The following is a 57671-nucleotide window of genomic DNA, read 5'->3' on the forward strand; positions in this document are numbered from 1 at the left end:
ATGCATTCAACATCTCAACTTCAAGCAAGGCAAGTTTGGTCAAAGTGCCTTGAGATTATACATAATGATATCAACGAACAAAGTTTTAAAACTTGGTTTGAACCTATTATACCCCTGAATGTAAGTAATCAAACTCTTTCTATACAGGTACCAAGCCAATTTTTTTATGAATGGCTTGAGGAAAACTATATCCATGTACTCCGTAAGGCGATAGATTATACTTTAGGAAAAAATGGAATGCTTGAATACTCTATTATTGTTGACAAAGGAGACAAGAAAAATCCACCCATCGCTTATAATATTCCGAATCAAAAACCAACAGTTCCAGTTCCAGCGCAGCGTAAACCAGAACCTACTTTATACGAAAGTCCGTTTCAATTAAAAGATTTGGATTCGTTAGAACTAGATTCTTATTTAAATGAACACTATACCTTCGATAATTTCGTAGAAGGAGATTGCAATCGTTTGGGACGTTCGGCGGGCTTAGCAGTAGCCCAAAGACCCGGTGTTACGTCTTTCAATCCATTAATGATATATGGAAGTGTAGGATTGGGTAAAACACACTTGATTCAAGCGATTGGTAATTATATAAAAAATACACAAACCAATAAGTTTGTGCTATACGTTACTTCTGAAAAATTCTGTAATCAGTTTATCAATGCCATTAAAAATAATACGCTACAAGCATTCACCAACTTTTATATGCAGGTAGACTGTTTGATTATTGACGATGTACAGTTTTTGGCAGGGAAAGAAAAAACACAAGAATCTTTTTTCCATATTTTCAACCATTTACATCAGTCGGGCAAACAAATTATCATGTCGTCTGATAGGGCTCCTAGAGAATTGGCTGGTATGCAAGATCGTTTACTATCACGTTTTAAATGGGGATTAACAGCCGATGTACAACAGCCTGATTTTGAAACGAGGATTGCTATTTTACAGAAGAAGTTACAAGCTGATGGCATTTATATTGAAGACAAAGTAATAGAGTACTTGGCTCATAGTATTGATACAAACGTCCGTGAAATGGAAGGTGTTATCGTTTCATTGATGGCACATGCTTCGCTGAACCGTAAGGAAATTGATATGGATTTGGCTAGGACTACGCTAAAAAATATCGTAGTCGATAATGAAAAAGAAGTAACAGTAGATTCTATTTTGGATGCTGTGACAAGCCATTTTGACGTAAATATGTCAGATTTGAAAAGTAAAAGCCGAAAGAAAGAAACGGTTTTCCCTCGACAAATTGCCATGTATCTGATGAAGGAATTTACCAATTTACCTTTAAAGTCAATCGGTTATCATTTTGGTGGTAGAGACCATAGTACCGTAATCCATGCCGTTCAAACCATTAGCATTATGCTAGAGACGGATAAAGAGGTAGAGAAGACCATGCAGAAATTATATAAATATTTCAACCGAGTAAGAGTGAAAAACTAGGTATAAAACCAAGAAAAGCCCGAAGATAAAAGTGATTTTTCTTCGGGCTTTTTTGTGTATTGCCTTGTAAAGTTGTTTTCAACTTGTATTTTTGTTTTACTATTCAGCTCTTCAAATATAATCTTATGAAAAAAAAGATACTCTTTACCCTCTTATTAATAAGTACATTTTGTGTGAAATCTTTTGCCGAAGATATTGACCCAATTGAACTTATGCCGTTGAAGCATACAAACGTGGTGATTGATAACCCGAAAGGAAAACTAAAAATCAAATTTGTCTTAAATGATTATAGAGATACTGGCGATACAACCAAGCCCAAAAGTTTGTTTGCCAAACTTAAAAATATTGTAAACGGACTATTAGATGCCTCTGACAACCCACCTTTTAAAGTGCAGATAGTAAGAGAAAAGAAAAATTAAAAGGGTTGAGTTTTTAAAACTCAACCCTTTTAATTTTTTATGACAAGGCAAATTTGATAGCGCCAGTAATACTTAGAATCGTGAAAAATGAAATAATATATAAGAAAAACAAGATAAACGATTTGAAAATAGTTTTCACTACTCTTTGTCGGTAAACTACTTTCAAGGCCACTATAAAATAGAGGGCAAAGCCGAACATCGTTGCCGTAAGAGCTTGTCGCCAATATCCTAAAAATATACCCCCTCCTACAAAAATAACAATCATCAGAAACATCACGCTATGAATATGTATCGAAAAGATAAGGTGTTCATAATAATAGCGGGTATGCCCTTCATTAATTCTTGGTATTCCTTGATATTTCCTTATTTTTCTAAATCGAATCAAATACAATACCCAATCCCACAGGTAACGCAAAATCCTAAAAGGATAAGTAAAAAAGCTATGAGTACGTGTACTATAAATGACTTTTAATAAATAAGCCACAATAGGCATCAGGATAAACATCATTACTGAAAATACCCCGATACCAAAATGAGTGATTTCTCGGATTGCCTCTTCTGCATCGTTTTCAAAGGCTAACTCATAGTGTGTAACATTTCTTAAAAAGCCTCTTTCCAGTGGTTTTAGCCCCATGATGTTCATTTCATGTCCTTTTTTCTCTCTGATAACAAGCAAACTATCCAATTCTCTATCAGACATCTTAAGAAGCCTTTCTTTGTAAGCTTTGTTTTCAAGGTTTCCATCACTTCCTTTAATCGTAATGACAGTATCTTGAAAATAATAGATAGGAATCTCAGCATTATTCTTCAAGGAATGTAGCCTTAAGGTATATTTTAGCTGATTTTTTGTACCGATTGTTTCAGTAAAATATTCATTCATTTCATTACTTACATCGGTTAGTTCTTGTGTATTGACACTGTCCAACACAATTTGTTTCTGAATCGCAATTAGCCTTTGGCGTTGTTTTATTTCAGGCAAGTTTTTGATTAATACTCTTAATGTATCGTCTTCTTGGATATTCATTTCATCCAAAATTTCGCTTACGTCAAGGTCAACAAAATCTATCCAACTATTCGTTTGATTTTTTAGTTCTTTCGTTTGTTCGTCTAATTCCTCTAGGTCTTCAATATCACTTTTTATGCTATCATAACTTTGTTGAGCTTCATACAAACCGTTGGTATCATTGGATGATTTAATGGCTTTTAGCTTTTGAGAAGCCGCTTTTAGTTTTTTCTTATTTTCTTTTTCGGCTTTACTTTTAGTATTAGATACTTCATTCACAAAACCATCAAAAGAGCCATCCTGTCCTTGTTCAATGGCCCTGTCTGCCATGATGCCTAAGAATAAAAAGAAGACAGCAGAGGCTAGAAAATACAGACGGATAGGAGGGATGTAGCGCCCTCTGCGTCCTTCAAGGAAATCTTTCGTGATTTTACCTGGATAAAGAAAAATAGACCGTAGTGTATTGAATAATTTAGTGTCGAGATGAGTAAACCCTTCGATTACTTCAAATAATAAGTGACCGACGGGTACTTTCAAATCATGGTTTTCTTGGCCACAATTTGGACAAAAATTATCTTCAGGTCTTAATAATGTATGACAATTATGACAAATTTCTACTTTCCTACGTTTTTTGTGTTCAGACATTCTTATGGGTATTACGAAGCCAGATTTAGATTTTCTTTTGAAAGTAATAAAAAAAAGGTGAAAATCATTTGATTTTCACCTTTTTAATGCAAAAAACTATCTAGTTTCTGCTAAAAGTCCAATTTATTCTAATTCGCCATCATCAGCAATGTTAGGCTCTAGCGTATCAAGCAAGGCTTTCTCATCACCTTTGATTTTTTCCTTGATTTTGTTTTCAAGTTCTTCTAACAAATCAGGATTGTCTTTCAACATATCTTTCACGCCGTCACGTCCTTGACCTAAGCGGTTAGTACCATAACTGAACCATGAACCTGATTTTTTTACCACTTCCATGTCGACTGCTAAATCTAATACTTCACCAGCCTTAGAAATACCTTCGCCATACATAATGTCGAATTCAACTACTTTGAACGGAGGAGCTACTTTGTTTTTAACAACCTTTACACGCGTACGGTTACCGATTACATTGTCGCCATCTTTGATTTGACCAATTCTACGGATATCTAAACGTACTGATGCATAGAATTTCAAGGCATTACCACCCGTTGTTGTTTCAGGACTACCAAACATTACGCCGATTTTATCACGTAATTGGTTGATAAAAATACAGCAACAACCAGTTCTATTGATTACCCCAGTTAATTTACGCAATGCCTGAGACATCAAACGAGCTTGAAGCCCCATTTTAGAATCACCCATATCGCCTTCAAGTTCAGCCTTAGGAACAAGGGCTGCCACAGAGTCAATCACACAAATATCAATCGCACCAGATGAAATCAATTGTTCAGCAATTTCTAAAGCTTGTTCACCGCTATCAGGCTGTGAAATCAATAAATTAGCCGTATCAATTCCTAATTTTTCAGCATAAGCTTTATCAAAAGCGTGTTCAGCATCAATAAAAGCTGCTAAGCCACCTGCTTTTTGAGCTTCTGCAATACAGTGCATCGTTAAAGTAGTTTTACCCGAAGATTCTGGTCCGTAGATTTCGATTACTCTTCCACGGGGTACGCCCCCTACACCAAGGGCTAAATCTAGTCCTAATGAACCTGTTGAAATGACAGGAACATCAAGTACTTTACTATCCGACAAACGCATTACTGTACCTTTGCCGTAAGCTTTGTCTAATTTTTCAAGCGTTGTTTGTAATGCTTTTAATTTTTCGTTGGCAGGATTTGTTGCCTCCGCTTGTTGTTTTGCCATGATGGATTTTAGGTTAAATTTTGGTTTTAATTCGGAAAATCAAGTTGCTCATTGAAATTTTATTAAAAACAACGTGCCATAGGGAATCAATGAAAAGATTTTGCTGTCATTGATAAGTAGAACTCAATACCCGAATTCAAAATTTTTATTGGTGAAATTACCAATTTTTCAGCAATTTAAAGTACTTTGCTAGCAAATGTTCAGACGATTTTTTCAAATAACTTTAGCCCTCTTTTTGTTTACAGCTCAGTATAGCTTTGCTCAGTTAAACAATACCCGCTTGGAGACTTTCCAGCACATCGATTCCACCAAAAATCAACAGCTTTATTTTCAATTCGATAGCTTCAGTTTCCTGAAGAATAATGAATATTTTGGAAAAATAGCAGACGGTTATACCCTTTTTGGGAATCAATTTTCGCCCAAACTTATTTATCAACCTGCCCCCAATGTTAGCATAGAAGCTGGGGTGTATGCTTGGAAAGATTTTGGGAATGATAAATTCACGGCAGTTCAGCCAATTTTTACTATCAAGGTTCAAAAAGATTCCTCACAGTTTTTATTTGGCAATTTGGATGGTCAATTGAATCATCATTTGGTCGAACCGATGACGAATTTTGAGCGAGTGATTTTGAACCGCCAAGAATTTGGTATCCAATACACCAAACGTACTTCAAAGACTTTTTTTGATAGCTGGATAGACTGGCAACAAATGATTTATAAGGGTTCTGATTTTCAAGAGAAAATCTTTGCAGGATTTTCTTGGAACAAGCGTTTGGTTCAACGAAAAAACTTTAGGCTATCTCTTCCTGTTCAATTGACTTTAATGCATCATGGTGGGCAAATAACGAGCGATAAAGATACCAATCAAGTAGTTACCTATACGAATGTTGCTCTTGGCATAGAAGCTGAATTGAAAACCAACGGTTTTATTCAAAGCATAAAAACGCAGAACTACTGGCTAGGCTATCGTCAAAATTCCGGCTATAGTCCGTATTTTTCAGATGGTTCGGGTATTTATTTGAATATATTAGCCGAAACCAAGGTGATGAATTTGATGTTGAGCTACTGGCAGTCAAATGGTTATAGTTCAGAAATGGGCGGAGATTTGTACCAGTCTATTGGAAGAATTTACAGAAACCCCAATCAATTAGAAAAAGAACGTAAGCTATTATTCTTTAGGTTTATGAAAGATTGGAAGTTGATTGATAACCTATGGCTAACATTCAGATTTGAGCCTTATCTGGATTTAAACAATCATTCTTTTGAACATTCCGAAGGTTTATTTTTAACCTATCGACAAGGTTTTAAACTTAAATAGTAAATGCAAAATAAACTTTATTTTATAATTTTGCATTATTCATTAAACATATATAAAACTAAGAAAATGAAAAAGTTAATACTAGTATTATCATTAATGGCAGGAGCATTTACCATTAATGCGCAAAGTAAATTTGGAGAAGAAATTACAGAAGAAGGTGCAATATCGACGACTGAATTAGTGAAGAAAGCAGAAAATAATGAACAAATTGCGGCCAAAGTTTCGGGCGTTGTTGAATCTGTTTGTCAAGTAAAAGGATGTTGGATGAAAGTGAAATTAGATGATGGACAAACGATGCGTGTTACCTTCAAAGACTATGGCTTTTTTGTACCAAAAGATATTGCTGGTAAGACAGTGGTGATAGATGGCACAGCTAAAGTAAAAACTACTTCGGTGATTGATTTAAAACATTATGCAGAAGATGCTGGAAAAAGTAAAGACGAAATTGCTAAAATCAAGAAACCAGAAAAAGCTTTAGGTTTTGTAGCTACTGGTGTAATTGTGAAGTAAGAGAGCTTTGAGTTGTCAGTAATGAGCTGTGAGCGATGAGTTTAAAGTGTTGTTTTAACTCTAAAAATAAAGTGGTTTGTTTGTGGAGGAAAATTAAATGGCATCATGAAAAAAGTAATCACTAAATCGCTCATTCACTAAATCACTCAATAACAAAAAAAGTCTCAGAGAGAATTCTCTCTGAGACTTTTTTTGTTAGAATCTTAATATAAAATCCTGTTTAGGTTGATTTTTTCTAAAAAAAACTAAACCAATAAAAAACAAGTCTATTGTAATCATCACGCTCTGATGTGCCTTGATGTATTGCCAAGCTTCCTGCATTTCTTCTGACCAATGGATGTCATCAAAGATAAAAAGCGAAGATTCGTGTGCCTTTTCTAAACATATTTCAAAATACTTGACTGTGGGTTCATAACGATGATTGGCATCAAAGAAAGCAAAATCAAGTCTTTCAATTTTAGAGATTTGTTCAGTCAGCGTTTCATCCAAATTCCCAACTACAATTTCTATATTATTGGCTTCTAATGCATCGAAATTCTCTTGGGCAATTTTTGCGGTAGTTGGGCATCCCTCAAACGTAATTATTTTGGCATCTTGCTTGGCCTTGGACTCATACAGTGTGGTGACACCTAATGAAGTTCCTAAATCGAAAATTACCTTTGGCTCAAGATGTTGAATAAGCCTGAAAATTAATTTACCAAATTTTGATGGCTTTTCTGCACTTTTAGCAATTTGCTTAATTTGCCTAGATGTTGATTTATGTATTTTAGAACCAGCTCCAAAATCAGTGATTTCGATTACAGTCGCATTTTTCAATAAACGTTTACGCAAATCTTCAATAGCTGTAAAATATGGTGACTTAAACTTTTTAGCGAGAATAATTTGTGTGTAAAGTTGAAAAACAAAGGGCGAATGAATAGCGTGCTCGTTTTTTGAAGCAAGTAAATATTGAAAATATCTTTTAAACAAAATTAACAAGGTTATGGATGTATAATTTTTGACTAGAAATAAATTGAACCTTAAAAGAACTGGTTATTGAAAATTTCATATTGCTAGTGCGTAAGCATTTAATGAAATTCCACTGTTTGAGCGGAGCGAGTTTGGAATTTCTTGATTTTCTTTTGTTACTTTTCTTGTATCAAGACAAGAAAAGTAAGGTCTTACGGAAAGAATCATTATTTCTTGGATATAAACTAAATCAAAAAAATAAAAGGTTGTCTCAATTCATTCTAAAAGGAGCAACCATCGTAAAGTCAGGAATGACAACATTAAAAAATTTGCCATCAAAAATACGCTCCATCTGATAAGTACCTGCCATTTTACCAAGCGAAGTATTTAAATTACATCCGCTTGTATATTCATAAGACTGACCCGGTTCTAAAGTAGGTTGTTGCCCTACTACACCTTCGCCCTCTACTTCACGCACAAGTCCGTTAGCATCATGAATATACCAATGACGACGCAAAAGTTTTACAGTATAATCGCTTCCATTATGAATTTTGATATGATATGAAAAAACAAAATTTCCTTGAAATGGATTAGAATATTCAGGTTGAAAGTGGGTCAAAACGCTTACCTTTACACCATTTGTGATAGCTGAGACCATTTTTTAAATTGGTTTTTTTACAATATATTTTACCGAAAATTACATTACATTGTCTGAAAAATCAACGTAATTGAGAAATTTATTAAAACCCATTGTACAATGAACGTAAAAATTGAAAATTCTTGGAAGGAAAAATTAAATCCAGAATTTGAAAAGCCTTATTTTAAGACCTTGGTTGACTTTGTTAAAAACGAGTATAACATCGGAACAGTATATCCACCTGGAAAACTTATTTTCAATGCTTTTGATAAATGTTCTTTTGAGAATACTAAAGTAGTCATTCTGGGGCAAGATCCTTACCATGGAGCTGGTCAAGCAATGGGACTTTCTTTCTCTGTAAATGATGGCATACCTGCTCCTCCGTCATTGATTAATATTTTTAAAGAAATAAAAGACGATTTAGGCATTCCAGTACCCAAGTCAGGTAATTTAGAGCGCTGGGCAAATCAAGGAGTATTGTTGTTGAATGCTACGCTAACTGTTCGGGCTTCACAGGCAGGGTCGCACCAACGAAAAGGGTGGGAAGTTTTTACCGATGCTGTCATTAAGTGTATTTCCGAAGAAAAAGAAGGCGTTGTTTTTATGCTGTGGGGAAAGTATGCACAGGATAAAGGAGCAATCATAAATGCTTCAAAACACTTAGTTTTAAAGTCTAAACATCCCTCGCCAATGGCTGCCAATTCGGGTGGTTGGTTTGGTAATAAGCATTTTTCTAAAGCTAACGAATATTTAGAAAGTAAAGGCTTATCTGGTATTCAATGGTAGTAAACTTAAAAAATAATCTCAGATGAAAAAAGTATTGTTAATTGCCGCAATTTTAGTGAGTCAGTTTTGTTTTGCACAGAATAAATTTGAAAATGAAATCAAAGCTTTTGAGAAAAGTGATTCAATTTCAATGCCAGCACCAAAGCAAATATTATTAGTCGGAAGTTCTTCCCTTCGCTTATGGACTACCTACAAAGAAGATTTAAAAGGCTATGCCGTTATTAACAGAGGCTTTGGTGGGTCTGTGATGAGTGATGCCAATGAGTATTTTAACAGAATTGTGGCTAAATATCAACCCAAACATATTTTAGTGTATGAAGGCGACAATGACTTAGCATCAGGAAAAAGCCCCGAAACAGTGTTTGAAGACTTTAAAATATTTGTTGAGAAAGCAAAAAAACAGTTACCTAAAGCTACTATTGCGTATATTTCAATTCGTCCAAGTATTGCTAGGGTAAAAATAGTAGACCAACAAAAAAAGGCAAATCAATTGATAGAAGACTATTGCAAAACAGCTAAAAAGCTTCATTTTATTGATGTACAAAAACACTATTATCTGCCGAATGGTGAATTGATGCAAGATGTATTTGTAGCCGACAACCTACATTTAAATGCAAAAGGCTACCAAATTTGGACAACTGCGATTAGAAAATACTTGGCAAAACATGTGAAGTGAGTATAGCTGTGAGTTGTAAGCCGTAAGATTGGAGCTTTACTGATTACCCACAAGTTTATAATTAATTGAAAATCAATATATTTATCCCTATTGAGGGACTTAAGTCCCTCGATAGGGATGAGGTCTTCAAGGCTTGGTTTTAAAAGCAATTTAAGCCCATTTTAACCAATTTTATCAATAATCCCATCTCCATTTCAACTTTTTAAAAGATGTGGGTAATCAGTAGGATTTGAGCTGTTCGCTAGTGCAGTTTAAAGTGTTGATATACTGTTTTATTTGTACTACAACGAAGTTTATTTTTAAATTGAAAATTATGAAATATTTCCTTTCAATGCTTTTGCTCATCGTAGCGCAATTTGCTTTTGGGCAAAATGTAACTATTTCGGGAAAAGTAGATAATGCCAAGGGCGATACGCTTACTTTAGTGTATGATGCTTTGATGTTAGGCGTTAAACCATCGGTGCAAAAAACAGTTTTGACAGGTGAAAACCGTTTTCAGTTCAAGTTAACAATTCCGCAAAATGCCATAATAACATTAAAAGTAAAGAAGCGAAGTATTGAATTGTTTGTAGGAAAAGGGAATCAGATTGAGCTTGAATTTGATGCCGAAGATGTGAATAAACCAATCATACTGAAGGGAGATAAGGCGTTAGAAAATAATTTTTTAACTAAATTCCATCATCAATTCAAGACTGACTTTACACCAGCATTAATGGTAAAAAAAGTAATGCAAGTACCTGTAGATGAGCTTGAAATGAATTTATTCGAATCAAAAAAAGCACAATCAGATTATTATAAATCATTTCCAGACCAAGTCAAATTTTCGGACGAATTCAAGCAATATATTGAAAATCAGATTCGATGGAATTATTGGGCTTATATATTAGCGTACCCTATCGAAAGAGGAAATGCCAATCAAGCCCAAGCACAGGTTTTATCATTGCCAAGCACGTTGTTAGAGGGATTAGACGAGAAAAAGATTCAGGATGAAACGGCCTTGCTTGCTTCTTCTTATCGTAGCTTTTTGGTTTATTATATCACTTATTTTAATACCAAGGCTCACGGCTTTCAGAAATATGCTGATGTAAATAAATCTATGGAAGACAAGCACCTTTTTGCTAGAGAACATTTGCCTGTAAAAGCTTATCAATTTTATTTAGCTTATTTATTAAACAGTCAGTGCCAATATTGCTTGCCTTCCGTTGTCCGAAACACCTTTGCTGCGTTAACGGCAACACCTAATTCAGAGCAATATGCCAATTTGATAAAAGAAAAATGTGGCGAAGTAATGAGCAAAAAAGACGAGGTAGTAAAAGCTAAAGAGGAGGACAATAAGTGGTTTAAAGCAATTACACCAGATGGTAAAGAATTATCATTGGCTAGTTTAAAAGGGAAAGTGGTTTACTTAGATTTTTGGGCTTCTTGGTGTGGGCCATGTCGTAAAGAATTCCCTTTTTCTAAACAGTTGCAGGAAAAGCTAAGCGAAAAACAACGCAAAGAAGTGGTGTTCTTATACATTTCTATCGACGAAGAAGAACAGAACTGGCGTAAAGCAATGAAAGAGTTGGATATTGAAAATCAAAAAAATATCTATTCAAAAGGAGGATGGGAGTCAGGTGCAGCCAAATTTTTCAAGTTGGAATCTATACCAAGGTATATGTTGATGGACAAAAAAGGGAATATCGTCGACAGTGATGCCAAACGCCCAAGTGACGCTAAAATTTTGTCGGATATTTTGAAGTTGGTGGGGGAGTAGGAAATTATGAATAGGGTATAATTGAGTAACTTTAAATATTAGTTATTAAGATTGTTTGAAACAATATGAGAATAAGAAAGAGTTAATCTTAAAATTATAAAACTTAAATACACATATTATGAATTTAAATATTGAAGAAAACTACCCTCAAGCTATTCAGAAATGGAAAGAAGAAATAGCAGACACTTATGATAGTTTTGCTAAGAATAAAGATTTTGATCTTGACCTTGACTTTTATGTATTCCAATCTTCGGTAAAGTTTGCACCACCTTTATTAATGATTGGTGCTAATCCTGGAGGGGGAAAATTATATGGTGAATTTAATAAATCTAACAATAGAGACAGAAGAACTGCAAATGATTTGGGTTATGATAGCAATCAATTTTTAGCGAATCAAGAATGGCATTCAAGGTCTTTATGTGATCTTTTTTCTGGAGAAAAGCTTTTGCCAATGTTTGAAAATGCTGTCATCACTAATGTTGCTTATTTTAATACGGCTAATTTTGTTGAATTAAAAAGAAGAAAAGGTGCGCGTGAAGCAATTAATTTTAGCAGAAAGTATAATAAGGAATTAATCAATATTTTACAACCTGAAAATATCATTCTTCTGGGAAAATATCCATTAGATGAATTGAGAATTTTTTTCGATGAACCAGAAATACCAATATTAAAGACAAGAGATGAAAAGACTATATTAATAAGGCAAACCTCAATAAATGGCATTCCAACATTTTGTATTCATCATCCTTCAAGAAATAAAAAATTTAATACTGGTGAAAATTTGGAAATTAAAAAGAAGAAGCTTGAAGAAGTACTAGGAAACTAAAAATAGTTAAGAGCAATTAAGAAACAAATTCTAACAGTTTCTAAATCAAACATTTTATGTTAAAAAGATATTCAGTTCTTATAGGAATAGTCATTTCACTATCACTACTCCTAATAGCTACCTTTTACTATCCGGGGGGCTCACTATTTGACAAAAACTCGATTGGTTATGATTGGAAAAGCAATTTCATCAGTAATCTTTTTGGGGAGAAAGCAGTGAATGGTTTAGACAACACAGCTCGTTTTTGGGCTATTGCAGGAATGATTTTTCTTTCCGCAAGTTTTGCGCTGTTCTTCATTGAATTCTCAAAGAAAATACCGAACAAAGGTGCTGCTAATGTCATTAAATACTGTGGAGCTATCGGTATGATATTTACTTTTTTAATAGCGACACCCTTGCATGATATAATGATTACTATCGCAAGTACAATGTTTCTTCTCAGTCTATTTTATATTACCGTTTTTATTTTCAAGTCGAAGCTACATTTATTCAAATACCTTTGTGTTATTTGTCTTCTTGTTTTTTATGGTACTTTATACCTTTTTGGCTCTGGGAATTTCCTGAGTTTTTTACCCATCATGCAAAAACTTACATTTGCTATTGCGATAATTTTAATATTAGGATTGGAACATTTTACCACAAAAGAAGATTTTGAGCATATCAAAGCAGATAAATAAATGTGGTAAGATTACTCATGGGATGACTTATCTAACCCTTTCTATTAGTTGGTGACTTAAGTCCTATTGATTACCTAAAGTTGAAATGAAGATGTAATTATTGATAAAATTGGTTCAAATAGGCTTAAATCGCCTTTCAAACCGAGCTTTGGTCGCCTCATGTCACAGCCTGACTACGTGAAGTTCTTATCTCTAGCGAGGGACTTAAGTCCCTCGCTAGAGATAAGAACTTGATTGTTAGTTATTTATATATTTGTGGGTAATCAGTAGGACTTAAGTCACCAGCTAAGAGAAAGGGTTGAATATTAACAATAATTACAATTCAAAACGTTTTCCTTGTTGTGGGAAAATAAGATTTAATCCTAACGTATTTTGTTCAGTTAATTGTTTTTTGATTTTAGCTTCGTTGATGGCAGGAGGTTTTAAATGAGTTATTATCACCTTAAAACCTTTCAAAGCTTCTTTCCCTGTTAAATCACTCAGTTTATTCATTTCTTTCATAATCCAGTTAGGTGTAAGATGTCCGAACAGCGATTTGTCAGGTTGTTCATTAGGAAACGATACTTCAATAAAAATACCTCTCAATTGTTTCTGTTGAATCAGTGGGGCAATTTCTTTCCAAAGTAAAGCCAATTTATCACTTTTTTCAACTTCATCTGGACCAGTATCGCCAAGGTATAAAGCATAATCGTTCTGGCTCTTGATTAAGAAAGCAGTACTTTCGTAAGGGTTAACATGGCTTAAAGATAAAGCCTTCACCGTCATTGAAGTATTCGTGATGTTACTTTCTTCGCCAACTTTTAATGTTTGGAAATGGTATTTTTTTATGAGGAATCCTTTGCCTTCATCACCAAAATTTGCCCAAGTTTGGTCATTAAAATAATGATTTTGCATCATTTGCATACATTTGTCGGTGGCATAAACTGTTTTGGAAGAATCCCCAGGAGAATTAATAATCAAGCCAGAAACGTGGTCTAAATGGGCATGTGAAATAAAATAGCCTTTGATGTATTTCCTTAATACTTCCGTAGCAGATACTTTAAATACTTTGTTTTGTACGGCTTTTTCTATACCTGCATACACTGTTCCAGCATCCAGACACACATAATCATTGGTAGCGATAGGAGCGAGCATATAAGCCGAAAGATTTCTTTCATCTGTTCCGCCTTTTACACCCAAGGGAACTATTTGAAAGGCCGAAGGCTGTTTTTGCTGAGCAAAAAGGTTGGCAGATAATAAAAGTAAAATAAATAATGAACGATAAGACATATTTGATGGAGTTGATGGTTTGTCGGAAATGTGAGAAATCAGTGCATAAAAATACCTCCTTCTTTTGAGAAAGAGGTATTTTGTAGATAAAGATTTTAAAAATTAAAGTATCTTATAAATATCTACTGAATCAATTTTATCCTTCAATTCCTTGATATTGATACTTGACTTAATAGCCGAATCTTTCTTTTTCTTTTTCGCTCCAAGTTCTTTTATTAAATCATCATAAACCATCTGTGCTGGGCGGTCGCCTACGGCTTCTATAATATTATTGGCTTTGGCTACGCTGATAGCTTGTTTTACTTGGTCGAAATAGCGGTTTTCTAAATCAAAATATTGGTCATGGATACCAATAAAACGATTACACAAAGCTTGCAAATAGTCTAGATTATTATTTACATGACGAACATCCAATTCTGTCTGCAACATATCGCTTAAGTTTATTTTGCCATCTTTCTGAACATACTTACTTTCAATATCGCCAATTCTTTTCTTTACATAATCTGTATTGAACTCATTAACCATATAATTGAAGTAGTCATCCAGTGTCTCTTCATTGCGCATATCTCTTGGATTATAGCCTACTTTATGCACATCCTTTTTGAATTTTTCCAATAAATCTAATTGGAGTGCTTCTAGTAAAGTAACAGTTTGAGAGCTAGAGTTTGTATTCGTTAAATTTGCTTTGTCTAAAGCATTATAAAAGCCAGTATATCGTTGTAATTCTTTTTCAAACTCACGAATTTTATCAAAATTCACCTGTTTGTCTTGTACACCCGCTGCATAGGCAACGTTTACAGCAGCCGTAGAAAGATTTACAGCTTGGGAAGCATAAGGAATTAGTCCTACGATGGGGCTATCTTTCAAGCTCTTCAAGACAGTCATGAAACGTTCGTTCTTTTCTTTTTTGGTGAAAATAGCTTTGTTTTGAGCCGTCTTCATGATTACCTCCTCAAAAGAAAATCCTAATGGTCCTTTTTCAACCGAACTAAGTTTTTTGATATAGCCTTGGTAGTCTTGGTTAATTACCTGTGATTTCAAATCGATAATATCATCACTTAAAATTTTATATACCTCCGCACTTTTTATCAAGTTAGTTCTAATTTTCTCCCATTTGGTCTTATCACTGAGCGATTGATTCTTAGAAATGTCCGACAGTGAACGACTTTGCATTTCTAAGCGGCTTTTTAGGTTTTCGTTTTCGCTTTGAAGCTTTCCTATGGTACCTTGAATATTTATAAATACAGAATCTGAGAAGACTTGCGAAAAACCCGTATTAATACAAATTAAATAGCCGATTAAACTTAATAAGATTGATTTTTTCATGGAATAATACAAATTGTTATTTTAGATATAACGCTTATATCTATTTAAATATTGGTTAAAGTTTTCACAAATTTTACATAAATCTGTTTGGTTCTGCAATAATTTTTGAAAACGGAATATTCTTTTTAGTAGGATGGATAGAAAGCATTTTTAATTATATAACGTTTTAAGACCATAAATGCATGCAGATGTTGTGTGATACTATTATTTGAATAGTAAAATTGTGAAGGCAAAATTTTATTTTCTAAAAAAAATGCAAAAAACATTTGCTAATACAAAACATTGGCGTACCTTTGTGAAAAATTAATACAAAAAACATCCGCACGTCTCTGTGTACGTTTCGTTGGATACGAAACAATTCTTCTCAGGAACTTTTTACAGTTCTAAGTCGGTCTCCCAGAGCTTTAACGGATGTTCGGGCATCATTAAAGCAATTATTTCAAATCAATTACAAATTATTAGTCTCAGGAACGAGTGGAGCATCAGGTCGATGCCCTCAATCTTCTTCATGTCGTTTGATAGGCTATACAAACAAAGGCAACGAAATCTTTGAATACCACATATCCCAAAGAAATTGGTTTTATCCTATTTCTTACTGATTGTGCACGTCTTTGAAATCGTTTTAGAAAAATCATGAGTGAAATCACAAGATTAAGATTCGATGAGCTTTCCGTGTCGGAAGACATCAAAAATGCAGTAAAGGACATGGGGTTCGAAACTGCTTCACCAATCCAATCAGAAGCAATTCCTTATTTATTAGAAGGTCGTGATGTAATCGGACAAGCACAAACAGGTACAGGTAAGACTGCGGCGTTTGGTATCCCGATGATTGACAAAGTTATCGCTTTCGATAAATACGTACAAGGTTTAGTACTTTGCCCAACACGTGAGTTGGCTGTTCAAGTAACTGAAGAAATTAAAAAATTATCAAAATACAAAAAAGGCGTTTGGGTAACTACTGTTTTCGGTGGTGATTCAATCGAACGTCAAATCAAGTCGTTAAAAGCAGGTGCAAACATCGTTGTTGGTACGCCAGGACGTGTTATCGATTTAATAGAAAGACGTGCTTTGAAACTTGAAAATGTTAAAATGGCTGTTCTTGACGAAGCAGATGAAATGCTAGACATGGGCTTCCGTGAAGATATCGAAAGTATCTTACAAGAAACTAACGAAGACCGTCAAACAGTTTTCTTCTCAGCTACAATGTCTAAGCCTATCATGGCCTTGACTTCTCGCTACCAGAATAACCCTAAATTAGTGAAAGTAGTGAAAAACGAAATTACTAATGCTAACATCGAACAATTATACTTTGATGTAAAAGGAAAAGCTAAATTAGAAGTAATGACGCGTTTGATGGATTTACATGCTGTTAAATTAGCGTTGGTATTCTGTAACCAGAAGAAAAAAGTTGACGAAGTTGTAGAAGAATTAGTATTACGTGGTTATGCAGCAGAAGGTCTTCATGGAGATTTACGCCAAGCACAACGTACAAATGTAATGGCTAAATTCCGTTCAGGCGTAGTAACTATCTTAGTAGCTACAGATGTTGCTGCACGTGGTATTGACGTAAGTGATGTGGATGCTGTATTTAACTATGACATTCCATTAGATGAAGAATATTATGTACACCGTATCGGTCGTACTGGCCGTGCTGGTAAATCAGGTAAAGCATTTACTTTAGTAGTAGGTTCAGAACGCAACCGTCTACGCGACATCATGAATTATACTAAAGTTAAAATTGACAAAGGTGTAATTCCATCATTCTCAGATGTTGTTGGAGTGAAAAAAGGAATGTTTATCGAACGTCTTCAAAATACTATCCAAGCGGGTGATTTAGAATTGTTTGGTGATGTATATTCTTCATTAGAACATTCAGGATTTACTGCTGAGCAAATTATTGCTGCTTTAGTAAAAATGAACATGGGTGTTGCTAAAAACGAATTCGCTGACGAAAACTTAGACGGAGAAGCAGAACGCAATGCACGTAGAAACGAGCGTGGTGCTAGTGGTGACCGTTTCGGAAGCAGAGATGCTGGTCGTGGTGGAAATCGTGAATCAGGAAATCGTTTTGGAAACAGAGAAGGTGGTAGCACTGGCCGTTTTGATCGTGGTAATTCACGTGATGACCGTTCAGGTGGTCGCTCAAACGACCGTCAGCCTCGTTCTTTTGAAGACCGTGGCCCTCGTACAGACAAAGCTGGTAAACCATACCGTCAGGATGCTAACATGGTAAGAATGTTTGTTAACATTGGTTTTGACGAAAAGATTTCTCCTGCTAATATCGTAGGTGCTTTCGCTGGAGAGTCAGGAATTCCTGGAAATACTTTAGGACAAATCAACATCTTTGATAAATATTCATTTGTTGATGTTCCGAAAGAATATGCAACTACTGTTTTGAACCGTATGGAAGGTGCTTCTATTAAAGGTAAAAGAGTAAATGTTGAGATTGCTAAACCAAGCAATTAATCTCAAAATAAAATAATTAAAAGTCGCTGTGAGTTTTCACAGCGACTTTTTTGTTTTACACCCCCATCGTTTTACATGTATTGAAAACACTTTTCCTGTGAAAGTACTTAAAGACAATTTTTAATTGAACATTCAGCAAAATTTATAACATATAATTACCTAATGCTATTAAGTAATGAGTAAGAAATATTATTTGGTAATAAGTATAAATAACCATACTAAAAATGGTTTATTTAGTGATAATCTGCAAGTACTTCTGCAATTTTTAATTTATTCAAAATATAATATTTACTTTTTTTGCTAAAAAAACATAAATAGTGGTATTAATTTGTTTTTTTCTTGCATTTATTTGATTTTAATGAATATATGTTAAAAAACTAGTTGCTTTAACAATTGTTACTCTATACTTTCACAAATCAGATTTGTTAAGGAATTATTAACAAATTATCATTACTAAGTATAAATAATCAACCAAACTAACTTAAACTCCATTATTGCATGAAGAAGAGACTTCTACTTACCATGCTGTTAGTCTTCAGTGTGAGCATACTCTTTGCTCAGAATAAGATTACAGGAAAAGTCACAACGTCAGAAAATGGCTCCGAGCTACCAGGAGTAAGTGTATCCGTAATGGGTACAACTCGTGGAACCACAACAGGTGCAAATGGCGCATTCACCATCAATGCTTCACCAAGCGAAACGCTTGTATTTACCTTCGTAGGTTTTAAGCCTAAGTCTGTAAAGGTGGGTAACCAAAAAACAATCAATGCTCAATTAGATTTAGATATCTCTGAATTGAACGAAGTTGTAGTAGTAGGTTATGGTACTCAGAGCAAAAAAGTAATTACTGGTTCAGTAACATCGGTATCTGGAAAAGATATTGCTTCACAACCAGTACAATCATTTGACCAAGGTTTACAAGGACGTGTATCAGGTGTAAATATCACTACTCCAAACGGTGTATTGAACAATGCTCCTATCATCCGTGTACGTGGTACATCTTCAATCAACCAAAGTTCATCTCCATTAATCGTAATTGACGGAATGCCTATCAACTCGGGCGATGTATCAGCAGGTGGTTATACTGTAAACAACCCTCTTGGTGACATTAACCCATCTGATATTGAGTCAGTTGAAATTTTGAAAGATGCTGCTGCTACGGCTATTTATGGTTCTAGAGCGGCTGCGGGTGTAATGTTGATTAGTACTAAAAAAGGAAAAGAAGGCAGAGCAAAATTATCGTATGATACTTGGGTAGGATCTACACAAACATTCAGAAAGTTCAAAATGTTGGATGCACAGCAGTTCATGGATATTAAAAATGAAGCTGCAAAAAATGCTGGTTTAGCGAATCAATTTTTCCCTTCATACAATGCTGACGGTAGCTTAGTAAATACAAACTGGTATGATTATGTATATCAAACAGGTATTTCACAAAGCCATAACTTAAGCTTGAATGGTGGAAATAAGGATACAAAGTATTCGTTCTCAGTTGGTTATACTGATCAAGCAGGTATGGTTAAGAAAAATACCTTTAGCCGTATGACAGGCCGTATGAACGTTTCGCATAAATTGAACGACTATATCACGATAGGTTCAAACCTTACTTATGCAAACAGCTTTAACCAATCGCCTAACACAGGAACAACAGGTGCTTTCTCTACAGGTGGTTTAGGTCGTTTACCAATGGTATTGGCTCCAAACATTGCTCCTTATAATGCGGATGGTTCATATAACATCAACAAAGCAGGTAACAACATGGGCTTAGGTAATAACTTACAAGGTCCTGGTGGATATTATAACCCAATCCCTGATTTGGATTTAAGTAAATTTACTTCAGAGAATGCTCACTTAATCGCAAATGTTTTTGCTGATGTTAAATTGTACAAAGGTTTGGTGTTCAGAACATCTTATGGTATGGATAATACGCAAGTTGAAGATATCAGCTTTAGTAATCCAGTTCATGGTGAAGGTGGCGGTAGTAACGGTATTGCTACTAACTATTATACAAACATCAAGCAGTGGAACTGGCAAAATTATTTGACTTACGATTTCAATATTGGTAAAAATAACGCGACTATTGTAGTAGGTACTGAAGCTCAGAAATTTACAGTTAACCGTTGGGGTGCTACAAGAAACAACGTTTCTGACCCATTCTTTACTAGCTTCCAAGGTAGTTTCGTAAACAACGTGGCTGGTACTAGTAACTACCAAACTCAAAATGGTTTACTTTCTTATTTTGGACGTTTGAACTACGATTACGACAAAAAATATATCGCTTCATTCACATTACGTCGTGATGGTTACTCGGCTTATGCTACTGGTAACAAATGGGGTAACTTCCCAGGAGCATCTTTAGGATGGCGTTTATCTGAAGAATCATTCTGGAAAGAGTCTTCTTTAGCTAATACTGTAAATGAATTGAAATTGCGTACTAGCTGGGGCCGTGTAGGTAACACTGGTGTAAGCGACTTCGCTTCTTTAAGTTTGTTTGGCTCTGGTTTATATGGCTCATCACCAACTTGGGCATTTGCGCAGGCAGGTAACCCAAATCTTAGATGGGAACAAAGTACTAAGTTAGATATCGGTTTAAGCTATGGTTTGTTTAATGACAGAATTTCTGGGGAAATCAACTATTACAAAAACGATATTACAGACTTAGTATTGGCTGAGCCTCAAGCACCTTCACGTGGTGTACCTAACAACTCAATCAACACAAACGTTGGTTCGATGATTAACAAAGGTTGGGAATTTACATTGAGTGCTTTAGTACTTGAAAAGAAAGGATTTTCTTGGAATGCTAACTTTAATATCTCGACAAACTCAAACGAAGTATTGGCTTTAGCAAACAACAATGCTGATATTATTGCTTCTACAGGTGGTTTGGAAAGCTCAAACATCGTTCGTGTTGGTTATCCAGTAGGTAGTATTTTCGTAGTAGAAACAAGAGGCGTTAACCCTAAAAATGGACAACGTATTTTTGTAAATGCTGCTGGTAAAGAAGTACAATATTCACACCCAGGAAAATGGACTTATGTAGCTGATGGAACAACTGCTCCTGCAATTACTGGTTCAGACCGTATGGTATGGGGTACAGCTTTCCCTACATTCTTTGGTGGGCTAGACAATACTTTCAAATACAAATCATTTGATTTAGGAGTATTCTTACAATTCTCAGGAGGTAACTATATCTACAATGGTACAAAAGCAGGTCTTCGTGACCAACGTGCTTGGAACAACCACACTGATATCTTGAATCGCTGGCAAAAAGACGGAGATATTACTAATATCCCACGTTTAGTATTTGGTGATAATATCTCAAATGGTTCTTCAACGCCAATCTCTGAAAACGTAGAAAAAGGTGATTTTATCCGTATGCGTAATATCTCTTTAGGCTATACTTTCAAAAAAGGCTTGTTAGAAAAAGCAAAAATTTCGAGTGCTAGATTGTATGCTCAAGTGCAAAATGCATTTATTATTACAGGATACACTGGTGCTGACCCTGAAATTTCAACTAACCGTAACTCAAACATTGCTCCTGGTGTTGACCGTAACTCTACACCTCAAGCACGTACTTACACAGTTGGTCTATCAGTTAATTTCTAATTTCAAATTGATTTTAAGATGAAAAAAAATATAAATAATCCTTTTAGAAGCGTAGGAAAGACTGTCAAAATATCGATGGCTTCTATCATGCTGCTAACCACGATGTTAGCTTGTGATGAAAAAAGTTTGCTTGAACCAGCTCCTATTACATCATTATCAGATTTACAAGCTTTCTCAACACCAGACCGTGTTTTAGCACAGGTAAATGGTTTGTATTCAAGTGCAAAATCTGGACAATTGTATGGTGGTCGTTATTATGTCTATAATGACGTACGTGGCGAAGAGTTTTTGAACGTAACATCTAATGGCGTTACAGCCTTACAAACTTGGAACCATACAAACAACTCATCTTCAAATGAGCCTACCAATATGTGGAATGCCGCATATTTAGCTATCAACCGTGCCAACTTGTTTGCAGAAGGTTTAGATAAAAATACAGGTGTGATAGATGCTACTTTAGCTACACAATATAAAGCTGAAGCTAGATTTTTGAGAGCCTTAATTTATTATTCATTAGTAAACACTTATGCGCAGCCTTATACGAAAGATAATGGTGCAAGCTTAGGCGTACCTTTACGTTTGACGGGCGAAGTAGGTAGCGGTAACAACAATTTGAAGAGAAGTACTGTAGCAGAAGTATATACTCAAATTCTTTCTGATTTGACTTATGCTGAGCAAAACCTTCCAGCTACTTATGCTTCAGCAGCATTGAATACTACTCGCGCACACAAAAACAGTGCGATTGCGATGAAAGTGCGTGTAAATTTGACAATAGGCAAATGGGCTGACGTAGTGACAGAATCAAATAAAATTGTTTCAACAAGTGCTCCTTATAAAGCAGCTACTGGTGTTGCTAATGCTTTACAAGCGTCTGTAGCTTCGGTATTTGCAGCACCTTATACTACAGTAGAATCTATCTTCTCATTCCCGATGGGTGATAACGATTTACCAGGTACTCAAAATGGTTTAGCTAGTTATTACTTACCTTTAATTGGTATTGGTGATTTCTCTTTGAACCCTGCTGGTATCTTGGCTAGTACAGCTTTCTCTGCAACGGATGCTAGACGTGTTAATTTTGTAAGAAATGATTTTGCAAGTGACGCTGGTCGTTACCGTTTAACAAAATATCCAACTGGTCCTGTTCACAAAGATTTTGTGCCAGTATTGCGTTATGCTGAGGTTTTGTTAAACCTTGCTGAAGCTAAAGCTAGATTAGGTGGTGCAAGCGTTGATGCTTCTGCATTAGCTTTGTTAAACGCTGTGAGAGGTCGTTCAACGACAGCTTATACTGCTGCTGATTTTGCGACAGGAACAGCTTTAGTAAATGCTATTTTAACAGAAAGAAGAATTGAATTCTTAGGTGAAGGTTTCCGTTCAATTGATTTGCAACGTAATAATTTACCACTTCCTGCTAAAGCTAACATTGCTGCGATTCCTGTTACATCTCCAGCTTATATCTGGCCGATTCCACAGACAGAAATCAACGTTAATAAAGATTGTGCTCCTAACCCATAATTATTAATATTGCTTTTACTAAAAACGGTCAGTTGGAATATTTCAACTGACCGTTTTTTTATTAATAGCTATTCATATTAAGCTTCCATAAATTAAGCAATCAATAAGGATTCATTAACGCTAGTTTGGCAAAAAAGTCTTCAAACATTAAATGAGTATCTAAGTGATTATAAACCCTGATGCTTCGTCCTTTATGATTATATTCGTAAGCACCAAGCTTATTGATTTTTGGAGCCAGCTTAACAACATAATTACTTGATGATGGATCAGCTTCAAAAGATGATTGAAGAGCTGTTAATAATACTAAAGGGCTATCTCCTAGAATATACGTTTCGCCAATATTATAATAAGGTTGGATTCTCTTCATTAAGTTTTCTAGAACGGTAGTCAAATAACTGCCTACTTTTCCTGTTGGTTTTACCTTTATCAAAAGTTGCGAGTAAGAAATGATACACTGCCGATAGGCATTTCTTGGTATTTGCCACAAAGCAATATTCGATTTGTTGAATACAACCGTTGCCGCCGAAATGTCTATTTTTAGGTTATATTCTGGGTCAGAAAAATTAGGAGGAGGTAATGCCAAATCGTTATATTCAGGTCCACCAATCCAAATTAAAATCAACTTATTGGCGATTTGTGGGTTAGTTAATACAGCCGAAGCAATCTCTGTTAAACCTGCACCGCAAAGTACATACAAAGGCAATTTAGTATCAGTGCGTAAAGCTTCTTGGATAATAAAATTTACAGCTTCACTTTTCACAGGAGTACTGTCATTCACCATAGCAGTATTTGAACCCGCAAAAACAGGGATATTATTTTTGATAGCCATTACTTGTAATAATTCCTTCGCTTTGTTGGCAGCATTATTAGCTTGTGTTTTAGAAGGGTCGAAGCCATCATTAACACTTAAGTGAGAGCCAATAATACCTCTTATTTCCACCGAGGGAGAGAGTAATAAATGTGCAAGCTGAAACAATCCATCAGGGTCGCCACTGAAATCATTGTCAACAATTACGCGTATTCGTGGTATTACTGCACTATTATTGGAAGTATTCTGAGCAAATAATAGGATGGGGGCTATCAATAAAAATATTGATAGTAAAAGATTGTGTTTTTTTAGCATTGGCTTTTCATGGCTTGATAGATTGATTAGAAAATCAAATTTACATTGGTTTTCTAATTACAAAGTAAATTCATGAAAAAGATTTTTGTTGGTTATTGTGGATGTTTTCGAAGCAAAAGGGTGACAAAGTAAACTAATTGTAATAAAAGAAAGGATAATGTAAAACTACTTCAAAGTATTATTTTTCTCAATCGCTAGTTTTTAATCAATGCTTTGATGTTTAGAAATTTGTATTATTTCTACTAATTAAAATAGAGTTTTACGTGTTAGTTTTTTGAAAAACCATGCAAATCTAGTAATTTGTTGATAAAATAGTAAATAACTATACTTACAATTAAAAACTACATAAACACTTTATTATAAATAATATGAAATTAGCTATTTACCCTAGATTAAAACATCAATGGAAAATGTATAAACTATTTATAGTTTGTACGATAATATTTTCAGTAACATTCACATGTACAAAAAAAGCTGACATTATACCATTACCCGTTGTAGCAACCTCTTTAGTAGTTTTTAAGTCTGCTGATGATGTTTCGATAATGTTAAGTCGTTTGTACTCACTTACTAAGTCTGGTCAGCTATTTGGAGGGCGTTATTATGTATACAATGATGTTCGTGGAGAGGATTTTTTGAATACAACCTCAAATGTTGCTACAGCATATGAAGTGTGGCGACAAAAAATTACCGCAGTTTCATCAGAACCTAGTGAAATGTGGGCAGCTGCTTACAATGCAATAAATCATATAAATGGTTTTATTGAAGCATTAAATAAAAGTCCTTCTTATGTTGATGCAGCCACAGCAACGAAATACAGTGCTGAAGCTAGATTTCTAAGAGCTCTTAATTATTATGCTTTGATTAATACTTTTGCTCAGCAATATATCAGAGATGATGCTCAAAACCTTGGAGTTGTTTTACGCTTATCAACACAGTTCTATGGTACTGATGATTATATGCATATGAGACGAAGTACGGTAGGTGATGTTTATGAACAGATAATAGCAGACCTAAACTATGCAGAAGAAAATCTTCCTTCTTTATATCCTACCTCAGCTTTAAATAATACTAAACCTCATAAAAATAGTGTGATTGCCTTGAAAACTCGTGTTTATTTAACCATGAGAAAATGGAGTGATGTAGTGAGAGAAGCCAATAAAATAGTTTCGCCTACAGCTCCGTTCAAAGCTCTTACTGGTGTGGCAAATACATTGCAAACATCTGTCGTTTCTGTTTTTATTCCTCCATATAAATCGACAGAATCTATGTTTTCGTTTCCAATGGGAGAAGAAAATGAAAGTGACTTGCCAGGAAAAAACAATGCTTTAGCGAGTTTCTACATGCCATTGATTGGGAATGGAGATTTTGCTTTAAACCCTGAAGGTATTCTGGCTAATTCCGCTTTTACAAGTACTGATGCTAGATATATAAATTTTGTAAAAAGAGATTTTGTAGGAGATCAAGGTCGTTATCGATTAACAAAGTTCCCCACCGGACCAGACCACAAAGATTATATCCCAGTAATCCGTTATGCAGAAGTATTGTTAAACCTAGCAGAAGCAAAAGCTAAACTAGCAGAAGACCGGATTGATGCTTCGGCTTTAATTTTATTAAATGCTGTTAGAGGACGATCTACTACTGTTTATGCTGATAATAAATTTACTACAGGAAAAGATTTAGTTAACGCCATTTTGACCGAAAGAAGAATAGAATTTTTAGGAGAAGGTTTTCGTTCAATAGATTTACAACGTAACCTTTTACCTCTTCCAGCTAAAGCTAATGTTAGTTTGATTGAAACAACAGCATCTGCATATATTTGGCCAATTCCATCCACTGAGATTGCATTAAATAAATACATGGTACAAAATCCATAATTTATTAGTTAACCAAAGCGGTCAATTGACTGCTTTGGTTTTAATTCAAATAAAATATAAACTCCCTGTTCTGACTGTCCCATGCCTTTGCCTTTTCTATGGTGTTCTTTATTAATATTAGAAATGGTGAATGAAATTGTCTTCTAGACAAACTAAAATAAAATCAACAACTGTATCAACTTTGTTGGTATTTTTTATATGTAGATTTGTTACTTATGGACATCTCGTTGGAGATAACTCCAAGAAGGGAGAGGATGTAGCAGAATTGTCAACTTTTTAAAAGTTGACAATTCTAATGTATCTTGCATTTAAAAATCTTCTGTCTACCAAATGACTTTCAGAAATCGTCTTCAATATTTACTCGTTAAACGTCTCCAAATTGCTAACAAAATGGCTTTGTCGCTGATTCAATCTGGGGCGATTATGGTCAATGGTTTGGTGGTTAATGAGAATGTCATTATCAACCTTGAAGATGAAGTCGTTTATAATAATCAACTCATCAAAGAAGGTAAAAAAATGATTTATCTAGCCTTCTATAAACCCAGAGGCATAGAAACGACATTGAATACCAGTATTCCTGAAAACTTGAAAGAGATTTTACCTTTTGAAGAACCGATTTTCCCAGTTGGCAGACTAGATAAGGAATCTGAAGGCTTATTATTATTGACTAACGATGGTCGCCTTTTTGATAAAACACTTCGCAAAGAATACCAAACCGAAAAAGAGTATTTAGTAACAGTCGATAAAGTAATTAATGAAGAATTTATTACTAGAATGTCAAGCGGTATACAAATCATGGGTAAAATGACTTTGCCTTGTCAGGTAGAAAAAATCACCGATTTCAGTTTTAAGATTATTTTAGTGCAAGGGTTGAATAGACAAATCAGGAGAATGTGCTATCAATTGCACTACGAAGTATTAGAACTTATCAGAACCCGAATTGGGAATGTATTATTAGAAAACCTAACGCCTAGCACATACAGGCATTTATCAATAACAGAAATTCAACAGGAAGTTTAGCCAATGATAGGTATAAGCAAAATGTTTTGCTATTTTCGTCTTTCATTCATCAATTAAAAATCATGAACAAAAAACACTTTACTAAACTATTATTAACCCTGATACTTATTCCAGCAGGATTGTTCGCTCAGGGCATTAATTGGGATACTGATGGTACTTCTTATACTTCATTGGAAGGGAGTCAAATCTCAAGAGTAAGTCTTCCTTCTTTACAAAAAACAGTTATTGTTACCTCAGATTTATTGATTCCTAAAGGACAAACCTCAGCTTTATCAATCAAAAGCTATACCTTTTCAGAAGATGCTAAAAAAGTATTGATTTTTACCAACAGCAAAAAAGTATGGCGTTATGAAACGCGTGGCGATTATTGGGTATTAGACATTGCCACCAAACAACTTAAGCAATTAGGAAAAGGCATGCCTGTATCATCTTTGATGTTTGCGAAGTTTTCGCCTGATGGGTCAAAAGTTGCGTATGTTTCAAAGCATAATATTTATGTAGAAGACCTTGCCACCAACAAAATTAAAGCATTGACCAAGGACGGTACTACGAAACTAATCAACGGTACTTTCGACTGGGTATATGAAGAAGAATTTGATTGTAGAGATGGTTTTCGTTGGAGTCCAGATAGCAAATCTATTGCCTATTGGCAGATTGATGCTAATACCATTCGTGATTATTTCATGTTGAATACCACAGACTCTATCTATTCACAGGTAATTCCTGTAGAATATCCAAAAGTAGGAGAGAAGCCTTCTGCTTGTAAAGTGGGTGTTCTAGATATTGCTACCACTAAAACGATTTGGATGAAAGTGCCGGGAGAATCAACCAATAACTATATTCCTAAAATGGAATGGGCTGGTAATTCATCTGAAATCATTATTCAGCAATTGCCACGCAAGCAAAACGAAACAAAATTGATGCTTTGTAATGCTAAAACTGGCGTAGCCAAAACTTTTTATACTGAATCTGATAAAGCTTGGGTTAATGTAAATAACCGTGCAGGAGAGTCTGTAGGCTGGGATTGGTTGAAAAATGGAAAAGATTTTATCTGGCAATCTGAAAAAGACGGTTGGAATCACTTATACATTGTTGGAAAAGATGGCAAAGAAAAGTTGATAACTGTGGGTGATTTTGATGTAATTAGTTTCTTAGCATTCAATGAAGAAACGAATGTAATTTACTTCACAGCTTCGCCAGAAAATGCTACACAACAATATTTATATAGAACTACGTTAGATGGGAAAGGTAAAGCAGAAAAAGTTTCACCTTTGAACCAAGCAGGAACACATAGTTATAATGTTTCGCCAACGGGTAAGTTCGCTCAACATCGTTTTACTAGCTCAACAGTTAGTCCCGTAAGTGAAATGATTACGTTGCCCGACCACAAACCTTTTAATGAAGCAGAGGGCATTGATGCGAAAATAACAAAACAAAAACCAAGAAAAAACAAGGTTGAATTTTTGAAAATCAAGACTGAAGATAATATCACTGTGGATGCATGGATGGTAAAACCTTATGATTTTGATTCTACTAAAAAGTATCCAATCGTATTCATGGTTTATACTGAACCTGCTTCAGCAACGGTAAAAGATACTTATTCAGCAGGCTCAAATGGTTTATATGTTGGTGATATGGCAAAAGATGGTTATATCTATGTGTCAATTGATGGAAGAGGAACACCATCTCCTAAAGGTCGTGAGTGGAGAAAAGCAATTTATCGTAAAATTGGACAAATCAATATCCGCGACCAAGCAATGGCAGCGAAGGAATTATTGAAAAATAAATACATCGACCCTACAAGAGTAGCTGTTCATGGTTGGAGTGGTGGAGGGTCAACTACGTTGAATTTATTATTTCAATACCCAGAAATTTATCAAACAGGTATTGCTGTAGCGGCTGTAGCCAACCAACTTTCTTATGATAATATTTATCAGGAAAGATACATGGGCATTCCTCAAGAAAATAGAGAAGATTTTGTGAATGGTTCTCCGATTACTTATGCTAAAAATTTGAAAGGGAATTTATTATACATCCATGGAACAGGGGATGATAATGTACATTTTCAAAATGCTGAAATGTTGGTAAATGAATTAATTAAGTACAACAAACAGTTTCAATTTATGGCATATCCAAATCGTTCGCATGGTATTTATGAAGGCGAAGGAACAAGAATGCACTTAAATACATTGTACACTAATTACTTGAAACAATATTGCCCGCCGGGTGGAAGATAGGTGATAGCTTTGAGTGATGAGCTTTGAGCATTCAGCCGTATTTCTAACAAAAACACCCGATAGGTTTTAACCTATCGGGTGTTTTTGTTAGAATCCTTTTTAATAATGCTACAGCACCGAACCTTTTATCCCTTCCAACAACCCTTTCCAAAGCGTATAGAAAAAAGGCTTGTCAGGAATCCTCTGATAATTGATAGTAGCAATTCTTGGAGGTTTCTTTCCTGTTGGATTACTTTTTTTGATGATAAATGTATTGGCGATAAAAGATAATAGTTTCCGTTTTTTAAAGACACCGTCTTCAGGAGGAAATTTATATATCATTACATTTAAGCCTTGATAGAGCATCGTAGTAGAGCCCTTCAATCCGAATTTATTCCCATGCATATCAAAAGCAAAATAACTAAGATAGCCTTCCTGAGTTTTAGCCATTACTAAAGCTTCCGTTACCTGATTTACAGTGGATAATTGCATATTAAATACTTTGCCACTACAACTAAAATCTCCTTGTTTATCTGCTACATTGAAGCGAAAAGAAAAATGAACGTTTGCTTTATTAATCAATTTAGATTTCAAAAAAACGATGCAATTTGGATTTTTTGCTAAGGGGATAGAATCATTTGTAAAGTTATAGACATGACCATTCGCTTTGTCAAAAATCACATTGCCCACTAAATTTGTTTGAGGATTATATTCAGAATAAGTTATTTTAAAACGACTTAATTTTATCGTATCAATTAAAAATTTAAGTTGCCATTTTCTAAAAGCTTCATGTGGGAAAGGGCGATAATCCATTTTCTTACGTGGCTTGAAAAGACGCGTATCGGTAAATACATTTATTTGCCCATTGTTAATACCAAGGGTTTTAGCATAGATTTTTTTCTCTTCAAAAAGCTTGTATAAATCTATAGAATCTAATTTGATATTTTTACAAACAATACTGATTCTATCATCTCCATTAGTTTTATTGCCATAAGCAATTTGTTTATACTGTGGCTCATATTCCAAGTGTTCAAGCGATAATGATTTTGATTTTGTAGAGAATAATAACTCCTTTATTTTGAATTTATTCAATGAATCTTCTGTCAGTATTTCTAGTTTATCTAGCTTAAAAACACACTCTTTCATATAATAAAAACGACTTTTATCACGATGAGACGTTGAGTCTATTAATAAGTCGGTAAGCTCAATATCCAAATGTTCGACCTTGCTGGTACTAGGCGTTTTCTTTTCAGAATGATTAATATAAGTAAAATTGATATTGTCTAAACTTACTCTTTCTACAGAAAATGATTTTACAAATTTTGAGAGTATAGTATAGAATGGCGTAATGGTTTTAAAAGAATTATAATATTGCCTGTGATGGTTAATCCGAATAACTGGTTCTTTGATGCTGATTGATTGTAAATGTAACTTTGATGAAAAAATAATTGTCCAAGGATTAATTCCTGTTAAATGAATTTCATCTACTTGAGCTTGATAAATATTATCAGGCATTTTTTTTGCTAAATCCAGTTGCTTATACAAAGTAGTATCTGCTTGCCAACGCACGCCCAAGATGCGTGCTTCACCACCAGTAATATTATACTGAATGTCTTTAAAGTCAATGTGATATAAACTGTCTGTGCTTTTTAATACAGCATATTGAATGCGTTTTGATAATAATGGTTTTAATCCCCATAGTCCTACGATGGTTGCTATTGCTAAAAATGCAAGTAATGTATAAAGACTAACAATTAGTACTTTTTTGAAGGGATTTTTTGGATTTTGTGTCATAGAATTAATGGTAAAGAGTCAACTACTTAAAGACCTAAATTTCTATGCCAGTAGATAGTAAAATAGCGATAATATGATAAAATAAATGTTAGTTTGCCCAACATACTCAACATAAGGCGATTTACTAACCAATTTTCACGATTTTAATCAATTTTGATATATTTAAAATAAATAATGGAAAATGAGTGGCATTTAGAGAATGTTATCATTCAGCATTCAAATATTTTAATTGTTTAAATAAGGCGAATTCTGTAAATTGAAATAAAAAATCAACAAAATGAGGTCAAAACATTTACTTACTTTATCAATCTGCTTAATAGGTTTAGGGGCTTGTAAAACGACGCAACCCAACCTGCAAAATACTTCTCTTCAAAAACCAGTTGAAAATCAAGGGTTCTATCAATTTAGTAACGAAGACCCTAATGCCTCGCCTTTCTTTGCTAAAAAGGCATCTGTATATGCCAAAAATGGAATGGTTGCGGCTACTCACCCAGTTGCGTCTCAAGTGGGCGTTGATATACTAAAACAAGGAGGAAATGCTATCGATGCCGCAGTGGCTACGCAGTTTGCTTTGGCAGTGGTTCACCCAGCAGCAGGGAATATCGGGGGCGGTGGTTTTCTGGTTTATCGTGATAAAGACGGCATAAGTTATACGTTGGATTATCGTGAAAAAGCCCCTGAGAATGCTAGCAGAGACATGTATTTAGATGAAAACAAAGATATAAAGGCAGGTCAGCCTAGTTGGTTAGGACATTTGGCTAGTGGTACACCTGGTTCAGTCGATGGCTTAGAACAAGCCCATAAACGCTTTGGAAAGCTTACTTGGAAACAAGTATTGCAGCCAGCGATTGATTTAGCTGAGAATGGCGTAAAATTGACTGCTCGCGAAGCTAGAGGATTAAATAATGTAAAAGCTGACTTACTAAAGTTTAATCCGACCAAGAAGTATTTCATGAAAGAAGATACTGCTAAGTGGGTTGAAGGAGAAATACTCATCCAAAAAGATTTGGCAAAAACGCTTAGATTGATACAAGAGCAAGGAAGAAAAGGCTTTTATGAGGGAGAAACAGCCAAATTATTATTAGCTGAAATGAATAGAGGAGGAGGAATCATCACTCAAAAAGATTTAGATAGCTATCATTCAGCTTGGCGTGAACCAGTGGTTGGCAATTATAGAAACCTAAAAGTAATTTCAATGCCCCCACCATCAAGCGGAGGAATTGCTTTATTACAACTATTGAAATTTGTTGAACCATATCCTCTTCAAAAATGGGGTTGGCATAGCGACTCCACCACACAGGTAATGATTGAAGCGGAACGTCGGGTATATGCTGATCGTTCAAAGTGGTTGGGTGACCCTGATTTTGTCAAAGTCCCTCAAAAGGAATTATTAGAGACTGAATATTTGAAGAAACGCTGGCAAGATTTTCAGTTTACTCAAGCAACTGATAGCAAAATGGTAAAAGGCGGTGATATTTCGGGTTACGAAAGCACAGAAACTACCCATTCATCTTTTGTAGATAAAGAAGGAAATGCAGTATCCATTACTACTACTTTAAATGGCTCTTATGGAAGCAAAGTAGTGGTGGACGGAGCAGGTTTTTTAATGAATGATGAAATGGATGACTTTTCTATTAAGCCAGGCGTGCCTAATGTGTATGGATTGATTGGAAATGAAGCCAATGCGATTGCTGCTAACAAAAGAATGCTCTCTTCGATGACGCCAACGATTGTTGAAAAAGATGGTAAACTTTTAATGGTCTTAGGTACTCCAGGTGGCTCTACTATTATCACCTCGGTTTTTCAAGTGTTTTTAAATGTTGTTGAACACCAAATGTCAATGCAACAGGCAGTTGATGCACTCCGTTTCCATCACCAATGGACACCCGACAGAACTACTTTTGAAGAGGGTGCTTTTACAGAAAAAACCTTGATAAGAATGCGTGAAAAAGGGTATAAGTTAGATTCACAGAAAAATACTATCGGTAGAATGGATTGTATTTTAGTATTGCCAGATGGTATTTATGAAGGCGGAGCAGACGTAAGGGCAGATGATACAGCAGTAGGATATTGAGGAGGATTCTTTATCACTAGCGAGGGACTTAAATCGTAGTGATTAAATGGGTTAAAATGGACTTAAATCATCTCTCAAACCTCATCCCCCAGCCCCTTCTCTGAAGGAGAAGGGGAGCAGACATTGGTGCTTAAAGCTCCCCTCTCTGAAGGAGAGGGGTTGGGGGTGAGGTTATTATGCATTGATTATCAATTGTTTATCAACTTGTGGGTAATCAGAAGTATTAATATATTATTTCACTAAGCCAAAGGCTTCTGCAATCAACTCAAAAGAATGTAGCCTGTCTTCTTTATTATCTGTTAATGTCGATACCATTATTTCATCAATATCGAATTCATTAACTAATCGTGTTAATTTCTCTTTTACTTCATCTTTTGTTCCTGATATTATTCTGGTGCTATTTGCTTTAATTCTAGCAGTTTCTGCCATAGAGAAATCGTAGTTCTTTATTTCTTCGTAACTAACAAATTGATCAAACAAACCTTGTTCAAATTTAACTAGCGTATAGTCATGGAAGTGTCTCATCTGTCTAGCTTTCTCTTCTGTATCTGCACAAATGACTGATAAGGCAAGTAACTCTTTTGGTTGAGCAAATTGCGATGAAGGAGTAAAGCTCTTACGATAATGTTCAACAATGTCTGGATTTACGTGACCGTTGATAAACTTGGCCACTGCCAAGCCCATTCCAAATTGAGAAGCAATTGCACTACTTCCACCACTAGAACTTAAAATCCATTGCATAGGAATAGTAGAGGCCTGTGGAATAGCTAATAATCTTCCTTTTGAAGTACCAGCACTATCTGTAAAAAAATGCTGAAGATGGCTCAACTGTCTTAAATAACTTTCTTCTTTAAAATCATTGGAAGGGTTCAACAAAGATGCTGTGATGGTATCTCCACCCGGAGCTCTCCCCATGCCTAAGTCTATACGCCCTGGAAATAGCGTTTCTAGCATCCTAAAATTTTCTGCAACTTTTAAAGCACTATGATTGGGCAACATTATTCCTCCAGAACCTATGCGAATACGGTCGGTTTCGTCGGCTAGTTTTACCATCAATACTTCGGGTGTTGACCCTGCAATAAAAGTTGAATTATGATGTTCGGAAACCCAAAAACGATGGTAGCCTAAACGCTCGGCTAGTTTAACTGTTTCAATGGTTTCTTGAATGGCTTGAATGGCTGTACTGTTTGGGTGTATAATTGATTGGTCTAATATACTTAATTTAATCTTTTTCATTTGAGCTGAAGTTTATTATTATCATTTCTGTGTTATCAGATAATAACGAATTTGCCCAATCATTGATTCAACTATCTTTTTAATTAATAACAGAGCAATATACGTAATGCTCTGTTATTTGGTTAGCCTCTGGCTGTAATCTCATCTTTAACTTTTTTCATATTTATTCCCATAATTACTAAGACAGGAATAAAGGCTCCGGGCAAGGTTGTAGAAGCAACAAAGCCACCCTTTTTATTCATTAAAAATAAACTAGCTCCCAAGAGGACGGCAAATACCCCTATAAAAATACCAATTATTAATTTCAGCTTATTTTGTTTGGCTTTCAGTTCCTCTAAAGTCATTTCTTGTAGTTGTTTCTCTTTCATGTGTTTAGTTTAAGGATTTGCGTTTGGTTTAATGGATTGATTATGAAAGGCATAATCATTTTTATAGCTATAAAAATAAACAAAAAATGAGATTTATTGATAAAGTATTTTAAATAAATATACCGATATATTTAGGAGATTTTTTCTTTTTGAAAAGAAAAAACACACTTAAGAAGTGTGTTTTAAACCAAATTATCATATATATGTTTGTATGTTGGTAAAATATTATGCGTGAACTTGTGTTTGTCTTTTGAATGCTTTTTTCACGAGAAAGTAAATAATTAACGCTGATAATACGCCTGTTAGGAAATCGGTTACTGGCACCATCACGGCTGTATATACCATCATTGAGAATTCAAATTTGCCTAAATGCTTTATCTCTTTTATTTCCGAAGGCTTAATCATATTCGTAGATACCCAGACTAAAATACCACCGATACATGCCATTGGAATGAGTTCTAGGTATTCGGCTAAATAATATGCCATAGATAATTTCAAAATTGCTTTGAAGTAACCTGCCAAAGGTGTTTGTGCTCCTGCCTTGATGCTTGTAGCGGTTCTTGCTAATGCGCCAGTACAAGGAAACCCTTGGACAAGTGGTGTAATGATTTGTACCATTCCTTGTCCAAAAAATTCTTTGTCAGGGTTAAAAGGCGTTTTGTCATTGTTGGCTAATTTATCAGCCATTGATGAACATAAAATGCTTTCAACCCCTGATACAAATACGATGGCACAGACATAATAGATAATGTCAATGACAACAGCACTATTTAAATCAGGTAAGATGGGAGGGGTAAATTTGAAAAAATTATTAGGTATAGAACCATATAAATCTTTAACCAAAATAATGTTCTTGTCTTGCAATACTGTGGCGGACAGTACTGTAGCCAAGCCCATTGCAATAACAGGACCAGGAATGAAAATAGAAATTCGTAATAGTATCTTAGTTAATGCGAAGGTCAGGACACCCAAAAAGATAGACCATCCATTAATCAAATGTAAATTTTGGAAGGCAACCTGAATATTATCAATAAAACCTCCACTTAAATTTTCTTCTTGGCCTAATAAATCAGAGAATGATTCAATGCCAAGAATGTCTTCAAGATTAGTAAGGGCAATAACCAGAGCAATGCCTACTGTAAACCCCACAATAATTGAATTGGGAACGAGTTTTGCAAACCTACCAAAGCCAAAAATACCCATGATGATTAATACAACTCCTGAAATGAGGGAAACCAAAATCAGAAAGCCATGAGCCGTTTCAAATATTCCACCATTAGTAGTTCCATACTTGGTCATCAAACTGGCAATAACAGGAATAAAGGCTGCCGTAGGCCCATAAACTTGATATTTAGAGCCACCAAACGTTCTACCAACTACACATGCTAATGCTCCTGCAATGATGCCGTGTTCTGGACGCATCCCCATTGCCATCGCAAAGCCCATCGCCATTGGGATGGCGGTCATAGCTACAATTAATCCCGCACTGAAATCTCTGTAAACTATTTTTAACCATGAGTCTTTGGTTAAATCCTCCCAACGTGAATCAAAAAAAGTAAAGAAAAGCTTAATTCTTGCTAGTGGAGTAGTTGGAAACGTATTTTTGCTCATCTTTAGTTTAGTTAAATAGTGCTACTAATTGTTCATGCTCTGTTTGGTCAAAATCATTTTCGATACTTACTTCAATCACTTTATAGTGTGATTTTTTGAGAAAAGGAGTGGGGTCAAAAGAATTTTTTGATTCTTTTAGCTGATAGTTTTTAGCAATGTAAATTTCGTCGACAGCGTTTGCTTCAAGGAAATTTTTCATCGCACTTGTAGTATATCCATGAAATAATTCAATATTGATATACTTTAGCTTACCTTCAAATCTGTTGCGGATAATTTCTAATGCTTCCTTGAATTCGGGCGTTATATGGGTGGATACTATCTTTTTAGGCGTATAGAATAATAATTCTGTAATGGAATCACCCAAGTATTCGGCATATAATAATATTACCTCTATAACGTCTTCGCTATAGGGTTCCAACGCAAGTTTCAGCGTGTTGAGCGATGCAACACGAAAGTCAATCGGGATTAAAATAGTTTTTTTCATCACTTATCTTTTAGATGTTGTGACAAAACTATTTTGAGGAGATTATAAACTTTTAAGAACGAGATTAGAATTCGATTAGAGAGGATATTAATCTTCCATAAGTGGAATTTTGATTTGAACTTTCGTTCCTACATTTACTTGCGAACTAACGACCAAGTTACCTTTGTGCAAGTGAATAATGTTTCTGGTGAGGGGCAGACCAATGCCATAACCTTCAAATAAGGTAGTATTGGATGCTCGAAAGAATGGGTCATAAATAAAGGCAATTTCAGATTCAGGAATACCAATGCCTTGGTCTTCAACCATGATAATCACCTGTGAATTGCTTGATGCAATATGAATAGTGACAGGTTTGTTGTTAGAGTATTTACAAGCATTGTTTAAAATGTTGGCAAAGGCAAGGTGTAATAATTGTTGATTGCCCTTTACTTTTAGTTTTTTTGGGTCTTCTGGAAGAAGGCGTAAATCAACCAAGATTTTGTTATTCGGATTTAGCTTATCAATCAAGCTTTTGCTTACCCAGATGATTTCGTCGATACGAACCTTCTCAAAAGTAATAGCCTTCCCTTTATACCCCGTTTGCGCTAAAAAAAGTAAAGATTTTGTGATTTCATTCAGCCGTTCAGCTTGTTGAAGAATATTTTTGAGTGCCATAGAATATTCTTCAGAAGTTCGAGGTTTTAATAAAGAAAAATCTGCTTCGCCAATAATGGTTGTCAGGGGTGTGCCAAGTTCGTGTGATGCGTTGCTAATAAAATTCTTTTGTGTTTCAAAAGCCGTTTCAATACGGTTGAGTAGTTCGTTGAAAGTGCTGGTTAACTCGCTGATTTCTATGCTTTTGTCGATATTGTTTTCAAGGCGAAGGTGAATGTTTTCAGTACTGATTTGTTTTACTTTATCGGTAATTTCCTTGATGGGGTCGAAGATGTGCTTTGAAAAATAGAATGAAAAGACAACCACAATTAAAACCACCATTGAAATTCCTGCAATGAGTACAGACCTTAGGAAAATCAAATGGTTTAAGGCATAATAATTTTCTGCTGAAACAATGACAAAATATAGTTTATTGCCTTTTCTATATTGCGAACCAGCGATGAATAAATTACCCTCATTTTCTTTGTAAGTTTCTGCTTTAGAAAGTGAAATTAGGAAATGAATCGGTAATTGATATTTATCGGCAATTTCTTGAAAATGAACATCAGGGATAACTTCAATCAAGTATTCCTTCTCTTTTTCAAGCTTTTCTAAATGTTGATTTCTTAAGTTTTTTAAATATTTAGCATTGAGCGTTCCAGAATTCAAACTGTATTGTGCAGATATTCTTACACGAGCTTCGAGCCTTTTATAAAAATCGACATAAGAATATTTGTCCAGAAAATAATAAATAGAGAGACCAAACACAACAACGATTGTGCTACTCAAAAGCCCCAGTATAATGGCTAATTTCGTTTGTGTTTTCATTTTTCTTTTAGTACATAGCCCATTCCAACAACGGTATGAATGAGCTTATGGTCGAAATCACCATCGATTTTTTTTCTGAGATAATTAATATATACATCAACCACATTGGTACCCATATTAAAGTTGATGTCCCAAGCACTTTCCAAGATGTCTATTCGTGAAAGCACTTTGCCTTTATTTTTTATCAAAACCAATAATAAACGATATTCTGTTGCGGTTAAGGATATTTTCTGATCACCTCGGGTTACGGTTTTGGCATCATCATCAATGATTAAATCGACGATAGCATAAGTTACTCTCGCCTTGTCGTCTGCAATATTATCGATATAGGAAGTCCTTCTTAGAAGAGCATTGATTCGAGCATATAATTCAATGAATTTAAAGGGCTTTACCAAATAGTCATCTGCACCTGTGTTTAGACCTAGGGCAATGTTTTCAGAAGTACCAAGGGCTGTCAGAAAAAGGATAGGTGTTTTGATGTGGCGTGAACGTAATTCTCTGCATACTTCGATACCATTTTTATCAGGCAACATAATATCTAAGATGATAAGATCAAAAGAAGATTCAGACGCCATGCTAAGCGCAGTATTGCCATTTAGGGCAACAGATACTTCAAAGTTTGCTTCGTCTAAGCCTTTTTTTAAAAAATCGACAACGTTAATTTCGTCCTCTACTAAAAGTATTTTTTTATTCATGGTTCATTTCGTTCTGCCTATTTCCGAAGCATCACTTTCTTCGCTTTTCTAATTTTCATGGTAGCATAGAAACGAATTTTCTCGTTATGAATTACCCATCCGCCAAAAGCACCTATTAAACTACCGATTGAAATATCTATAAAACGTGTTACGAAAAGTAAATTTGGCTCTTGTATCAACGGATTTGCAGCTTCTGCCAGTAATATAGTCATGGGCGTGATAAAAATAACAGCCAAAGCGTAATGTCTTACCACTAGTACCTCAATAATAAATTGTAGGAAGATAATGCTAATACAAATGCTAAGAGGAGCGTTAACAATTGAGAGAATAACCCAGCAAAGCCCCAAGCCCAAAAAGGTACCTAAAATACGGTGGACTACTCTTTCCCAGATATGATAGAGTGTAGCACCTTGCATGACCGCAAGGCAAGAAATTGGTATCCAATAGGGATTTTGAAGTTTTAATACGTGTCCAATCAACATTGAAAAAAACATGAATACTCCAATAATCAATGCTTCAACCAAGTCGGTGTATTTGCTTTTAACTAATAACTCAGAGATGAGGACAGCATCTTTTTTAGAACTTTTATTTTTCACTAAAAGACTATAGAGCAGAGCTAAAGAGCAAGCCAACATTGTTCCCATCGCTACCAAGCCAATTTTTTCGGGCATCGCTTTTAAGTCATGAGGCATACCACCTGCTAGAGAGGCTATAAAAATAAAAAAGAAACTTGCGGGTGGTTTTGTTTTAAAGTAAAGGTTAATCCAATAAACAATCGTAGCGTATATACCAAAGACTATTGTTGAAATAAGTGGATTGAAACTAAAAAGAAGCCCGACGGTATAAGAAACCAAGAAGCCGAAAGAACAAATTAACATAGTAGCCATGCGACTAACCAGAGAGTTTGCTATGGGTATATATAATATTACAATACCAGCAAGGCTTGCCAATAAGCCAGATTTTATATTGTCAACGTATAAGCCTGTGAGCAACGGAATACCAATGCATAGTGCAGCCAATACAGGAATATGCCACAGCCTATCGCTCTGTTTTATTTTAAAGAAACCTTTAACTTCTTGGTAAAAAAGCTGTTTAATAGATTGCTCTTGCATATTATTTCAATGATAATAAATCGCAATACCAGAAACCGTTATCAAATGGATTGTCTTGTTTAGAATCGTCACAATCATAGCTATCATCGTCTTTTGGCTTTGAGGAGGTATATTTCCGATAAACGATTTCTCCTTTTTCAAACGCAATGGGTAGTTTGAAAATTGGCCCATCAAATACAAAAGTATGAAACTCACCGTTCTCGCCACAAGGGTCAACATTCTCAGGCAAATCATTTAAAAAGCTTTCATCTATGATTCTGCCTACAAAGCTTTTATCCAAATACTTATCATTGACACAAGTAGTGATGGTTTTGAACCCTACATCCAGAAACTCCTTGATAATATCTTTGGTAGGTATTTTCCATAAAGGAAAAACACCTTTCAAGGCTAATTCAGCTAATTTGTTTTCTCGATATAAACGTAAATCTTCTAAAAAAATATCTCCAAAGATAGAGGTTGTTGCTCCTTTAGTCTTTAAATCTGTCAAAGTAGCTTTCATGACATCCTCGTATATTTCCATCGTAGGCATCTCGGGTAGATACATTTTTATGAGGGGAATGCCAATACTTTCAGCCTGTTGTATCAATAATTCTTCGCGAACGCCATGCATTGATATTCTACGGTACTCTTCATTGATACTGGTTAGCAAACAATTAACTTTATATTCTGGTGATTGTAAGATTTTGTATAAACTCAAAGCAGAATCTTTTCCTCCACTCCAATTAAAAATTGCTTGCTGTGTTATCATGCTGTAAAAATAGATTTTTATGAAGCATATATATATATATATATATCAGAGTTATATCTTTCGTCTTGATTTGGGGAGTGACTTTTTTGATTTCGTCTATTCAAACTCTTTAATAACACCTATTTTTCATTTCTAACTTTAATTCTCGTACTATATTCTCTAAAAATTAAGAGTTCATCTTCTTTTAAAATTAATCTTAAACCCTTTTCTGCCTGAAGTAAGTCTTCAAAAATATCATTAGTACTATCTAAATCCTTATATTCAATTTCTTTCTCTTTCTTTTTTTGAATAAAAAGATCTTTATCTGAAAGTCTCATTAGACCATTTGTGGTTAACATTAAGATATTTAGTATATCATCAATATCTTTTTGGTCATTCTCACTATGTTTCCCTTGTATTAGACTCATGAGAGCAAAGAATATGAATTCTTTTAAGTCTTCAGTATTTTTAATTTCTACTTTACTATCGTAAGCATCAATTATGAGAGCTTTAAATAAATCTTCATCTCTGACCATTTGTTTAGAGAGCTCAATTGTTTGAGAAAAAATAAAATCTACAGCTTTATACACTCGATATAAGCTAGGATAGTCCGTATATATTTTTGATGCTTCTTGAGAATTAAGTTTTAAAATAGTATCGAACTGCTTTAGAAGCTCAGAATGTATTGCAACTGTAATGGGATTAAGATTTTCTAAATCTTTTTCAAGTTCAGGTTTCTCTCTGTTTGTAAGAAAGGAAGCTTCAAATACTTTGGATAACAGTCTATCTATTTGTTTAGAATAAACAACATTGTGGATTAATTCATGTGATATCTCGTAAGTAATTAATTTATTAAGATTTTCACTGTTGTATTGATATGCTATTAGTATATTTCTTACTTCTTTCAGATAAATATCTCTCTTACCTAATTTATATAGCCTAAAAGCACTAACAAGTGTCAAAGTAGAAATTACTACACCAATTGTAGTCGAAATGTCAGCAAAGTTTTTATAATAGTCCATTATGCTATATTTGTTAATATGAGATATCGTTTTTAAATTATTGGAAAGACGTTATAATTAGATACAACCTATGCTAAAATTATTTTCTCTTTACGGACATTATTAATACATATAAGTTCACGACTTACAATTCACAAATATTAGTAATTTATCCTCCAAACATCTTAGCCACAAAAAAGGCCGCCCCCGCCGCTGCTGCTCCGATAAGGGTTACTTTGATAGCTCCTGTCAATGGATTTTGCCCCGTTACTTTGCTTTTGAAATAGCCAAATATAAATAAGGTGATTAGCGTAACGACCATAGAATACAATAATCCTTGATGTGCATCCTTCACAACAAAGTAAGGTGAGAGTGGAATGATTCCGCCGACGATGTAGGCTAAACCAATTGTCAAGGCTGAATTTCTGGCTCGATTGATATCTGGTTTTTCTAAGCCTAATTCAAATTTCATCATAAAATCTACCCATTTCTTTTTGTCTTTTGAAAGGGCTTCAACCACGATAATCTGTGCTTCTTCGTCCAAACCATAATCTGCAAATACTTCCTTGACTTCTTCCTTTTCTCGTTCGGGCATCAGTTCTACTTCCTCGTATTCACGTTTTAGTTCAGCGTCATAGTGCTCTACTTCGGTTTGTCCCGCCAAATAACCGCCTAAACCCATGGCAATTGAACCCGCTACAATCTCCGCAATACCAGCCGTTGTAATGATAGCAGTATTAGCAACAGCACCCGATAAGCCTGCTGCCAAGGCGAAAGGAACTGTTAGTCCATCAGACATTCCAATAACGATATCTTTAATAAAATCAGAGCTTTCTAGATGCTGTTCTTCCATGTTTTCTTCAGTAAGGGTTATGTATTGCAAGGTAGTTTTTTTGCTTTAAAGTTCGTGAAATTGCCCATAAATAAAAAAGAAGAACCTCAGGTTCTTCTTTTTTAGACTTTAAGATTTAGGACTTAAAGATGCAAGATTTTAGACTAAAAGACATTAGACACAAGATTTTAGACTAAAAGATATTAGATACAAGATTTCTTAATAGACTTTCAAGAAGCCTGCTTTTAGCATTTTGTGTCTAACGTCTTGTGTCTATCGTCTTTAAATCTTATTGAAATTTATTCCGCCACCCCCACATAGCGTGTTTCCTTCATTTTAGATGCAATTGAGATATAAATCAAGAATGAGATAAACATCAATCCTGCGAAAAACCAGAAATATTTAGCGCCGTCTAGTTGAGCAAAGAAACCTTTGTTAGCAATGTTTTCGTTGATAAGAGAAACCGCTAAATTACCAATAGATACCGTTGAATAGAAAATAGCAGTCATGGTAGACTTCATTGATTTTGGAGAATTGGTATAAGCATATTCTAAGCCTGTAATAGAAACCAAGATTTCACCCCAAGCTAAAATCAAATAGGCTAATACTTGCCACCAAACAGAGGGCTTACCACCACCATCAATACTTTCTTGAATCAATGCAATAATAACAAAAGACAATGCTGTTAAGAAAAATCCAACACCTAAACGGCGTAGTGGAGTAGTTTTGATACCTAGTTTTTCAAAGAATGGATAGACAACATAGGTAAAAACAGGAATAAAACTTACTAAAAAGAAAGGATTAAATACTTGAACTTGTTCAGATAAGAAAGTAAAACCAAAGCCAGAGTTTAAATCTAATTTTTGAGCTTGTAAAACCCATTCTGATAAATTTTGGTCCCACAGTGCCCAGAAAATAGGTATAAAAGCAAAAACAATAATCAAACGATAAACCGCCTTTACGTCATCAACTTTCTGTGGGTCATAACTTGCTTTCGCTACATCTAGCCAATGGTCACCCTTTTGTTTCTTGCCCATATTTACCAATGCGTTGAAAGAAATAAATAAGAAATTATTTCTATTTATACCCATTGGAGGCACTTTTACATATTTATTTCTACCAGAAAAAAAGATAATAGTAGCCAACACCATTAATATTCCTGGAACTCCAAATGCCCAAGCTGCTCCATATTTTGCATAAATGATAGGAATACAAACATTAGACACGACAGAGCCTGAGTTAATTGAGAAATAAAACCAACCATATACTTTAGACATCAAATGTTCATTAGTCTTGTCGAATTGATCACCAACATTGGCAGATACGTTGGATTTGATACCCCCAGCACCAGACGCAATGACAATCATACCTAATGAAAACAATGCGAGGTTTGTATCAAACATCGCTAACATTAAATGTCCAATACAGTATAATACAGATACATATAAAATCACTTTATATTTTCCGAAAAACCAGTCGGCTGCTATACCACCCAAAATAGGCATGATGTATGCCAAGGCAACAAACATGTGTACTTTTTGATTAGATTGAGCTTCGGCAGTTTGTTGAAGAAGTGGATTGAAAGTAGGATTGAAAAATTGTGCGATCAAAAAAGTAGGAAGAATTGAACGCATCCCATAAAAACTAAATCGTTCGGCGGCTTCATTCCCGATAATATATGGAACAGCTTTAGGATAGCTATTTGATTTTTGAACCACCTCGGTTTCAATGGATTTTGATGTCATAAAATAAAAGTGTTAATCAAGTTTGTGAATGAAATGTAAAGAAAATGTTAAGATTAAGCTTGACAAAATTATGCTAAAATACATTCTCTGAGTTTTAGAAACAATTCTGACTACTTATTGAAAAGATTGTTAAATATACAATTTTTGTACTTTACTGCTAATTATATTTAAAAATCTTCACTTTTATTGTCTTAATCTAATTTTTAGCCAAATAAAAATAATCATTTTAACTTATAAAACTAACATAGGCATTGATAGTTAATACTGAATCGGGTTAGTACAAATCCTTATAAATTACTATTCGTGAAACATTTTGTGGAACACTCTTTGCTTATGTGGTGAGAAAGGACGATATTTGAAGTCTGTTATTTGAGGTACTGGGAATTGAGAATTAACTTTTAGTAATAAGAGAGTAAGAATTATCAAAAATACTTTTTATAGCTTCTTTTCACTATTTATAATTTAATAACCTAGCTTAAAAAAGACTGTAACTCAGAAAAATCCAAGATGGGGAAAATAATTGCCATAGCCAACCAAAAAGGAGGAGTTGGAAAAACGACAACCACTATTAACTTGGCGGCAAGCTTAGCCGCTCTCGAATTCAGAACACTCATTGTTGATGCTGACCCGCAGGCGAACTCTACCTCTGGTTTAGGATTCAACCCCAAGGAAATCGAAAATTCAATTTATGAATGTATGGTTGATGGAGTAAATGTACAAGATATTATCATTGCTACAGATTTACCGTATCTCCATATTATTCCTTCTCATATCGATTTGGTGGGTGCCGAAATTGAAATGATTAACCTTCGTGACCGTGAACAGAAAATGAAGGAGTCGTTAGGCGTGATTCTTGACAATTACGACTTTATCATTATCGACTGTTCTCCATCGCTTGGTTTAATTACTATTAATGCCCTCACTGCCGCAGATTCAGTGATTATTCCTGTACAGTGCGAGTATTTTGCTTTGGAAGGCCTAGGTAAATTATTAAATACCGTTAAAATCATTCAATCTCGTTTAAATACCAATTTGGCGATTGAAGGTATTTTATTGACAATGTATGATTTAAGAGTACGTTTGTCAAACCAAGTAGTTGCGGAAGTAACAGCCCATTTTCATAATATGGTATTCAATACCATCATTCCTAGAAACATTCGCCTTTCAGAATCACCAAGCTTTGGTGTACCAGCCATTGCGCATGACTCAGAAAGCAAAGGGGCAATTAGTTACCTAAACCTTGCTCGCGAGGTTTTGGCTAAAAATGGATATGTCACCCAAGAGTAGATTTTTCTTCATAAGTTGATATTTATTTCAGAAGAATCTGTTCTTTTTTATAGTAGAAGAAATGAGTAAAGTAGAAATCCCAGCAGTAAAAAAACGTGTCGGACTTGGTAGAGGCTTAGGAGCTTTACTTCAAGATTCTGACGAGGTAAATAACACGCAGAGCCGTCACCAACCGGCTACGCCAATCGAACGTCCTACTCGTTTAGAGCAAATTAGTTCGATGAATGAAATATCGGTTGATTTGATTGAAACCAACCCTTATCAACCAAGGACGCATTTTGACGAAGAGGCCCTGAATGAATTAGCAGATTCAATCAGAGTACAAGGGATTATTCAACCAATTACTGTCCGCCAGATTGCACCTAATAAGTTCCAATTGATTTCTGGGGAACGTCGTTTACAGGCTTCAAAAAGAGCAGGCTTGAAAAGCATTCCTGCTTATGTAAGAACTGCCGACGACCAACAGATGCTAGAAATGGCATTGATTGAAAACATTCAGCGTGAAAACCTGAATGCCATTGAAATTGCCTTAAGTTACCAGCGATTGATTACAGAATGTTCTTTAAAACAAGAAGAACTGGGAGATAGGGTAGGGAAGAACCGTACAACGGTTAATAACTATATCCGTTTACTGAAATTGCCCGATGTTATCCAAGTAGCACTCAGAGATACTAAAATATCGATGGGGCATGCTCGTGCTATCATCAATATTCCTGATAGAGAGCAACAATTAGATATCTTTCAGAAAACGATTGCAGATGATTGGTCTGTTAGAAAAGTAGAGGAGGCAGTTCGTGAATTAGCGAATGCATCTTTAGTAAATACTGCTAAAAAAGCTATTGGAGGAGGAGTAAAGCAGGAAATCAGAAGTTTACAGTTTCGTTTACAAGCTTATTTTGGGGCTAAAGTAACAGTAAAAGCAGATGATAAGGGCAAAGGAGAAATTAAAATTCCATTTACTTCTCAGGAAGAACTTGATAAAATATTATTGGCTATAAAAGCTTAGTTGAGAATCCAGTCCTTCTACTATTTCAAAAGAGGACTGGATTTTTCTCTTAAAAAATCTTAATTACCCTTCACCAGACGGAATATTAGCGGTAATTTTGCGTTGAAGTTCAAAAACTAAAATGAAGAAATTACTAGTTGGCTTATTTTTTTTTCTTGGCTTGTTGTTTGAAAATCAAGCACAAGTTTTGAAAGGAGGTAACGTAGAAAGTCTAAAAGACTCTGTAGAAAATGCAATTGCTAAGAAAGATTCTGTAAAAAAGCCTTATAAAATCATTCCTAGAGTTTCCACTATCCGTTCGGCAATGGTGCCTGGTTGGGGACAAATTTATAATAGACAATACTGGAAATTGCCTTTGGTATATGGCGGATTTGCAGTCAATATTTATTTTATTGTTACGAATCATGCTAGATATGCATATTATAGACAGCAATATATCGATAACTTCCAAGTAGCAACTCCACCAGCAAATGCCAAAATTACGTTATATGGAGACGATAGCGGATTACAGAGAGAATACACTTCTGCGCAACTCAATACGATTGTCAATGGTTATCGTAGGAATAGAGATGGCTCATATCTGATTTTAGCCGTGGTGTGGGCTGCTAATATCATTGATGCCAACGTGACGGCTCATTTAAAAACCTTTGATTTGACGGATGATATTTCTCTGAAAATTCAGCCGACACTTACTAGTCCTGATATGATGAATGCAGTGTATGGTGCCAAAATCACTTTTGCTTTTAAGTAATAAAATTTAATAATAAATCCCGCTTGGGAATATTCAATTATATAATCAAACTTTTAATTATGAATATTGTTTTACTCGGTTATGGAAAAATGGGAAAGGTTATTGAGAAAATTGCCTTAGACCGAGGTCATCAAATAGTTGCTCGTATTGACATCACTAATCGTCATGAGTTTGAAGCCTTAAGTCCTTCACAAATTGATGCAGTCATTGAATTTAGTCACCCTTCTTCTGCTTTTGAAAATGTTAAAGCATGTTTAAATAAAGGTGTTCCTGTGGTGTGTGGCACAACTGGCTGGTTAGAAAACAAACCAGAAGTTGAAGCCTTAGCCATTGAAAAAGACGGTGCTTTCTTTTGGTCGTCCAATTATTCTATTGGGGTAAATATCTTTTTTCAATTGAATAAAACGTTGGCAAAACTAATGAAACCGCAGAAACAATATTCGGTGTCGACTACAGAAATTCATCATACTGAAAAGAAAGATTCTCCCTCTGGAACAGCCATTACGATTGCTGAAGGGTTGATAGAAAACCTTGAAGGCAAAAGCAAGTGGATAAATAATGAAAATCCTGCTGATGATGAAATTGCAATTTGGTCGGCACGTGAAGGGAAAGTACCAGGAACGCACATTGTAAAATATATTTCAGATATTGATCAAATAGAAATCTCGCACGTTGCTCATGGCCGTGAAGGTTTTGCCTTAGGCGCAGTCATTGCAGCAGAATGGATTGTTGGAAAGAAAGGCGTTTTCGGGATGAGTGATTTGTTGGCTTTTTAGCTTTCTTTAGCTTTGAGCTATCAGCCATGAGCTAAAAAAACTCAAAGCTTAATGCTCATAGCTCATAGCTCATAGCTCACAGCTAAACAGTAATTCTATTATAAACTATACGACTAACCTTAGGAAAATTATTTCCAACACATATAAAATGTCAGAAAAAAAACAACCTGTACAAAAATCAGCGTTCCGCGAATGGATTGATTCAGTAGTATTTGCGGTAGTAGCGGCAACTTTAATACGTTTCTTCTTTTTTGAGGCCTATACAATTCCTACACCATCAATGGAAAGCTCACTGATGGTAGGTGATTTCCTTTTTGTAAGTAAATTACATTATGGTGTTCGTACACCCAAAACGCCCCTTCAAGTACCCTTAACACATCAGAAAATATGGGGAACAGATATTCCTTCTTATTTACGTTGGTTAGATTTACCTATTAAGCGTCTTCCTGGATTCTCTGAGGTAAAGCAAGGTGATGCCGTAGTATTTAATGTGCCCAACTACTCACCCGACGGAGATGCGCCAGTTGATTTAAGAACTTATTATATCAAACGTTGTATCGGAACACCGGGTAAAACGTTAGAAATTCGTGATACACAGGTATATATCGACGGGAAACCAATGGAAAATCCGCCGAAATTACAGCATGAATATATCTTAAAAGTAAAAGAGCAATTAACAGAAGAGTTCTTTGAAGAGCATAATATTTTTAATGGAGTAGATGCTACAGGACAACAGAATGCTAACTGGATGGAAGTGAACTTGACTGCTCAAGATTCTTTAATAGGTGGTTTGCACGATTATATCGTAAATACCTATCAAGGAAATATCGATGAGTTCAAAAAAATGAAATCATTTGTGAGCGTAGATTTATTAAAGGCGCCAAAAAATACACCTGATGGACAAGATGGTATGACCAATGATGATGGTGCTACGCCAATGTTTGGTAGTTCGTATATCTGGAATAGAGATAACTATGGTCCTTTGTTGATTCCTAGTAAAGGATTAACCATTAAGCTAGATTCTGGTAATGTAGATAAATACAAATACATTATTAAATACTACGAGGATAACAAAAATGTAGTGATTGATGGTCATAGAATCATGATTGATGGCAAAACAATCACTTCGTATACATTTAAGCAAGATTATTATTTTATGATGGGGGATAACCGTCATCATTCAGCGGATTCACGCTATTGGGGTTTTGTTCCTGCTGACCACGTTGTAGGGAAAGCAGTATTTATTTGGATGTCATTAGACCCTAATAAGAACTTCTTGAGCAAAATTCGTTGGAATAGAATCTTTAGATTTGTTAACTAGCAGATTTAAGCCCAATATCAAAACGTGTAAATGAAATTTTAATCATTTACACGTTTTTGTTTTATAGCCAATCTATCAACTCATAGATTATTGATAAAATTCTTTTCAATTACTGTAATTGATTAAATATTTTTCCGACTAACGATAGGAAACATATTTTCAAGACAGATAAAATGACAGAGAAAAAAGAACCTATAACAAAATCGCCTTTCCGAGAATGGATTGATTCCGTAGTATTCGCAGTAGTAGCAGCCACTTTAATTCGCTTCTTCTTTTTTGAAGCTTACACCATTCCAACCTCTTCGATGGAGAGCTCTATGATGGTGGGGGATTACTTATTTGTAAGCAAACTACATTATGGCGTTCGTACGCCTAAAACACCCCTTCAAGTACCCTTGACACATCAGAAAATATGGGGAACAAATATTCCATCTTATTTATCATGGATAGATTTACCAATCAAACGCTTGCCAGGCTTTTCAGAAGTAAAGCAAGGAGACGCAGTAGTATTTAATGTACCCAATTTTACGCCTGATGGGGATGCTCCCATTGATTTAAGAACGTATTATATCAAACGCTGTATAGGAACACCCGGTAACACCATTGAAATACGAGATACACAAGTATATGTTGATGGGAAACCGATGGACAATCCTGTGAAGATGCAACACAAATACCTGCTTTATGCCAAGCAAGATTTACAGACTTTAAGTGCGGAGGAGGCCGATATTTTTGAAGAAATGGGCATTACCAATGGTGTTGATGGTGCTGGCGAGCCTAATGACAACTTTACTATTCCTTATACGATGGATGAAATTCAAAATATTGATTCTACCAAAAGTAATTTTAGGTACGTTATCAATACATCACAAGAAAACGTAGATGTATTAAAGCAAAAACCTTGGGTACAATACATTAAAAAAGTAATTATGCCAAAAGGGATGGCTGATTTACAAGATAGCAGAACGAATGATGATGGATCTACAGCGATGTTTGGTAGTTCTTATGTTTGGAACAGGGATAACTTCGGACCATTGCTGATTCCTAAAGAAGGCTTGACGATTCCACTAAATGCTGTCAATGTTGATAAATATAAATATGTTATCAAATATTATGAAGGGAATAAAAATGTTGTAATTGATGGATATAAAATCTTGATTGATGGTAAGGCAATCAGTTCTTATACCTTTAAGCAAGATTATTATTTTATGATGGGCGATAATCGACATCATTCGGCTGATTCCCGTTATTGGGGCTTTGTACCTGCTGACCATATCGTTGGCAAAGCTGTATTCACTTGGATGTCTTTAGACCCCAACAAGAGTTTCTTTAGCAAAATTCGTTGGAATAGGGTATTTAGATTGGTGGATTAAAGAGATTCTTCTTTAGTAATATCGGGGTAAATCACTGTTTTTGATAGTGATTTACTCCGATATTTTGATAAATATGTATTTCAGGACTATTATAAGCTGAAAATATATGTTATTCATAAGCTTAAATAACCACTAATTCGCTAATTAAGGACATTCAGCGAAATTCTTGAAAATAAAAAAAGAATAAGTTTGTTTACAGAGCTATTGATTTATTTTTGTAGTAAAAAAATAATGATAATATGAGAAAAATATTCACAGTAATCTTTACATCATTTGTTACTTTTCATGGTTTTGCACAATCAGGAATTAAAGAGAATGAAGTAGCGAGAATCATCAAAACCCTTAGTGCCGATGATATGATGGGTAGAAGAACTTTTACGCCTGGTATAGAAAAGGCTTCACTATTCCTACAAAATGAATTTAAGAGAATTGGATTAAAACCTTTGACTGGACTTACTTCATTTGAACAAAAATTCAATATGTATTCATTGAAGCCACAACAAGCTGCTGTTTCTTTGAATAATACAACCCTTGAAAATGACAAATACTTTTTTGTGACAGCTAAAGAATCTCTGTCATGGACCGACCCTTCTAAAGTATCCGTCTTCTATGTTAACGAAAATGATAATTTGAGAAAAGCTTATGGCGAAATCAAAAAGAAAAACCTAGATGCTATTGTACTGGTTAATCCTAAACATCAAAAGATGTTTGCTAACTATAAACGTTATTTGGGAAGTGGCTCATTGAGTGAAAGTGTAGGTAAAGGAGAATCACAATTATTCGTTTTAGCAGATTCTAGCCAGTTGAGTTCAATAAAAGTAGAGCTAAAGAATAGTATAGAAACGCTTCCACTTGCAAATGTAGCGGGAATGATTCCAGGAAAAAGAGCAAATGAGTATTTGGTTTTTTCGGGGCATTACGACCACCTTGGTTATCAAAAAGCCGTTGAAGGAGATTCTATTGCTAACGGGGCAGATGATGATGCATCTGGTACTACTGCCGTTGTTACTTTGGCTGATTATTATAAAAAATTAGGCAAACCTGAACGTACTCTAATTTTTGTATGCTTTACCGCAGAGGAAATTGGTGGGTATGGCTCACAATATTTTTCAAAGCAACTAAATCCTGATGAAATTGTAGCGATGTTTAATATTGAAATGATTGGTAAACCATCAAAATTTGGGGCTAATTCAGCTTTTATTACTGGATTTGAACGTTCTGACTTTGGAACATTCCTACAAGAAGCCGTAAAAGGTACAAGTTATAGTTTTCATCCCGACCCATATACTGAACAAAACTTATTTTATCGTTCAGACAATGCTACTTTAGCAAGATTGGGTGTGCCTGCTCATTCTATTTCATCAGACCAAATTGATATTGATAAATTATATCACTCTGTTAATGATGAGTTTGAAAGTTTAGATATGCCTCACATGACTAATATGATTAAAGCCATAGCGGTAGGCTCAAAGCCAATGGTGGATGGAAAGGTTACTCCAAAAAGAGTCAATAAAGCGGAGGTAGATTAATTTTTGTCAATAACATGAGTCATCTCGAATTTTAAAATCATAAAAAAGCGGTCGAAATTATTTTTCCGACCGCTTTTTTATGATTGATGGGCAATGAATTCCTACTGTTTGAGCGGTAGCGAGTTTAGGAATTCTTGAATTTCTTTTGTTACTTTTCTTGTTTCAAGACAAGAAAAGTAAGGACTAGACAATAATATAAGTAGAAAACCTCTCAAATTGTCTCCAAAAAGCACAATTTTAGAAAAAAATTGGGATGACTCATATTTAAATACTATACATCTGCAATTTTCCAGCCTTCACGATATTCGCGACCAACAAATTGGTTGGCATCATCAAAGTTGGTGATTTTCATATCGCCACCATTCCAAATTAATTTGTTTCTTCCGTAGAAATCAAAGTTTCCTTTTTCGTTTTTCTTACGAAGCATATAACTACGAATAGCTAAATTTCCCATCAATACCGTTTCGGTAAGTGGCCCTGAATAATCAAATGAAGATGTCAATCCTTTATGCGCTTTACTATCGTACCCCGCTTTACAAGCTTCTGTCCAACTAACCTGATGACCATATTCTGGTAAAGATTTTACATCAGTCTGGGCTACTTTAGGTGCTTCAATTTTTTCTCCTGAATTCAAATATATTTTAGGGTCATTTCCATACATACCTATCGTCATGATGCCCTTTGTACCCGTAAGAATAATACCGTTTGCTCCACCGTCATTACTAATGGCTTCGTTAGCAGGAATCAAATCTGGGTGCATTGGTCTAATACCACCATCCATCCAAATCATCTTCATCGCTGATTTGTTCTTCTTTGTTGCAGGGAATTTAATTTCAACGTGCGATGAAGGCGGACAACCTTCAGGAATATACTCAGGAGTCCAATCTTTGATAAATACAGCGCCTACGCTACATTCCACTTCAGTTGGATAGCCTAAGCCTAAAATTCTAAAAGCAGAGTCAATCGTATGGCAACCAATATCACCCAATGCTCCTGTACCAAAATTCCACCAACCACGCCATTTGAAAGGGTGATAAAGCGGATGATAATCAACCCACTGTGCTGGTCCAACCCAAGTATCCCAATCTTTTGGCGCCATGGATTCAATCAATGGTGGTTTGTCTGTGGGAACAGGAATTCCTTGAGGCCAAACTGGGCGATTCGTCCAAATATTTACAGTATGAACATTCCCAATCTTACCTTCATCAAACCATTTAATAGCTGTATTCTGAGCAGGGTTAGACGAACCCTGATTTCCCATTTGGGTTACTACTTTATATTTTTTTGCAGCCTTAGTCAGCATTCTAGCCTCTGCAATATTGTGTGTCAACGGTTTTTGTACATATACGTGTTTCCCCATTTGCATACATTGCATCGCTGCATAAGCATGGAAATGGTCGGGAGTTGAAATCGTTACCGCATCAATGTCTTTAGACATTTCTTGTAACATTACCCTAAAATCACGGTATTTTTTGGCATTAGGAAATTTCTCGAAGGTTCCTTTGGTTCTGCCCCAATCTACATCACATAATGCTACGATATTTGAAGTCCCATTATTATAAGCATTAATAATATCGGACTGCCCCTTACCACCTGCACCGATGGCTGCAATATTGAGTTTGTCGCTAGGAGCAATATAGCCTTTGCCTAATACATGACGGGGTACAATAAAAAAGCTACCCAACGCCAAAGAACTCGTTTTAAGAAAATCTCTTCTGGAGTTTTGTTGTTTAGAATCTGACATAGTTAAATTGGAATTTGTTTTAGAATAATGCTACAAATTAGGTTTATTATCCCAAATAATTGTCCTGATTTAGTGATAAATATAATTATGACGAATTCTATTTGTTAAGCATTAAGTAATAGCCCACAAATCGTAAAACATGTATAAGAAGGTAAAGTATGAGTATTTTTTTTTCATTAGCTGTAGTAAAATAGGAGGTTTGTAATGGTATTATCAGTGGCTTTTAAAATATGCTTTAAAATAGATGTAGTTCAATAATTAAATTTCTTGTAGCAGGCTAGGAAAGAAAACGTATTTGCCACGATAGCGTTTATCAACAGCATCGTTCAAATCATCTAAATAATCGTTTTCAAACACTTCAAACCCTTCTATACTATCAAAGACGTATTGGAAAGAATAGGTTATACCACCGTTATCGATTTCTGTCAATAACTTCAAGATTTTGTAGCTTTTAGGAAAGCCTGTTAGCATTACTTTCGGCACATGAATGGCTCGCATCCAATCAAGAAAATCTTGCTCCGAGTTGATATCGATATTGTATGTGATATTATGAAATAACATAAAAGATAATGGTGAATGAGTGAGTTGTGGGTTTGTTTTAGTTAGTGAATTAGTGAGTTGTGATTTAGTGATTGTTTTTAGTTGATAATGACTGAATTGTAGGTTTGCGAATTATGATTTAGTTAGTTTTGTGTCTTTTTATTTACAATGTCCTAAATCTTATACTCCTAAATCTAGTCTAGTGTCTTTCAGGCCTAAAGTTCAAAATCCTATACTTCTAAATCTTGTGTCTAGCGTCTTTCAGTCTTAAAGTCCTAAAAGAAAACACTCACCTAATAGTCGATAATTTAATCTTTGTTCCCCAAAGTGCTAAGAAAATAACAGAGATGAAATAGATAACATTTCTAGAATCAATGAGTCCTCTTCCAAGAGCATCATACTGATAATCGAGTCCTATTTGAGCGAAAATATAGCCGAAATCCCCTAAAAAAGGCAACTGAGCCAGTTGACCTATTCCGTAGTAAAGTACTAAACAAATTGTAAAAGCTAAGATAAATGCTGTTACTTGATTATCTGTTAGGGAAGAAGTAAAAATACCAATAGCCGCAAAAACACAAGCCAAAAAGAAAAGCCCCAAGTAAGAACTCAACACAGCAGCCGAATCGACATTGCCTTGTGGATTACCTAGTTGATATACAGAATAATAATATAAAGTCGTGGGTAAAAGTGCCAACAAAACTAAATAACAGCTAGCGAAATACTTCCCTAAAATAATTTGCCAAGTAGAAAGTGGCTTAGTAAATAATAATTCTATCGTACCCGTTTTTACTTCCTCGGCAAAAGCTCGCATTGTGGTGGCGGGAATCAAAAATAAAAAGATAAAAGGAGCAATCTGAAAAAAAGATGATAAATCTGCAAAGCCAAAATCAAGAATATTGTCCTTAAAAAACCATACGAATAAACCAGTTGCAGTAAAAAATACACCAATAACAATATAACCGACGATGGAGCTTAGGAAAGTATTTACTTCTTTTTTGAAGATTTGATACATGATAATTTAAAAATTTGAAATTGAGTTTGCTAGCTTTTAGCTAATGTAAAATAAACGACGTTATTGTGTGAATTAAAGGGATGCATAAAGTATTTTTAATTCACAACTCTTAGTTAACTCAATTATTTACAAAACATTATTCAAAAATCGATTTTTCTTTTTTCAGAATTGCAGAGATAATCAAAGCCACAATTAAGCCACCAATAAAGCCCGCTATAACGGTGAAAATAAAACCAATACTTGGGTCTGTAGCATAACCAATAATTTTTTCATTCATTTCCATCTGCGAATCTGTAGCACCTTGCTCTTCCATTTTTTGGCGCATTAGGTTGGCTTGTTTAATCATTTCAGAATTATCGATGTACTTTAAATAAAGAATATTAAAGCCCCCAGATACAACTCCCCAAATAACGCCAGAAAGTAAGCCTATTCCCAAGCCTTCACTATAATCCATAAAGCCATTATTCTGACTTTTGTAATCATTCATTGCCAATACTTGTATTAAACAAGTAAATGCCAATCCTATTAGAAATAAGAAGAAGCCTGTAGAAACATCTTGATTATTTTTTACTCCTAAAAGTTGAGTGCCTACTGATAGGATAATAGAGATAATCCCTGCGATAATTCCCCATTTTAGCGCAATTCTTGTGGTAGTAGTTTGGCTTTCCATTGTTTAAGGTTTTTTTACATATTGATATTGACGTCTGAAAAACAGAGAAATCATAATTGAAATGAGTACTCCGAGTGGCACTTTGCCTTTCAAACCAATAATTTCGTCAATGGCGATGTCCTTAGGAGATAAAATCTTAAAAGCTTCCAAAATACTATTAAAAGATGCTATTCCCATTTCTTGGATATATCCATTTCTTACTTTTGGCATTTTAAGCATAGCTGTTGTTTGTTCTATGTATTCGGCTAGAATAGTATTGCCACTTGCACTCAACCAAAAATAAAGCCCTAAAGCACTAACGCACGCTCCAACAATGTTTGTAAGATTAGCCACAGCAAAACCCTCCCAGAAATGTAGCGTACTATCTGGATTGTGTTTACGATAGTTTTTTACCGCAAATATCATCACTACAATGCTAAATAATAAAGAAGGTGCTTTTTTACCATCTAAAGGAATCTGGCCTATACTTTTTAAAACAAAACAATAAGCTAAAGTCAGCAATCCTGCAATAATACCGTATATGATGATTGTTTTTGTAAACGATTTATTAAACATTCTTTTGTTGGTAAAATGATGATTTAGCTGTGAGCCTTGAGCTATAAGCTGTGAGTTTTTATACAATACAATTAAAAGCTTAAAGCTCACTGCTCAAGGCTTATAGCTCACAGCTAAACAATTACTTTTATCGCTTTCCCTCTCAATGTTTTTCCAATAAATGGAGAGTTTTTTGAGGCAGAGATAATTTTTTTCTCACGATATACCCATTCTTCGTCTTCCGAGAAAACAGTCAGATTAGCTTTTTCGCCTACTTCTATTTTTGGTACGCTAAGTTGAAGAATTTGTCGTGGATTTACAGTGATTTTCTCTATTAAATCTTCCAGTGAAATTTTTTCATTATACGTATTAATAGCAGCGAAAAGAGTTTCTAGCCCGATTACCCCAAATTCTGCCATATCAAACTCTAATTTTTTAGATTCTTCATCTTGTGGGTTATGGTCTGATACAATGGCATCAATTGTTCCGTCTTCTAAACCATCCCAAAGGGCATCTACATCTTCTTGCGTGCGGAAAGGAGGGTTTACCTTAAAATTAGTATTGAATTCTGACAAATCATTTTCAGTAAAACAAAGCTGATGGGCATACACATCACAAGTAATAGGAAGACCAATATCTTTACCCATTCTGATTAAATTTACTGATTCTGCCGAAGATATACCAGAGAAATGTAATACACTTTTATCAACAGGCAAGTCAGTAAAC

48 protein-coding genes (1 of these 48 running past the window's edge) are annotated in these 57671 nt (G+C 34.9%); 23 read left to right on the plus strand and 25 right to left on the minus strand.

Annotated elements, in window-relative coordinates; all coding sequences use genetic code 11:
• Both dnaA and AC1RNE_RS00010 read left to right on the plus strand, forming a co-directional pair.
• Nucleotides 1-1443 carry a chromosomal replication initiator protein DnaA gene (gene dnaA, locus AC1RNE_RS00005; RefSeq protein WP_309920157.1) on the plus strand — a complete coding sequence of 481 codons (1443 nt, stop codon included), beginning with the start codon at nt 1-3 and terminating at the stop codon, nt 1441-1443.
• Between the two features lie 125 nt (nt 1444-1568).
• On the plus strand, nt 1569-1862 hold the full coding sequence (locus AC1RNE_RS00010) for a hypothetical protein (protein WP_492799014.1): 294 nt from the start codon (nt 1569-1571) through the stop codon (nt 1860-1862).
• A 37-nt stretch (nt 1863-1899) separates the two neighbouring features.
• On the opposite strand, the gene AC1RNE_RS00015 is transcribed toward AC1RNE_RS00010, so the two are convergent.
• A complete protein-coding gene (locus AC1RNE_RS00015) occupies nt 1900-3510 on the minus strand; it encodes a DUF3667 domain-containing protein (protein WP_492799015.1) in 1611 nt (536 codons plus the stop codon).
• A 123-nt stretch (nt 3511-3633) separates the two neighbouring features.
• Nucleotides 3634-4710 (minus strand): recombinase RecA, encoded by a 1077-nt coding sequence (gene recA / locus AC1RNE_RS00020; RefSeq protein ID WP_492799016.1) that lies wholly within the window; start codon nt 4708-4710, stop codon nt 3634-3636.
• A 196-nt stretch (nt 4711-4906) separates the two neighbouring features.
• On the opposite strand from recA, the gene AC1RNE_RS00025 reads away from it, so the two are divergent.
• A complete protein-coding gene (locus AC1RNE_RS00025) occupies nt 4907-6028 on the plus strand; it encodes a lipid A deacylase (protein ID WP_492799017.1) in 1122 nt (373 codons plus the stop codon).
• Nucleotides 6029-6094: 66 nt separating this feature from the next.
• Nucleotides 6095-6538 carry a DUF4920 domain-containing protein gene (locus tag AC1RNE_RS00030; RefSeq protein WP_492799018.1) on the plus strand — a complete coding sequence of 148 codons (444 nt, stop codon included), beginning with the start codon at nt 6095-6097 and terminating at the stop codon, nt 6536-6538.
• 195 nt (nt 6539-6733) lie between these two features.
• Here the strand turns inward: AC1RNE_RS00030 and AC1RNE_RS00035 are convergent, their stop codons facing one another.
• Complete coding sequence (locus AC1RNE_RS00035) at nt 6734-7507, minus strand: O-methyltransferase (protein WP_492799019.1); 774 nt, start codon at nt 7505-7507, stop codon at nt 6734-6736.
• 250 nt (nt 7508-7757) lie between these two features.
• Entirely contained in the window at nt 7758-8144 is a 387-nt protein-coding gene (gene apaG / locus AC1RNE_RS00040; RefSeq protein ID WP_309920139.1) for a Co2+/Mg2+ efflux protein ApaG, read from the minus strand.
• Between the two features lie 99 nt (nt 8145-8243).
• On the opposite strand from apaG, the gene ung reads away from it, so the two are divergent.
• From ung to AC1RNE_RS00065, 5 genes are all read left to right on the plus strand, one after another.
• On the plus strand, nt 8244-8909 hold the full coding sequence (ung, locus tag AC1RNE_RS00045; protein ID WP_492799020.1) for a uracil-DNA glycosylase: 666 nt from the start codon (nt 8244-8246) through the stop codon (nt 8907-8909).
• Between the two features lie 22 nt (nt 8910-8931).
• A complete protein-coding gene (locus tag AC1RNE_RS00050; RefSeq protein WP_492799021.1) occupies nt 8932-9585 on the plus strand; it encodes a GDSL-type esterase/lipase family protein in 654 nt (217 codons plus the stop codon).
• A gap of 313 nt (nt 9586-9898) precedes the next feature.
• Nucleotides 9899-11341 carry a redoxin family protein gene (locus tag AC1RNE_RS00055; protein ID WP_492799022.1) on the plus strand — a complete coding sequence of 481 codons (1443 nt, stop codon included), beginning with the start codon at nt 9899-9901 and terminating at the stop codon, nt 11339-11341.
• A gap of 118 nt (nt 11342-11459) precedes the next feature.
• On the plus strand, nt 11460-12167 hold the full coding sequence (locus tag AC1RNE_RS00060) for a uracil-DNA glycosylase family protein (protein ID WP_492799023.1): 708 nt from the start codon (nt 11460-11462) through the stop codon (nt 12165-12167).
• Between the two features lie 56 nt (nt 12168-12223).
• The gene (locus AC1RNE_RS00065; protein WP_492799024.1) at nt 12224-12844 is read left to right on the plus strand and encodes a hypothetical protein; all 621 of its coding nucleotides are present in this window, start codon (nt 12224-12226) and stop codon (nt 12842-12844) included.
• A 315-nt stretch (nt 12845-13159) separates the two neighbouring features.
• On the opposite strand, the gene AC1RNE_RS00070 is transcribed toward AC1RNE_RS00065, so the two are convergent.
• Complete coding sequence (locus AC1RNE_RS00070; RefSeq protein WP_492799025.1) at nt 13160-14113, minus strand: MBL fold metallo-hydrolase; 954 nt, start codon at nt 14111-14113, stop codon at nt 13160-13162.
• Nucleotides 14114-14215: 102 nt separating this feature from the next.
• Nucleotides 14216-15439, minus strand: coding sequence for a hypothetical protein (locus tag AC1RNE_RS00075; protein WP_492799026.1), 1224 nt, complete (start codon nt 15437-15439; stop codon nt 14216-14218).
• 633 nt (nt 15440-16072) lie between these two features.
• On the opposite strand from AC1RNE_RS00075, the gene AC1RNE_RS00080 reads away from it, so the two are divergent.
• The 3 genes from AC1RNE_RS00080 to AC1RNE_RS00090 all read left to right on the plus strand — a co-directional run bounded on the left by AC1RNE_RS00080 (nt 16073) and on the right by AC1RNE_RS00090 (nt 23026).
• Nucleotides 16073-17905 carry a DEAD/DEAH box helicase gene (locus AC1RNE_RS00080; RefSeq protein WP_492799027.1) on the plus strand — a complete coding sequence of 611 codons (1833 nt, stop codon included), beginning with the start codon at nt 16073-16075 and terminating at the stop codon, nt 17903-17905.
• Nucleotides 17906-18403: 498 nt separating this feature from the next.
• Nucleotides 18404-21511 (plus strand): SusC/RagA family TonB-linked outer membrane protein, encoded by a 3108-nt coding sequence (locus AC1RNE_RS00085; RefSeq protein ID WP_492799028.1) that lies wholly within the window; start codon nt 18404-18406, stop codon nt 21509-21511.
• A gap of 18 nt (nt 21512-21529) precedes the next feature.
• Entirely contained in the window at nt 21530-23026 is a 1497-nt protein-coding gene (locus tag AC1RNE_RS00090; protein ID WP_492799029.1) for a RagB/SusD family nutrient uptake outer membrane protein, read from the plus strand.
• 100 nt (nt 23027-23126) lie between these two features.
• On the opposite strand, the gene AC1RNE_RS00095 is transcribed toward AC1RNE_RS00090, so the two are convergent.
• Nucleotides 23127-24149 (minus strand): nucleoside hydrolase, encoded by a 1023-nt coding sequence (locus tag AC1RNE_RS00095; protein ID WP_492799030.1) that lies wholly within the window; start codon nt 24147-24149, stop codon nt 23127-23129.
• 368 nt (nt 24150-24517) lie between these two features.
• On the opposite strand from AC1RNE_RS00095, the gene AC1RNE_RS00100 reads away from it, so the two are divergent.
• The 3 genes from AC1RNE_RS00100 to AC1RNE_RS00110 all read left to right on the plus strand — a co-directional run bounded on the left by AC1RNE_RS00100 (nt 24518) and on the right by AC1RNE_RS00110 (nt 29283).
• A complete protein-coding gene (locus AC1RNE_RS00100) occupies nt 24518-26026 on the plus strand; it encodes a RagB/SusD family nutrient uptake outer membrane protein (protein WP_492799031.1) in 1509 nt (502 codons plus the stop codon).
• A 330-nt stretch (nt 26027-26356) separates the two neighbouring features.
• Nucleotides 26357-27046 carry a pseudouridine synthase gene (locus AC1RNE_RS00105; RefSeq protein ID WP_492799032.1) on the plus strand — a complete coding sequence of 230 codons (690 nt, stop codon included), beginning with the start codon at nt 26357-26359 and terminating at the stop codon, nt 27044-27046.
• A gap of 62 nt (nt 27047-27108) precedes the next feature.
• Nucleotides 27109-29283 (plus strand): S9 family peptidase, encoded by a 2175-nt coding sequence (locus AC1RNE_RS00110; RefSeq protein WP_492799033.1) that lies wholly within the window; start codon nt 27109-27111, stop codon nt 29281-29283.
• 108 nt (nt 29284-29391) lie between these two features.
• Here the strand turns inward: AC1RNE_RS00110 and AC1RNE_RS00115 are convergent, their stop codons facing one another.
• Nucleotides 29392-31056, minus strand: coding sequence for a hypothetical protein (locus AC1RNE_RS00115; RefSeq protein WP_492799034.1), 1665 nt, complete (start codon nt 31054-31056; stop codon nt 29392-29394).
• Between the two features lie 277 nt (nt 31057-31333).
• Between AC1RNE_RS00115 and ggt the strand changes: the two genes are divergently transcribed.
• Nucleotides 31334-33130 (plus strand): gamma-glutamyltransferase, encoded by a 1797-nt coding sequence (gene ggt, locus AC1RNE_RS00120; RefSeq protein WP_492799035.1) that lies wholly within the window; start codon nt 31334-31336, stop codon nt 33128-33130.
• A gap of 231 nt (nt 33131-33361) precedes the next feature.
• Here ggt and AC1RNE_RS00125 read toward each other — a convergent pair whose 3' ends face one another.
• The 11 genes from AC1RNE_RS00125 to AC1RNE_RS00175 all read right to left on the minus strand — a co-directional run bounded on the left by AC1RNE_RS00125 (nt 33362) and on the right by AC1RNE_RS00175 (nt 44402).
• On the minus strand, nt 33362-34366 hold the full coding sequence (locus AC1RNE_RS00125) for an LLM class flavin-dependent oxidoreductase (RefSeq protein ID WP_492799036.1): 1005 nt from the start codon (nt 34364-34366) through the stop codon (nt 33362-33364).
• Nucleotides 34367-34488: 122 nt separating this feature from the next.
• Entirely contained in the window at nt 34489-34734 is a 246-nt protein-coding gene (locus AC1RNE_RS00130) for a hypothetical protein (RefSeq protein ID WP_492799037.1), read from the minus strand.
• Between the two features lie 225 nt (nt 34735-34959).
• Entirely contained in the window at nt 34960-36345 is a 1386-nt protein-coding gene (locus AC1RNE_RS00135; RefSeq protein WP_492799038.1) for a SulP family inorganic anion transporter, read from the minus strand.
• Between the two features lie 7 nt (nt 36346-36352).
• Nucleotides 36353-36829 carry a hypothetical protein gene (locus AC1RNE_RS00140; protein WP_492799039.1) on the minus strand — a complete coding sequence of 159 codons (477 nt, stop codon included), beginning with the start codon at nt 36827-36829 and terminating at the stop codon, nt 36353-36355.
• An 87-nt stretch (nt 36830-36916) separates the two neighbouring features.
• Complete coding sequence (locus AC1RNE_RS00145) at nt 36917-38290, minus strand: sensor histidine kinase (RefSeq protein ID WP_492799040.1); 1374 nt, start codon at nt 38288-38290, stop codon at nt 36917-36919.
• Nucleotides 38287-38985 carry a response regulator transcription factor gene (locus AC1RNE_RS00150; protein WP_492799041.1) on the minus strand — a complete coding sequence of 233 codons (699 nt, stop codon included), beginning with the start codon at nt 38983-38985 and terminating at the stop codon, nt 38287-38289. Before AC1RNE_RS00150 ends, AC1RNE_RS00145 begins: the two co-directional genes overlap by 4 nt.
• A 17-nt stretch (nt 38986-39002) precedes the next feature.
• Nucleotides 39003-40097: an FUSC family protein gene (locus AC1RNE_RS00155; RefSeq protein WP_492799042.1), complete on the minus strand. Its 1095-nt coding sequence runs from the start codon at nt 40095-40097 to the stop codon at nt 39003-39005.
• A 1-nt stretch (nt 40098) separates the two neighbouring features.
• Nucleotides 40099-40845 (minus strand): Dph6-related ATP pyrophosphatase, encoded by a 747-nt coding sequence (locus tag AC1RNE_RS00160; protein WP_492799043.1) that lies wholly within the window; start codon nt 40843-40845, stop codon nt 40099-40101.
• A gap of 119 nt (nt 40846-40964) precedes the next feature.
• Nucleotides 40965-41846 carry a hypothetical protein gene (locus AC1RNE_RS00165; RefSeq protein WP_492799044.1) on the minus strand — a complete coding sequence of 294 codons (882 nt, stop codon included), beginning with the start codon at nt 41844-41846 and terminating at the stop codon, nt 40965-40967.
• Between the two features lie 148 nt (nt 41847-41994).
• Entirely contained in the window at nt 41995-42678 is a 684-nt protein-coding gene (locus AC1RNE_RS00170; RefSeq protein ID WP_492803588.1) for a VIT1/CCC1 transporter family protein, read from the minus strand.
• A 278-nt stretch (nt 42679-42956) separates the two neighbouring features.
• On the minus strand, nt 42957-44402 hold the full coding sequence (locus tag AC1RNE_RS00175) for a POT-type proton-dependent oligopeptide transporter (protein ID WP_492799045.1): 1446 nt from the start codon (nt 44400-44402) through the stop codon (nt 42957-42959).
• A gap of 507 nt (nt 44403-44909) precedes the next feature.
• Here AC1RNE_RS00175 and AC1RNE_RS00180 point away from each other — a divergent pair.
• The 7 genes from AC1RNE_RS00180 (at nt 44910) to AC1RNE_RS00210 (ending at nt 52445) form a co-directional block, all read left to right on the plus strand.
• Nucleotides 44910-45689, plus strand: a complete 780-nt coding sequence (locus AC1RNE_RS00180) for a ParA family protein (RefSeq protein ID WP_309920033.1) — start codon at nt 44910-44912, stop codon at nt 45687-45689.
• Nucleotides 45690-45750: 61 nt separating this feature from the next.
• Nucleotides 45751-46695 (plus strand): ParB/RepB/Spo0J family partition protein, encoded by a 945-nt coding sequence (locus AC1RNE_RS00185; protein ID WP_309920031.1) that lies wholly within the window; start codon nt 45751-45753, stop codon nt 46693-46695.
• Between the two features lie 121 nt (nt 46696-46816).
• The gene (locus AC1RNE_RS00190; protein WP_492799046.1) at nt 46817-47446 is read left to right on the plus strand and encodes a DUF5683 domain-containing protein; all 630 of its coding nucleotides are present in this window, start codon (nt 46817-46819) and stop codon (nt 47444-47446) included.
• A gap of 59 nt (nt 47447-47505) precedes the next feature.
• Nucleotides 47506-48222, plus strand: coding sequence for a 4-hydroxy-tetrahydrodipicolinate reductase (dapB, locus tag AC1RNE_RS00195; RefSeq protein WP_492799047.1), 717 nt, complete (start codon nt 47506-47508; stop codon nt 48220-48222).
• A 148-nt stretch (nt 48223-48370) separates the two neighbouring features.
• A complete protein-coding gene (gene lepB / locus AC1RNE_RS00200; RefSeq protein WP_492799048.1) occupies nt 48371-49543 on the plus strand; it encodes a signal peptidase I in 1173 nt (390 codons plus the stop codon).
• Nucleotides 49544-49716: 173 nt separating this feature from the next.
• Nucleotides 49717-50916 carry a signal peptidase I gene (gene lepB, locus AC1RNE_RS00205; RefSeq protein ID WP_492799049.1) on the plus strand — a complete coding sequence of 400 codons (1200 nt, stop codon included), beginning with the start codon at nt 49717-49719 and terminating at the stop codon, nt 50914-50916.
• A 239-nt stretch (nt 50917-51155) separates the two neighbouring features.
• The gene (locus AC1RNE_RS00210; RefSeq protein ID WP_492799050.1) at nt 51156-52445 is read left to right on the plus strand and encodes a M28 family metallopeptidase; all 1290 of its coding nucleotides are present in this window, start codon (nt 51156-51158) and stop codon (nt 52443-52445) included.
• 271 nt (nt 52446-52716) lie between these two features.
• Here AC1RNE_RS00210 and AC1RNE_RS00215 read toward each other — a convergent pair whose 3' ends face one another.
• From AC1RNE_RS00215 to AC1RNE_RS00240, 6 genes are all read right to left on the minus strand, one after another.
• Nucleotides 52717-54189: a Gfo/Idh/MocA family protein gene (locus AC1RNE_RS00215; RefSeq protein ID WP_492799051.1), complete on the minus strand. Its 1473-nt coding sequence runs from the start codon at nt 54187-54189 to the stop codon at nt 52717-52719.
• A 258-nt stretch (nt 54190-54447) separates the two neighbouring features.
• Nucleotides 54448-54750 (minus strand): DUF4286 family protein, encoded by a 303-nt coding sequence (locus tag AC1RNE_RS00220; RefSeq protein WP_492799052.1) that lies wholly within the window; start codon nt 54748-54750, stop codon nt 54448-54450.
• A 268-nt stretch (nt 54751-55018) separates the two neighbouring features.
• The gene (gene gldF / locus AC1RNE_RS00225; RefSeq protein ID WP_492799053.1) at nt 55019-55741 is read right to left on the minus strand and encodes a gliding motility-associated ABC transporter permease subunit GldF; all 723 of its coding nucleotides are present in this window, start codon (nt 55739-55741) and stop codon (nt 55019-55021) included.
• A 136-nt stretch (nt 55742-55877) separates the two neighbouring features.
• Nucleotides 55878-56411 (minus strand): DUF4199 domain-containing protein, encoded by a 534-nt coding sequence (locus AC1RNE_RS00230; RefSeq protein WP_492799054.1) that lies wholly within the window; start codon nt 56409-56411, stop codon nt 55878-55880.
• 3 nt (nt 56412-56414) lie between these two features.
• Nucleotides 56415-56966 (minus strand): DUF4199 domain-containing protein, encoded by a 552-nt coding sequence (locus AC1RNE_RS00235; RefSeq protein WP_492799055.1) that lies wholly within the window; start codon nt 56964-56966, stop codon nt 56415-56417.
• Nucleotides 56967-57079: 113 nt separating this feature from the next.
• Nucleotides 57080-57671, minus strand: partial view of a dihydroorotase gene (locus AC1RNE_RS00240; protein ID WP_492799056.1) — the 3' end only. 677 nt of this gene lie beyond the right edge of the window; the window shows 592 of its 1269 coding nt (coding positions 678-1269); its start codon lies off the right edge, out of view; its stop codon occupies nt 57080-57082.

The organism is Arcicella sp. GW822-FHT02H01 (genome assembly GCF_058802005.1).

Excerpts from the sequence above, each read along its gene's own strand:
- dnaA (WP_309920157.1), top strand. The coding sequence starts at position 1 with ATGCATTCAACATCTCAACTTCAAGCAAGGCAAGTTTGGTCAAAGTGC.
- AC1RNE_RS00010 (WP_492799014.1), top strand. The coding sequence starts at position 1,569 with ATGAAAAAAAAGATACTCTTTACCCTCTTATTAATAAGTACATTTTGT.
- AC1RNE_RS00015 (WP_492799015.1), bottom strand. The coding sequence starts at position 3,510 with ATGTCTGAACACAAAAAACGTAGGAAAGTAGAAATTTGTCATAATTGT.
- recA (WP_492799016.1), bottom strand. The coding sequence starts at position 4,710 with ATGGCAAAACAACAAGCGGAGGCAACAAATCCTGCCAACGAAAAATTA.
- AC1RNE_RS00025 (WP_492799017.1), top strand. The coding sequence starts at position 4,907 with ATGTTCAGACGATTTTTTCAAATAACTTTAGCCCTCTTTTTGTTTACA.
- AC1RNE_RS00030 (WP_492799018.1), top strand. The coding sequence starts at position 6,095 with ATGAAAAAGTTAATACTAGTATTATCATTAATGGCAGGAGCATTTACC.
- apaG (WP_309920139.1), bottom strand. The coding sequence starts at position 8,144 with ATGGTCTCAGCTATCACAAATGGTGTAAAGGTAAGCGTTTTGACCCAC.
- ung (WP_492799020.1), top strand. The coding sequence starts at position 8,244 with ATGAACGTAAAAATTGAAAATTCTTGGAAGGAAAAATTAAATCCAGAA.
- AC1RNE_RS00050 (WP_492799021.1), top strand. The coding sequence starts at position 8,932 with ATGAAAAAAGTATTGTTAATTGCCGCAATTTTAGTGAGTCAGTTTTGT.
- AC1RNE_RS00055 (WP_492799022.1), top strand. The coding sequence starts at position 9,899 with ATGAAATATTTCCTTTCAATGCTTTTGCTCATCGTAGCGCAATTTGCT.
- AC1RNE_RS00060 (WP_492799023.1), top strand. The coding sequence starts at position 11,460 with ATGAATTTAAATATTGAAGAAAACTACCCTCAAGCTATTCAGAAATGG.
- AC1RNE_RS00065 (WP_492799024.1), top strand. The coding sequence starts at position 12,224 with ATGTTAAAAAGATATTCAGTTCTTATAGGAATAGTCATTTCACTATCA.
- AC1RNE_RS00070 (WP_492799025.1), bottom strand. The coding sequence starts at position 14,113 with ATGTCTTATCGTTCATTATTTATTTTACTTTTATTATCTGCCAACCTT.
- AC1RNE_RS00075 (WP_492799026.1), bottom strand. The coding sequence starts at position 15,439 with ATGAAAAAATCAATCTTATTAAGTTTAATCGGCTATTTAATTTGTATT.
- AC1RNE_RS00080 (WP_492799027.1), top strand. The coding sequence starts at position 16,073 with ATGAGTGAAATCACAAGATTAAGATTCGATGAGCTTTCCGTGTCGGAA.
- AC1RNE_RS00085 (WP_492799028.1), top strand. The coding sequence starts at position 18,404 with ATGAAGAAGAGACTTCTACTTACCATGCTGTTAGTCTTCAGTGTGAGC.
- AC1RNE_RS00090 (WP_492799029.1), top strand. The coding sequence starts at position 21,530 with ATGAAAAAAAATATAAATAATCCTTTTAGAAGCGTAGGAAAGACTGTC.
- AC1RNE_RS00095 (WP_492799030.1), bottom strand. The coding sequence starts at position 24,149 with ATGCTAAAAAAACACAATCTTTTACTATCAATATTTTTATTGATAGCC.
- AC1RNE_RS00100 (WP_492799031.1), top strand. The coding sequence starts at position 24,518 with ATGAAATTAGCTATTTACCCTAGATTAAAACATCAATGGAAAATGTAT.
- AC1RNE_RS00105 (WP_492799032.1), top strand. The coding sequence starts at position 26,357 with ATGACTTTCAGAAATCGTCTTCAATATTTACTCGTTAAACGTCTCCAA.
- AC1RNE_RS00110 (WP_492799033.1), top strand. The coding sequence starts at position 27,109 with ATGAACAAAAAACACTTTACTAAACTATTATTAACCCTGATACTTATT.
- AC1RNE_RS00115 (WP_492799034.1), bottom strand. The coding sequence starts at position 31,056 with ATGACACAAAATCCAAAAAATCCCTTCAAAAAAGTACTAATTGTTAGT.
- ggt (WP_492799035.1), top strand. The coding sequence starts at position 31,334 with ATGAGGTCAAAACATTTACTTACTTTATCAATCTGCTTAATAGGTTTA.
- AC1RNE_RS00125 (WP_492799036.1), bottom strand. The coding sequence starts at position 34,366 with ATGAAAAAGATTAAATTAAGTATATTAGACCAATCAATTATACACCCA.
- AC1RNE_RS00130 (WP_492799037.1), bottom strand. The coding sequence starts at position 34,734 with ATGAAAGAGAAACAACTACAAGAAATGACTTTAGAGGAACTGAAAGCC.
- AC1RNE_RS00135 (WP_492799038.1), bottom strand. The coding sequence starts at position 36,345 with ATGAGCAAAAATACGTTTCCAACTACTCCACTAGCAAGAATTAAGCTT.
- AC1RNE_RS00140 (WP_492799039.1), bottom strand. The coding sequence starts at position 36,829 with ATGAAAAAAACTATTTTAATCCCGATTGACTTTCGTGTTGCATCGCTC.
- AC1RNE_RS00145 (WP_492799040.1), bottom strand. The coding sequence starts at position 38,290 with ATGAAAACACAAACGAAATTAGCCATTATACTGGGGCTTTTGAGTAGC.
- AC1RNE_RS00150 (WP_492799041.1), bottom strand. The coding sequence starts at position 38,985 with ATGAATAAAAAAATACTTTTAGTAGAGGACGAAATTAACGTTGTCGAT.
- AC1RNE_RS00155 (WP_492799042.1), bottom strand. The coding sequence starts at position 40,097 with ATGCAAGAGCAATCTATTAAACAGCTTTTTTACCAAGAAGTTAAAGGT.
- AC1RNE_RS00160 (WP_492799043.1), bottom strand. The coding sequence starts at position 40,845 with ATGATAACACAGCAAGCAATTTTTAATTGGAGTGGAGGAAAAGATTCT.
- AC1RNE_RS00165 (WP_492799044.1), bottom strand. The coding sequence starts at position 41,846 with ATGGACTATTATAAAAACTTTGCTGACATTTCGACTACAATTGGTGTA.
- AC1RNE_RS00170 (WP_492803588.1), bottom strand. The coding sequence starts at position 42,678 with ATGGAAGAACAGCATCTAGAAAGCTCTGATTTTATTAAAGATATCGTT.
- AC1RNE_RS00175 (WP_492799045.1), bottom strand. The coding sequence starts at position 44,402 with ATGACATCAAAATCCATTGAAACCGAGGTGGTTCAAAAATCAAATAGC.
- AC1RNE_RS00180 (WP_309920033.1), top strand. The coding sequence starts at position 44,910 with ATGGGGAAAATAATTGCCATAGCCAACCAAAAAGGAGGAGTTGGAAAA.
- AC1RNE_RS00185 (WP_309920031.1), top strand. The coding sequence starts at position 45,751 with ATGAGTAAAGTAGAAATCCCAGCAGTAAAAAAACGTGTCGGACTTGGT.
- AC1RNE_RS00190 (WP_492799046.1), top strand. The coding sequence starts at position 46,817 with ATGAAGAAATTACTAGTTGGCTTATTTTTTTTTCTTGGCTTGTTGTTT.
- dapB (WP_492799047.1), top strand. The coding sequence starts at position 47,506 with ATGAATATTGTTTTACTCGGTTATGGAAAAATGGGAAAGGTTATTGAG.
- lepB (WP_492799048.1), top strand. The coding sequence starts at position 48,371 with ATGTCAGAAAAAAAACAACCTGTACAAAAATCAGCGTTCCGCGAATGG.
- lepB (WP_492799049.1), top strand. The coding sequence starts at position 49,717 with ATGACAGAGAAAAAAGAACCTATAACAAAATCGCCTTTCCGAGAATGG.
- AC1RNE_RS00210 (WP_492799050.1), top strand. The coding sequence starts at position 51,156 with ATGAGAAAAATATTCACAGTAATCTTTACATCATTTGTTACTTTTCAT.
- AC1RNE_RS00215 (WP_492799051.1), bottom strand. The coding sequence starts at position 54,189 with ATGTCAGATTCTAAACAACAAAACTCCAGAAGAGATTTTCTTAAAACG.
- AC1RNE_RS00220 (WP_492799052.1), bottom strand. The coding sequence starts at position 54,750 with ATGTTATTTCATAATATCACATACAATATCGATATCAACTCGGAGCAA.
- gldF (WP_492799053.1), bottom strand. The coding sequence starts at position 55,741 with ATGTATCAAATCTTCAAAAAAGAAGTAAATACTTTCCTAAGCTCCATC.
- AC1RNE_RS00230 (WP_492799054.1), bottom strand. The coding sequence starts at position 56,411 with ATGGAAAGCCAAACTACTACCACAAGAATTGCGCTAAAATGGGGAATT.
- AC1RNE_RS00235 (WP_492799055.1), bottom strand. The coding sequence starts at position 56,966 with ATGTTTAATAAATCGTTTACAAAAACAATCATCATATACGGTATTATT.